Here is a 57,671-nt window from a genome sequence, read left to right as displayed (position 1 = left end):
CAGCGGGATCGAGGGCGGACCGGCCTGCGTGCGCGCATGTCCCACGGGCGCGGCGATCCGCGTCAGTCCCGAGCGTTTCCTTACGGTTGCGCGGCTCGAAGAGGAGGTCGAGTGATGGCGTCGCTGTCTTCCCGCGACGACGGCGAGACGCTGGCCGAAATCGAGGAGCGGCACGCCGCCGATCACCAGAGCTTTCTTGCGCACCGCGCGTTCTTCTGGGCGAAGATGGCCGTCTTCATCGCGCTCTTCGTGATCGTGACCTACCTGCTGATCGATGTCGAACCGCGCCACAATGGCGGCAGCTGGTACGGATACGCGCTCGGCACGCTTGGCGCCGGCCTGATCGTGTGGCTGAGCTGGCTCGGCATTCGCAAGCGGCGACCGACGCCGGGCAGCTGGAGCCTCAAGGGGTGGACCAGCGCGCATGTCTATCTCGGCCTGTCGCTCACCGTGATCGGCACCATGCATACCGGCTTCCAGCTCGGGTGGAACGTCCACACGCTCGCATGGGTGCTGATGATGCTCGTGATCATTTCGGGCGTCTACGGCATCGCGGTCTACGCCGCGCTGCCGCAGAGACTTTCGGAAAATCGGCGCGAGATGACGCGCGAACAGATGATCGAGAGCCTTGCGGCGATCGACAAGCAGCTTAAATCCGCCGCGCAGCCGCTGTCGCGCGAGGATACCGACATGGTCGTCGCCGCGCTCGAACAGGATGTTCTCGGAACCGGAGTAGTCGCACGATTCCGCGGGCCGGACCGGCACGATGCCACGCGCAGCGCGCTCGACCATATCTCGACGAGCAGAGCCTATGACGACGATGCCAGCGATCTCGCCCAGCAGAGGGTTCGCTCCTTGCTCGGGAAGCGCGCCGGGCAGATCGACCAGATCCGCCGCCAGATGCGGACCAAGGCGCTGCTCGAAATCTGGCTCTACTTTCATGTGCCGCTGACCATCGCGCTGCTCGCCGCACTCATCGCGCATGTCGTCAGCGTGTTCTACTATTGGTGAGGTGCGGCGCATGACATTCCTCATCCGCACCGTCGACCACACCGCAACCGGTCGCGAGATCGTGCGCGATCGGGAAGTTGAAGGCTCCACGCTGACCATCGGCCGCGCGACTACCAACGACGTGGTCATCGCCGACCTCGCCGTCGAACAGCACCACGTGTCTGCCGAGGTGGACGAGCGGGGCCGCATCGCGCTCGAAGCCGGATCGACCCGCGACTTCACTTTCGACGGCCGCAAGACGACGAGCGTGCGGTTCGATCCCGCCAAGGGAGGGCGATTGACGCTCGGCCTGTCCACGCTGGCTTTCGCACGCGAGCCCGATGGACGCACGCTGGTGACCGTGACGCAGGAAGAGCGCGAGTTCGGCAATCGCGATGCGGTACGCCGCTTCGACCTCGCCAGCGCCATGCCGAGCAAACGCGCCGCGGCATGGATCAGCGTGCTAGCGATCCTTATCGCCTTCGTGGCGGTGCCGATCTGGACCAACCTGGCCCGCACCGACAAGCAGCCCGGCGCCGACGGCATCGACCAGGTGGCGTGGGATGCGAGCTGGAGCACGGGCAGGTTGAGCCTCGCCCACCACGCGCTCGAGAACAATTGCGAGGCTTGCCACGTCGCACCCTTCGTTTCGGTTCGCGACGATACCTGCCTCGCGTGCCACCAGGACATCGGCGACCATGCCGCACAGAACCGGCTGGCTGCCGCACGCGGGCCGATGAGCACGGGCGATGCGCTGCTGTGGCAAGTCGCGGATGTCTTCGGCAAGGAGGGGCCCGAGGCCTGCACCACCTGCCATACCGAGCACGAAGGCGCGGGCCGGATGGAGCCCGCCGCGCAGCAATTCTGTTCGAGTTGCCACGAATCCATGGACGCGAGGTTGGCCGACACCGCGCTGGGCAATGCGCACGACTTCGGCACCGATCACCCGCAGTTGCAGGCGCTCGTCCATGTCGAGCTCGGCAGCGAAGACCTCACGCGGGTGACGCTCGATGGAGAGGCGCGCGAGGACCACGGCCTGCGCTTTCCGCACGCGATGCACCTGTCGTCAACCAATGGCGTCGCACGCATGGCGGGCAATCTGCCCGACTACGGCGAGAAACTGGTCTGTGCCGACTGTCATCGCCCGACCGACGACCGCAACGGCTTCCTTCCAGTGGCCATGGAGAGCGACTGCGAGAGCTGCCACAGCCTCGTCTACGACAAGGTCGGTACCACCTATCGCACGCTCCGCCATGGCGACGTGGCACAGATGCGTGCCGACCTCATCGCCATGGACCGGGCTCCGCGCTCGCCGATCACCCGCGGCCTGAGGCGACCTGGCGAATTCAAGCGCGGCGGGCGCTATTTTCAGGACTTTGGGCGACCGACGCAGAACTACATCGGAATTGTCCGCGCGCTTTCGGAGGGAGGGGTCTGCGGCGAATGCCATATCCCTACCGGCGCCGGAGGCGAAGCTTCGGTGATGCCGGTTTTCCAGCGCAACCATTACTTCCTCAACGCCCGCTTCGACCACGCGCCGCATGCGCAGGAAGACTGCACCAGCTGTCACGCCGCCGATACGTCCGACAGTGCGCGGGACCTGCTGTTGCCGACGCTCACCACCTGTCGCGAGTGCCATCAGGGCGCCGCGGCGCGCGAGGCGGATGTTCCCTCCACCTGCGCCATGTGTCACAGCTATCACCCGCCAAGCTTCCGCCGGCGCGAGGAAGGACCGCAAAGCGTGGCGCCAGCGCGGGTGGCGGGGCTTGCGCGAAGCGGGATGGGGAGCGAATGAAGACCGGCGCGACACGAGGGAGGGAGCCGTTTTGCTGATCGCCCAGCTGACCGATATCCATATCGGCTTCGATCCCGATGCTCGCCCGGAGGAGCTCAACCGCACACGCTTTCGCGCCGTGCTCGAACGGCTGAAGAAGGCTCCGCACAAGCTCGATTACATCGTGTTATCGGGCGATCTGACCGACCATGGCGATAGCGAAAGCTTCGACAAGATCGCGCAGATCCTGTCCGACATGCCCTGTCCGCTGCTGCCGCTGGTGGGCAATCACGATGCCCGCGAGGAAATGCTGCAGGCCTTTCCCGACACGCCGTGCGACGGCGAATTCCTGCAATATGTCGTCGAGAGCGACGGCCTCAGGATCATCTGCCTCGATACGTTCGAGGCGGGCCGCCATGGCGGCGCCTTCTGCGAGCGGCGACGCGACTGGCTTCGCGCCGAGCTCGGCCGGGGCAGCGATACGCCCTGCGTCATCTTCATGCACCATCCGCCGATCGTCAGCGGAATCGACTGGATGGACCCGGCCCCGGACGAGCCATGGATCCTCCGCTTCGCCGAAGCGGTCGAAGGGCACCAGGACACGATTCGCGCGATCCACTGCGGGCATCTGCATCGCCGGGTCACGGCGCGATTCCGCGACATCCCCCTCGGCATCACGCCCTCGATCGCTCCGCTGGTCGCACTCGACCTGCGCAAGATCGACGAGAACCGCGCCGACAATCGCGCTTTGATTACCACCGAGCCGGCCAGCTATGCGTTGCACTACTGGGACGGCGGGGACCTCGTCACGCATTACGAAAGCTGCGGCGAGTGGGATGTGCTTGCGCACTATGGCGAGCATCTGAAACCGATGGTGCGCGAAATGAAGGCCGAACGCCGCTAATCGGCAAGGGCAGAGCGGCTTCGATCGAGCCATGGGCCGCTGCCGCCAACCCAGGCCCGCATGTCAGGCTCGTCCGTTACCTTCCACGGCACGCCCGCGCGGGTGAGAAAGAGCTTCTCCATCTCCTCGCGGTTGAACGGGCGCGAGCCCAGCCGACCGAACACCGCCATCTGCCCGCCGGTCTCGTCCACCCCCCGGTCGCGATCGAGCCCCTTGCTGAGCGAGAGCGCTACGCCCTTGGTCCTAGCCCAGGCGATCAGTTCGGGCTTGGGCGCGGGGCTGAAACCGTAGAAATTGGGCTGGCTGTCGGGCGTGGTCAGCTGGAGCACCTTCAACCCGTTCCGCCCGTCGGCGACATAGGCGAACAGCGTGGCATTGGTCGAACCGACGATCACGTCCTCGGCATCGTTGAGCTGCCCGTCGAGCGTCACGCGCTGGTAGATCGTCGGCGACAGCGGTCGGGTTACGTCGAGGATCACCAACCCGTCGCGCTTGGCCGCGACATAGGCATAGGTGCGCGCGACATAGATCCGCCGCGCATCGGCTAGCGGCACCGTCGCTTCCGGCATGGCGACAGGGTTGCGCATGTCGGTGACGTCGAACAGCTTCACCCCCTCTGCATCGGTGACCCAGAGATAGCGGAACTGGATGGTCGAGGCGCGCGCATCGGTTAGCGCACGAACCGCCATCACTTGCGGGCTAGCAGGATCGGCCAGATCGACGGTCACGAGTCCTGCGGCCGCCGTGATGTAAGCGATATCGCCGGCCAGCGTGATATGGCGTGCCCCGTTCAGCACGCCATCGGGATTCCACGCCTTGGCACCATCGGCGAAACGGGTGCGCTTCAATTTGTTGTTGCGGAATTCGCCATCGGCCATGGTCTCGATATTGACCAGCACCAGCCCTTCGATGGCGTCGGTAATCACCGCATAATCGTAGATCGGCTTCATCGCCTGTTCCTGGTTGACCTGGAGAAGCGTCATCGGTGTGCCGTCGGGGTTCATCACCGGATTGCCATCGGCATCCTCGACCGGCGTTGCCGCCATGGCCTTGTTGCGGTCGGGCCGGACCGGCTGGTTGGTCGCCAGCGCCATGCAGGTCGCGTTCCTGGTTTTTACATGCGTGTCGTGCCCCATCGCGCTGAAGGGCGCGGTGAGGATGCGCTCGGACACGCCTTTGTTGGCGATCGAGGCGACGTCGTAGACGCGGAAGCCGCCCCTGCCTTCGACGACGAACATGTATTCGCCGCGCAGTTGCAGGCACGTGACCGCATCGCGTGTGCTTTCGTGGATATTGGCGAATTGTTCGAACGCCTTGGTTTCGCCGCCGAGATCCCCGTCGAAAGTCTTGCCGCGGGTCCAGTCCTTCAGCTCGCGGTCATTGTCCTCGACATGCATGCGCCAGTAGTCGGGGTAGGCATAGCGGTGCAGGTAACTGCCCAGCACCGCCTGCGGTTCGTCCCACTCGGTGACGCGCACCGCCTCGAAACCGGTATCGAGCCCGACCCATGCGTTGAGGCCGACGAAATTGACGAAATTGGTCCCGAGCAGCAGCAGCTGGCTCATGATCGCATTGTTGTCGTCGTCCACCGACAGGTGGCAATCCGTACAGGTCTTGGTCTCGGTAAGGCGGACGGTATGCGGGAAATGCGGGGCGAAGGCCTGCGAGGAGTAGCCCGAGGAGGCGACCGGCGGCTGCTGCACATAGATGCGCTCGCGGTTGATGTTGGTCGAGGATAGCACCAGCGCGCTGGTCGAGCGGATCGGGGCGACCTGATTGCCCTTGGTCGTCTGGTGGCGGCCAAGCTGGAACATCTGGTCGCGCGCCACCTGCGGATTGTAGGTCGCGAAATTGCGCGTTTCCTCGCCGCCATAATGGTGCGACTTGCTCTTCCAGTTCGCCTCGATAGGCAAATGGCATCCGCCGCAACTGGTCGTCCAAGAAAGGTGGCAGGTGAAGCACGCCATCTCCTCAGTGCCATGCGCGCGATCGTCTGGTGCGATGCCTGTGCCGAATTCGAACAGGCCGGTTTCGGCGCCCTGCTTGCTCATCAACTTGGCCCGCGCAGACTTGGCGTTGAAATCAGCTGCCGCGGGATCAACGCTATCGCGCACGAGACTGATTTCCCACTCGAGGCGCGGGTCGACGATCGAACGCTGGACCAGCACCCGCCGCCCGTGCTCGCCATAGGTCCATTCGAAACGGCGCTTGCCGTCGGGATTGCGGAGCAGCGACAGGTCGGTGCCCCTGGGCGGTGCCGCCGGACCGCTGGTCAGCAGCGTGGGATAGGCGTCTGGTGTGCCGTGGCAGTCCTTACAGCCGATCTCCACCGCATTGGCGACCTCTGCATAGATCAGCCCGTTGCCGTGGCTGTCCTGCGCGAAATGGCAGTCGGCGCATTGCAGCCCCTTCTCGGCATGGATGTCCATCATGTGGACGGTCTTGCCCGGATTCACTCCGACCTCGACGAACTTGCCTTCGCCCTCGCGCCGCCATTTTTCCGGGTCGTCGGGCAGGACGATCTGGCCCTCCTTGTCGAGCAGATTGCCTTCGCGGTCGCGCTTGAGGATCGCGCGGAAATTCCAGCCATGGCCGTGATAATCGGCGAACTGCGTGTCCTTCAGCTCTGGATTGAGATCGTAGACGTTGCGCAGGAAATCGAGATCGGCCCACTTGCCCTTGGGCGCCGCGCCTTCGGGGTTACGATCGAGCACCGCGCGCACCTCGTCTGCAGTGAGATACTTCTGCTCCTTCGGCCACATGTGCGGCGCATCGCTCTCGTAATCCCACATGGTGTAGCCGAGGTAGGAATTCAGGAAGATGTTCGGCTGGTGCATGTGGCAATTCATGCATTGCGCGGTCGGGGTGGATCGGGTGAAGCTATGCCGGATCGGGTGCCCTTTCTGCTTCACCGGTTCGTCGTCCGAGTGACCCGGCTCCTTCACTGCTCCGTGGCCGCCCGATTGGTGATCGCCGCGCCCGCCCTCGTAGAGCGAGGCGATGGTCGGATCGATCGTCGCACTCTGCCCGTCGCGGCCATATTGCGCATAGATCAGCGAATGGCGCGGCTCTCGGTCGTTGGCATAGACCACATGGCAGCTCGCGCAGCCCGAATGGCGATAATCGCCCGGCTGGTCGTTGGTCCCCATGAACCAGGTGAAGGGATCGTTGAGGCGCGTCTTGTGGATATTGAGAACGGGGATCGCGACGCGCAGGCCGGTGCCGGGACCGCGGTTCGATTGTTTCAGGTCGGGTCGCCCCGGTTCCTCCAGCCGCTGGATCAGGCCGGTCGGATTGGGAATGCCGACCTCGGGAAACTGGCTGGCGATGTTGCGCCCGCCCCGTTCGAACACACGAAACACGTCGCCCGGCGGAATCACGTGCCAGCTGGGCATGGGGTAGAGCACCGCGAGCGCGCCGCGTGCCCGTTGGTTCTCGGTCACCGTACCTGCGGGCACACCGGGGCTCTCGATCTTCGCGGGCTTGCCGTCGCGCGTATAGGCCTCGCCCAGAATGTAGCGTTTGAAGGGCAGGATACCGTTGTTGTAGGCCGCCCCGCCCCACAGCATCGCGCCGGTCGCCATGATCGAGCGCTCGGCCGCCTCGATCGTCTCGATATGGCAGGCGCCGCAAGCCTCGCGCGCGACGCGGTAGTCGCTGGGATTCACGAAGCGGACGAAGACCGGGTCCTCGCGATTGAGCAGCGTATAGCTGCGCTTGGGGTTTGCGGAGGACGGCCAGTGCCAGCTTTCGGGATAGGTCGGCAACACATGTGCGGTATCGCGCGCGGCGACATAGGCCGGATCGTCATGTGCCAACTCGGCATTGCCCATCACATTGGGATTGCCGCCATGACAGTCGACACAGCCGAGCCGGACGGCGGGAGTCTCGTGCATCGTCGGCTGGTCGGTGCGGACATGGCAGGAGAAACAGCCAGCCGACTTGGCCGCCATCTGCTCCTCGGTCTGGATGCGCGGCGCGGGTGCGGCGGTAACGAGGCTGTAGTCGCGCTTGACCGGCTTCTCCTTCTCCGCTGCGCGCAGCCCCATGGCGCCGGCCAGCAGCATCAGCGCGATCACGGCGAGGAGGCGGGAAGCCACGCGCATCAGTAGGTCAGGATCGCATTGACGAGCACCGAGTAATAGGCGCCCGGATTTCCGAGGGAGGTGAAAAGGTCGTCGAAGCCGTCACCCGAAATCAACGCGGCGGCCGACAGGCGAAAGACGATGTTCTGCGTCGCCTTGGGCCGCCAGATGGCGGCGGCCGAGAGGTCCCAGCCGATTTCCTTCGGGATCGAACCTTCGTTGCGCAGCGCCTGCAGCGTGGCGGTGTTCTCGAACCACAAATGATTGGCATTGGCCGACAGGCGGAATTCGGGCGTAAGATCGAAATCCGCGCCCACGCCGAGCAGCATCAGGCCCGGATTGTTGAAATTCGACTGTCCCTGTTCCTTCGAACTTCGCAGCGAATTGAGGATGCCGTTGCGCCCATTGACGCTGATCGCGCGCCCGCCGCCCGCAAAGGGAATGGTCTGGCGGATCCAGTAGGACGTATCGGCGCCCGCAAAGACCGGGTTTTCGAAGATCGCGTCGTAGCCGGTTTCGGTGTCGTCATAGGGATCGCTGTCGCCGCTGGCATAGGCGCCCGAGATGCGAAAGCGCATCCAGTTGCGGTCGTAGCTCGCCTCTAGCGCGGCGAACCAAGCGCTGATGTCAGCCGGGCGGTCGGTAAAGAAAGAATTGCGATCTTCGCCGAAGGCGTAATAGGCGCTGCCCGTGAGGTTGATGCGCCCGATCCGCCCGTCTGCATTGTAGCCGATGTAGAACACGTCATAGTCGCGCCCGCGTAGCGAGCCGAGCAGCGCGGGCCGAACGGGAAAGCCGTTGTCGTCGATCTGGATATCGTCGGCCTCGCGATTGGCGTTCCACACGAAGGTCAGCTGGCTGGTCAGCGCGGGGATGAGGAAGTCCTGCCGATAGGCGTTGACGTAGAACACGAAATCGTCGCGCGGCGTCTGCAGCACCGCGTTGAGACCGCTGTTGGTGTCCTTTTCCAACCGCCAGAAACCGCCGAAATTGTACTGGAAGCGGTTGTTGTCGCGCGTGCCGAAGAAGCGCAGGCCCAGCTGGTTGTCGTTGAACAGGAAGCCGCGGAAATCGGCCTGGAAGGGCTGGATGCCGACCCGCACGCTGTCGAAATCGTAGCGGTCGGAGACATTGCGGAAGTGGAAGTCGAAAAAGGCTTCCTGCACGCCGACGAAATGGTCGAAGCGGTGCGAGGGCTTGCTCGGCTCGACGAACAGCACGCGGCGCTCGGGCACGTCGACATAGTTGAGATTGGCCGCCAGCGTGACGCGGTATTCGACATCGGGGGGCTTGTAGGCGGTGCTGCCCTTGAGGAGGGCCGCGCCCACGATGAAGGTCTGCGACAGGACGTAGCTCGCATCCTTGCCGAAGACGTCGAGGCTGTCCGGGCGCTCGGTCGTCTGCACCCCGACGGGGATCGGGAAGGTGCGTGGCTCGAACACCGTGTCGCTCACCCCGTTGATGATGAAGAACCAGTCGTCGCCGGTGATCGGCAGCCAGGGGACCTTCTCCGGATTGATCGGCCGGTCGCCTTTGTAGGTATTCTGGTTGTAGGGGTCCCACCAACGCTCGCGCACAAGGCCGAGGCTCTCGATCAGCCGCCAGCGGTCGGGCACGGGCACCTGGTCGACCGGGAAAGCCTCGGGCGGCGGCGCGCGCACCGCACCCTCGTTGCTCTGGGTCACCTCGTCGGGCAGCGGCTCGGTATAGTCGGGCCGACGGCGGCCCTCGATGATCTCCCGCTCGACCGGCGGCGGTTCGTCGGGCTCGGCCTTGACGACCGGGTCGTCGGCCGGGGGCTGCGGGGGCAGCTCCGCCTGAGCGGTCAGAAACAAGGCCAGCGGGGCAAATGCAACCGAGGTCATCACAATCCCTCACACACGTTTTGCGCGGGATCGTCGAGGAACGGCGCGAAGGGACAATTGACGTAGCGCAACCGGACGGTTCGCCCGTCCAGATCGACCACGATCCGGTCGGCACGGATATCGACGCGCGCATTGCCGATCCCGCCGACGCGCTGCCCGGCATTGTGCAGGCCGAGGAAGCCGACCATGTCGTCCTGGTCGATCCCGTCGCCCGACACGCCGATCCCGCCGACCAGTTCGTCGCCGCGATAGATCGGGACCGAGCCGGGGAAAATCTGCATGCCGTTGGCTAGGCGCTTGCCGCCCCCCGGCGCGTCGGGCAGCTGCGTGCAGCCGCGCGGCGTATCGGGATTGGCGCCGCCCGAGGTCACAAAGCCGAGATGCTGGACGAGGTTCGGGATGATGAGATCGGTCTGCAGCCCGGTCATGAAGGGACTGAACCGCCCCGGCCGCTCGACCGAAAGCGGCCCTGCCAGCGGCCCGACCTCGCCATCGGGGAAATAGGGTCGTGCCAGATTGCCGCCCGACCGGTCGGCAAAGGCGAATTGGCCGGTCAGCGCATCGGGATCGCCGAGCAAATCGCGCGTGCGCTGGACATAACGTGCGATCGCCGCCCCGCCGGACTGAAGTTGAGATGCGGCCGCCGCATTCGAAACGAAGGCCGCCGTGCGCGCCTTCTGCAGCGAGACATCGGTGCCGAAGATCGGCCCGTCGGGCGAGCGCACTATGCCGAGCACCGCGCCATGCGTGTCGACCAGGCTGATCGTCGCCTGCATCCGGCTGTCGAGCGGGCGGCGGATCTGCGCGCGCGCACGGCCGAGCACGGTGAAAGCCTCTTCGAGGACTGCACGCACTTCGGCGGCAGTCAGCGGGTTCGTGACGCTGGCCGCATCGGTCCCCGCGCGGATCGGGAAGCGGGGCACCCCGCCCGCATCGACCAGAACATAGGCATCGCGATTGGCGAATTCGCTGGCCGTGCTGCGGCGGATGCCCGAGGTATTGGTGCCATAGGCGACCCCTGCGCGGATCGCGCCGGTGGAATAGCCGAAGACGGGGACGAGCGTACCGGCGGGTCCGTTGACCGCGCCGAAACTGCCCTGCAATGACCCCAGTTCGCTCGCCTCGACATCGCGGTAGCGCAGGCTGGTGCCGTCGACCGGGATACGATCCGCCTCGATCGAGCGCGGAGGTGTAAACCCCTGCGTTCCGGCCAGCGCGGCGAATTCCTCGTCGTCGCGGTCGCGGTCGATCGTGTCGGGATCGAAGCCGTAGGTGCCGTCTCCCGCGACCCCGATCCCGCCGACAACCACGCCGTCCTTGTAGAGCGGGAAACCGCCCGGATCGGCGGCGAGGCCCAGCGGCGAACGCTGCGGGCCGATCATCCCGTCGCTCATCCGCGCCGAGAGGTCCGAACAGGGCAGCTGGCTGAACTGCACGCCGAACAGCGGGCCGCTTTCGAGCCCGGCGGTCGAGGCGGCGGGCGGGAAATGCTCCTGCACGATCTGGCTTGCCGTGCGGGTGGAGAACGCGTTGCCGCTGCTCGACAGATAGGCACCGGTGATCGCTTTGGCGATCGCTGCGGCCTCGGTGGGCACCTGTACGCCCTGCAGCCCCACCTCGCTGCCCGTGGCGGCGAGGCCTGCGATCGTGCGGCGGCTGATCCGCGTATTGGCGGGCGAGCCGGTCATAGCAAAAACGCCCAAGACGTTGCCGACCCGGTCGACTACGGCGATGGTCGCTGGCAATCCGCGTGTCTGCGCCTCGCCCACCGCCTGCGCGATGATCGATTGGACATCGCCGACGGTGAGCGAGCGCTGCGGGGGATCGGCGAAGAGGCGCCCGCCGGTCGTCGGGGTGGGCGCAGGAGTGGCCGCGGGTGTAGGCGTTCCACCGCCACCCGGGGATCCTCCCCCACCACAGGACACCAGCCCCAACGCCAGCACCGCTGCAAGGCAGGCGGGGGCGCCGCGCCGCATCAGCGAAGGCTCCCGATGGCCGAGGTGGCGCTGGCCAGCGCGCCGCGGAATTCGGCCGGGCGATAGGTTTCGGGCGCAGCCACCGCGGCATAGGCGCGATTGATGTCGGTGCGGATTCCCGCCGCGGCGCCAACCGTCACGCGCCCCTCGCGCACCAGCGCATTGAGCAGCGTATCGACCGCCATCACCGCCTGGACCGAGCCGGCATAATCGGTGAACCGCGGTGCGGTCGCCCGCGAGGCGATCGCCGCGATCACCTCATGCGCATCGCCGCCGCCGGACGTCCGCGCGGCGAGCACGTTCGAGAGCGCACGCGCCCGATCGCGCAGTACGGTGGCGGCTTGCTGCGCGCTGGCCCGGTCGCGGCCCATGGCGCGGTGGAAGGCCAGGCTCGCATCGTTGAACGCTGCGCTCGCGCTTGGCGCGAGCGCCCGGCTCACCGCCGAAAGCATGATGATGTTCTCGTCGTTGAAAGGCGGATTGGCGAAAGGGATGGGCCGCCCCGGATTGGTCTCGAAGGTCAGCCGCCGGGCCGGCCCGTCGGTGATCGGGCGATGGCAGCTGTGGCAATCGTAGAAATAGAACTCGGGGAACATGCCGCGCATGCCGAATTGGGGCCGCGCGAACAGGTCGGTGGCGCGCGCCACCGCTTCGGCCTGCCCCACCGCCCACAGCCGCACGCTGTCGGTGCGCGGTTTGCGGCGAATATAGTCGGCGTCCTCGTCGTGATGCTGCTGCAGTGAAGAAAACAGGTCGAGCTCGAACGAGATGCGCGGGTGGCCGGCGGCCATCATCGAATGGGTGACGAACTGGCCGGTCCCGGTGCTGCCGTAATGGCAGTCGAGGCAGATCTTGGCGCGGACCTGCGGCCGTTCGAGCGGGACGAGCCCCGCGCGCAGGTTGGAGGCGTGGCTCGCCGCTTTCTCGTAATGCACCTGCAGCCAGCCCTGGGCAGGGCCATGACAGCTCTCACAGCCGACGCCGTCGCTGGTGTGGAAGCGCGCGCCGCGGCGCGATTGCGGAACATAGGTTGCATGGCATCCGAGGCATGCCGGAGCGGCGGTCGCCGCGCCGATCCCCAGGGTCTGGGCGATTTGTCGCCCCCGCCGGCTCGCAAGTACCGAATAGGCGCGGCTATGCGCCCCGCTGGCGGAGGAGGGTTCCTGCCAGGTCGCGATTTCGTCCTGCCGGACGATTGCGCCATTGCCCTCCGATCGGCCGTGGCAGGTCGAACCCGCACAGCTAGCAACACCCTCGTAGCGAGGGCCGGAGGACTGGGCATTGGCAGCGGAGGGACCTTGCGTGACGGACGCGAGGATAGCGAACGAAGCAATGAGGGCCAATACGAGCACGCCATGCGTGTCGCTCCGCACTGCAGGCCAGCCTCTTGCCCTGCGCTCCATCGGCCCTCCCCGATCGACCCTTGTAACACTGCCGTTCAACCGGCAGCCCCATTTGCCCCGTACCGCGGGGCCACCGGTACTGCATTAGCTTGCCAGCTTCTCGCTCAAGAGGTCGAGCTGGCCGTTACACCCGTTTTCCGCCAGTGCGACGGCGAGGTCTTCCGGATTGTCGGGAGCACTGCCGAGCATGACGAATTCCAGTCGCTTCCCGGGGCCGCCTGTCGGCCCGGAAAAATCGTAGATCCGGTTCCGTTCCAGCGGCAGTTCCTCGGCGCTCAACGAGGCGAGCGCATCGCCATCGTCGAACGTCACATGGACGTGGAAGTCGGAAACGGCCGAGCCGAGCACCCAGGTCTCTTCGCCTTCGACCGAAGGGCGCCAGAAGGTAATCGCATCGCTGCCCGGCAGACAGATCTTCCCCGCCTGCGAGGTATCGACATTCCACAGATTGGGATTGCTCGCTGCGCCTGCTGGACCGCCGCGCACAGCCCCGGTCCGGACACGCGCACCCGCGCGCTGGCGCGTGAGCATGGCGAAGGTGGTACGCTTGCTGGCGCCGCGCGCGCCTACGCGGTGGGTGCCGGGACCGGTGATGACCCGCGTCCCGCTATCGGTCAGAACGGTGATGCTGTCGCCGGTCTTGAGCGTGATGCTGGCCGCATCGTCGAGCTTCTTCCCCACCGGATAGCTTCCAGCGGACGGGCCGCTCGACTTGACCACCACTCCGGCCGAGGCCGGCGCCGATCCGAGAAAACCGAAGGCTGCGAGCGAGAACACAGCCGTTGCGAGAACCGATTTAGCCGAGGACATAGGCCCCTCCATCACTCAAGTTCCGAACGCGATATAGCAGGTTTTCCAGCGCCCTGTCAGCGGGATGGCGATTGGCCACATCGCGGATCACCTGCACAGCGCTAGCATTGTCGGAGCGCGTCAGCTTGTACGCTTGCGCCAGCAAATCGCGATCGGACTTGGGGAAATCGGGCGCCGGCTCCATCAGTTCGACTGGCTGGGCGCGGCCGCGCAGTACCACACACCCCATCGGCCGCCACCAGTCGAGACCCGATCGCTCGGCGAATTCGCGGCTGGCCATGACGCTCGAATCGAGCGCCTTATTGGCTGCCTCGAGCCGCGCGGCGGTGTTCATACTGTCGCCCAGGGCGGTGTATTGGATGCGGTTGTCGCCGCCGAAATTGCCGACCACCGCCTCGCCCCAATGCAGACCGACACGAGTCTTGCCGATCTTGGGCAGGTTCGGATCCATCGCCGCGACTTCCTCGCGGAATCGCTCGCCCGCCTGCCAGATCGCATAGCCACATCTGGCCGCGCGCTCGCCATCGTCCTTCCGAGCGATCGGCGCGCCCCAGAAAGCGACCACCGCATCGCCGACGAATTTGTCGATCACGCCGCCATGGTCGAGCACGACGTCCGACAGGAGATCGAGATAGCGATTCAGCAGCTTGGCGACCATCTCGGGCGGGATCGCGTGGCTCATCTTCGTAAAGCCCTCGAGGTCGCAGAAGAGGACGAAGAGCTCTTTCTTCTCACCATGAAGCGAAAGCAGCTGCGGATGCTCCAGGATCTCCTCGGCCATTTCCTTGGGTAGATATTTGCCCAGCGCACCCTGCGCGAAATTGCGCTGCACCGCCCCGCTGGCCCGCGCTGCGGAAACAACCGCGGAAAAGGCGAGGATCCAGCCCAGCAGCCAACCCGCCGCGGGCACTCCGTAAGTATCGACGCCCTGCCATTCCATTACGAAGGGGACGCCGATGAAAGTGGCGAATTGTGCTGCGAGCAGAAGGTAGATGCGCCAGCTTCCCCACTCGAGAAGCCCGGTAAGTACCGCCGTAGTGACCACGAGCAATGCCATTGCCCACAAGGTAATATCCGCGACGCGCCCGCGCCGGTCGCCATCGAGCATCTGGGCGATCATGTCGGCATGCACGCGCAGGCCCGGCGGGTTCTCCCCAAGGACGCTGGAGAACGTCGTCTGGACCCGGTCGTAATCGATGATGTCTCCGCCGATCAGCACGTAGCGGCCTTCGATCTGGTCGCGCAGCATGGCACGCACCTCGGGGATTTCCATGAGTGCCGGATCGAGGAAATTGTCGATCTGCAGCCGCCCATACATCGGCTCGTTTTCGAAGGCGGGATGGCGATAGCGCAGCGAACCCTCGTAACCGGGGAACGTCCTCTCGCCCTCGCCCGCAGCACTCAACATGGCTCGGCCAAGGACCGGGGGAAGATCGGGTTCGATGCTGGGCCATCTGCGCGTCACGCCATGCGTATTGTCGAGCCTGATGCTTGCCGGCCGCGCGTTGCTGCCGTCGAGCTGCGCGAGAAAATCTTCGAGATAGACCTGCTGATCGTAGACGATGTCGTCTTCATTGGTGGCGAAATTGGCGTAGCCGACCAGCGTCGGCGTCTCCATTGCGCGGAGCACCTCTATCAGTTCGGCATCTTCGTCCTGCGGCTGGTCGAACAGGATATCGATCCCGATCGCCTTGGGCTCCATGTCGTCGATCACTTGTAGCGCGCGGGCGAGCATGCCGCGATCGAGCGGCGAGCGCTTGCGGGCATTGATCAGCGTCTGGTCGTCGTAGACGACCATCGTGATGCGCTCGTCCTGCTCGATCCTGTCCGCGAGCAGCGAACTGCGCAAATCGTAGAGCGCGCGTTCGGCATCGCCAGTGCCGGGGGTCTTGAGATCGACATCCTCGGCGCCCTGCGTCCGCATATCGCGCGGCACGATTTCGGCGGGAATATCCCAGCTATAGCGCGCGACCAGCAGCGCTATCACTACCAAGAGGGCGGTCAGCGCCAGGCGACGCGGCCCGGCTTCGCGCACATTGCGCCAGCCGCGGATCAGCAGAGTGTCTTGCCGGTCCTCGCTCAATCCCCGCCTCCCCCGCAGCGTATCGAGCGACCCGTTTCTGTTGTTTTGTTAGACGGTTGTAGAGCTGCGGCGCGTGGCCGCAACCCCGTTTACCTCAGGCCATCGCGGGATCGTTCCAGGCAAGGACCGGCTTGCGCGCAGCCTGGGTCTCGTCGAGCCTGCGACGCGGAGCGTAATGCGGCGCCGTCTTGAGCGTTTCGTCGCCCGCCTTCGCTCGCTCGGCCACGCTGCGCAACGCCATGATGAACTGGTCCAGCGCCGCCTTGCTTTCGGTCTCGGTCGGTTCGACCAGCATTGCGCCATGCACGACCAGCGGGAAATACATGGTCATCGGATGATAGCCCTCGTCGATCATCGCCTTGGCCAGATCGAGCGTGGAGAGACCCTCACCGAAGCCTTTGTCGCTGAACAGCGCCTCGTGCATGCACGGGCCGCTGGGGCCGAAAGGTGCATCGAGCACGTCTTCAAGGCTGCGCAGGACATAATTGGCGTTGAGCACCGCGTCCTCGGCAACCTGCTTCAACCCATCCGCGCCGTGGCTGAGCATATAAGCGAGCGCGCGGGTGAACATGCCCATCTGTCCGTGAAAGGCGGTCATGCGGCCGAACGCCTTGGTATGCTCGAACTCGTCGGCATTCTCCTCTTCCACCAGATGGACCACCCCATCGGCGGTCCGCGCGGTGAAGGGCAGCGGGCCATAGGGCGAAAGCGCTTCCGACAGCACCACCGGGCCCGAGCCGGGACCGCCACCGCCATGCGGGGTGGAGAAGGTCTTGTGCAGATTGATGTGCATGGCATCGACGCCGAGATCGCCCGGGCGCACCTTGCCGACGATGGCGTTGAAATTCGCCCCGTCACAATAGACAAAGCCGCCCGCTTCGTGGACCGCATCGGAGATCGCCTTCATGTCAGGCTCGAACAGGCCGCACGTGTTGGGATTGGTGATCATCACTCCGGCAACATCGGGGCCGAGCCGCGCTTTCAGCGCTTCGAGGTCCACCCGGCCTTCGGGCGTCGCGGGGATGTCCTCGACCTTGTAGCCCGCGAAGGCGGCGGTTGCGGGATTGGTGCCATGCGCGCTTTCGGGCACGAGGATGACCTCGCGTGCGTCGCCCCGCGCTTCGAGCGCGGCGCGAATGCACAGAATGCCGCACAATTCGCCATGTGCGCCCGCCTTGGGGCTCATCGCGACGCCATGCATGCCGGTGAGGTCGAGCAGCCAGAAGGCCAGTTCGTTGATCACTTCGAGCGCACCGCGCACCGTGTCCACCGGCTGAAGCGGATGGACATCGCCGAAACCGGGCATGCGCGCGATCTTCTCGTTGAGGCGCGGATTGTGCTTCATGGTGCAAGAGCCGAGCGGGAACAGACCGAGGTCGATCGCATAGTTCTGGCGCGACAGGCGCGTATAGTGTCGCACGGTCTCAGGCTCGGAGAGGCCGGGCAGGCCGATCGGTTCGTTCCGCTCGAACCCGCCGAGCCGATTGGGTCCGTCCTTGGGCTCGGGCAGGTCGACCCCGGTCGTCTCGATGTGGCCGATCTCGAACAGCAGCGGTTCTTCGAGCATTAGCGCACGGTTGCCGGTTGCGGTGTCGGGACCGCTCATCGCATTGTGGCCTTCGACGGGCGTGCCGGGCTTCCAGCCGGATGCGTTGGGCGCGTTCATGCCAGCATCTCCTCGAGAGCGGAGGCCAGCGTTTCGATGTCCTCCTCGGTAGTGGTTTCGGTAACCGCAACGAGCAGGCCGTTGGACAGGCAGTCGATGTCGGGAAACAGCCGACCGAGCGAGACGCCCGCCAGAATGTCCTGCTTGGTCAGTTCGCGAACGATGCTGCGCGCGTCGCCATCGAGCAGGATGGTGAATTCGTTGAAGAAGGCATGGTTGAGCACCTTCACGCCCGGTACTTTGGCGAGACGGTCCGCGGCCATGCAGGCGAGGCGATGGTTTTCCATTGCCAGCCGCCTCAGCCCCTCTTCGCCCAGCAGCGTCATATGGACATTGAAGGCCAGCGCGCAGAGGCCCGAATTGGTGCAGATATTGCTCGTCGCCTTTTCGCGGCGGATATGCTGTTCGCGGGTCGAGAGCGTGAGCACGAAGCCGCGCTTGCCCTCCGCATCCTGGGTTTCGCCGCACAGGCGTCCAGGCATCATGCGGACGTGTTTTTCGTCACGCACCGCGAAGAGGCCGAGATAGGGCCCGCCGAATTGCAGGCCGACGCCGATCGACTGGCCCTCGCCCACCACGATATCCGCGCCCAATTCGCCGGGCGATTTGATCGCCCCCAGCGCGACCGGCTCGGTATTGACCGCGATCAGCAGCGCGCCCTTGTCATGCGCAGCCTCCGCGATACGGGCGAGATCGGGCAGGCGTCCGAGGATGTCGGGGTACTGCACGACGACGCAGCTCGTATTCTCGTCGATACGTGCGATCAACCCATCGTCATCGGGCTTGGCGGTAAGGCTCGGCGGGGCGCCCGCGATCTCGTCATCGGTGAACTTGGCCATCGTCCGCACGACTTCGGCGTAATGCGGGTGCAGCGCGCCCGAAAGGACCACCTTGTGTTTCTTGCCGCGGGCGACGCGACCCGCCATCGCCACCGCTTCCCAGCAGGCGGTCGAGCCATCGTACATCGAGGCATTGGCCACCGCGCAGCCATAGAGACGCGCGACCTGCGTCTGGAACTCGAAAAGCATCTGCAGCGTGCCCTGCGCGATTTCCGGCTGGTACGGCGTGTAGGCGGTCAGGAACTCGCCGCGCTGGATGATATGGTCGACGCTCGCCGGGATATGATGCTTGTAAGCCCCCGCACCGAGGAAGAACGCCGCGTCGGCTGCCGCGAGGTTCTTCTTCGACAGGCGTCGCATGTGCTTTTCGACTGCCATTTCGGATGCGTGCATCGGCAGCCCCTCGATCGGGCCGGACAGTCGCGCCTCTTCTGGCACATCTGCGAACAGCGCATCGATATCGGGCGCGCCGATCTTTGCGAGCATGTCCGAACGGTCGGTATCGGTCAGGGGTAGGTAGCGCATTTCAGTCCTTCGTGCGTCCCAGCGAAGGCTGGGACCTCATGCAGTTTGGCGCTTGGCCGAAAGAGACCCCAGCCTACGCTGGGGATCACACCTTTCTAAAGCCCGTCGCAAAAGCTCTTGTAGGCGGCTTGGTCCATCAGGCCTTCCAATTGCGACTTGTCGCCGATGGTCATCTTGAAGAACCAGCCGTCTTCCTCGGGCGAGGTATTGACCAACGCCGGATCGTCTTCGAGCGCGTCGTTGGTCTCCATGATCTCGCCGCTGATCGGGGCGTAGACGTCGCTTGCCGCCTTGACGCTTTCGACCACGGCAGCATCCTTGCCCTTGTCGATCACGCTGCCGACATCGGGTAGCTCGACGAAGACGATATCGCCCAGCTGGCCTTGCGCGTAATCGGTAATTCCGACGGTGGCAGTGTCGCCCTCTACGTCGATCCATTCATGCTCGTCGGTAAAGTAACGGGCCATTCCAGTCATTTCCCTCTGTGATAGCGATGGGGGACGAAGGGCAGCTTGGCGACCTTCGCCGGCAGTCTCTTGTTACGAACTTCGACTTCGAGATCGGTTCCCTCATCGGCGAGTGCGGCATCGACGTAACCCATGGCGATCGGCCGTTCGAGCGTCGGCGAAAAACCACCCGAAGTTACGCGGCCGACCTGTGTGTCGCCGGAGTAGATCAGCGCGCCCTCGCGCGCCGGCATCCGCCCGTCGAGGGCAAGACCAACGCGTTTCTGTCCGGGTCCGGCGGCGAGGACCTTGGCGACGGCCGCATGCCCCATCCAGCCGCCTTCCTCGCGGCGGCGCTTGGTCAGCGCGAAGCCGAGATCGGCGGAGACGGGATCGGTGTCGGTGGTGATATCATGGCCATAAAGCGGCAGCCCGGCCTCGAGGCGCAGGCTGTCGCGCGCGCCGAGCCCTATCGGACGCACTTCGATTTCGGCACACAGCCGGTCGGCCAGACTCTCGGCGAATTCGGCCGGGACCGAGATCTCGAAGCCGTCTTCGCCAGTATAGCCCGAACGTGTTATCCGAAGCGGCCATTCGCCGAAGTCGTGGCACACGCTTTCCATGAAGACCATGTCGTCGATGACATTGCGCATCACTCGGTTCAGGGCGGTGGCCGCATTCGGCCCCTGCAGCGCGATCAGCGCATGTTCGTCCATATGGGTGAGCGTGACGTCGTCATCGAGATGTTCACGTAAATGGCCGATATCGTCCCATTTGGTCGCGCCGTTGACCACGAGGTAAAAGGCGGGTTCGCCCCAGTGCCCCTCGGTCCCCGCTTCCTCGTCGCCTTCGATCCAGGGCGTGGCATTGGTGACCATCAGATCGTCGAGGATGCCGCCGTTCTCTTCGATCAGCAGCGAATAGCGAACCTTGCCGGGCTTGAGCGATGCGATCGCACCGGGGAGCAGCTTCTCGAGCTCCTCGGCAGCCTTGTCACCGGCGACGATCAGCTGGCCCATGTGGCTGACGTCGAACAGGCCCGCCTGGGTGCGGGTCCAATTATGCTCTGCGACAATGCCTTCGTACTGGATCGGCATGAAATAGCCGGCAAAAGGCACCATGCGCGCGCCCTTGCGCCGATGCCATGCATCGAGCGGCAGCGCTTCGGTTTCGGCAATCGTATCTTCGGTTTCGTCGCTCAAGTCCCGTCCTTCGCAAGCATGGGCGCGCCCCTCGAGAACGCGTAACAAACCCATGCCCCCTCTGTCGGGAAACCTGAGAGACTGGCGCGCAGATGAGCGCGCTTACCCCTTCGGTGTCCCCCGTTACCGGGGGCGCTTTCCAGAGTGCCGATGGAGCGCACGGTCCGTTTAGCCTGAGAGTTTCCGGGGCGGTTGCTCCTTCGGCGCCGGATGGACCTCGCCATCCGAACTCTCCCATGCGCGCCTGCCGCAGAATCGACTCTGCAACCGGCATGAAATGCCCTGCGCGATAACCGCAGCGCGGTCAATCTTCAGATGCGGTTCAATACCAGCAAATAGACCGCCGACAGGACAATCCAGGCTCCGCCCGCCGTCTTCAGGCGCCGCGCGCCGAGCCACAGGGCGATGGGTCGGGCGAGGAAGGCACCGAGCATCGCGCCGGGCGCCGAGAGTAGCACGACCTCCCACTGCACCGTACCCGCCTCGACATGCCACACGAGGCCGGAAATGCAGCTGACGGCCGAAATCACGCAGGCGGTGCCGACACACAGCACCATCGGGTAGTGACGCAGGAACAGGTAGAAGGCGACCAGTTCGCCGATGCCGACCGAGAACAGCGCGGTGATCGCCCCGCCGGGGATGGCGATGAGTAGCAAAACCACCAGATCGGCACGGGCCAGTTCGGGCCGTTCGGGGGCGCTACGGTTGACCGTCCAGGTCGCCACGATCAGCGCAAGACCAAGCAGGATCGAGAACGACTTGTAGCCGAGCAGCACAGCCTGCGCGTCGAAGGCGATCAACCGCTGCGTCGCGAGCATCGCCGGAAGCGACAAGACAAGCACGGCGAAACAGACCTGCCAATAATCGCCCACGCGCGTACGCGCTTCGAGCCCGGCAGTCTCGTGTTGGTGATACAGCCGGTCGGTCCAGCGCAAGCTGCCCAGACTCATCCCGAAAGCCTGAATGCCCATCGACACCGCAACCACCTGCAAGGGATCGAGCGCCATAGTGCCGAGTTCGCGCAAGGCGTTGAATACGGGAACGAAGACGACGCCGCCTCCGGTGCCGCTGGCATTGGCGATAATCGCCCCAACAACGCCGACGCCGGGCAGAAACCACAAGGCCTCGACCAACTCCGGCTGATAGGAGACCACCACCCAGAGCATTGCGTAAGCCAGCGTCAGCAAGGCCCCGCCGCCGAGGGCGAGGCGCGAGCTATGCGCCAGTGTCGGCTGGACGCGGTTCAGTCGAGGTTGGGGCGCAGCCATCTTTCCGCGGTCGCCATATCGACCCCGCGGCGTTGCGCATAGTCTTCCAGCTGGTCGCGCCCGATCCGGGCCACCCCGAAATACTGGGCCTCTGGATGCCCGAAATAGAATCCGCTCACCGCTGCCGTGGGATACATGGCGAAATTCTCGGTCAGGGTTATCCCGGTGTTCGCTTCGGCATCGAGCAGGTCGAACAGGATCGGCTTGAGGCTGTGGTCGGGACAGGCGGGATAGCCGGGCGCCGGGCGGATGCCGCGATACTTTTCCTTGATCAGCGCATCGTTGGTGAGCTGTTCCTGCGGCGCATAGCCCCACAGATCGGTGCGGACGTGCTGATGCAGTCTTTCGGCAAAGGCTTCTGCGAAACGATCGGCCAGCGCCTTCAGGAGAATGTCCGAATAATCGTCCTTCTCGGCAAGGAAGGCTTTCGAATGCTCCTCGATTCCGTGAATGCCGACTGCAAACCCGCCAATCCAGTCGCCTGCCGGATCGATGAAGTCGGAGAGGCACATATTGGCCCGGTCGCGCGATTTCTTCACCTGCTGGCGCAGGAACGGAAGGACAGTGTGCGTCTCGCCTTCGGCATCGTGGATTGTGACATCGTCCCCGTCGCGAGCGCAGGGCCAGAAGCCGGCAACGCCTTTTGCGGTGAACCATTTTTCGGCGATGATCCGCTCGAGCATGGCATCGGCATCGGCCTTGAGGCTGCGCGCGCTTTCGCCGACTACCTCGTCGTCGAGGATCTTGGGATAAGTGCCGTGCAATTCCCAGGCGCGGAAGAAGGGCGTCCAGTCGATGTAATCGCGCAGTTCGGCCAGATCCCAGTCCTCGAAAACGTGGACGCCCGGTTGCAAGGGCGGAGCGGCCTTGTCCGACAGATAGGCGTCATAGAAATTGGCCTGTGCGTCCTCCAGGCTGAGCAGCTCGCTCTGCCCCTTGCCCGCCCGCGTATCGCGTACATGGATATAATCGGCCTCGATTGTTTCCACGAATTCATCGCGCTGCGTGTCGGACAGCAATCGGCTTGCCACACCCACGGCGCGGCTGGCGTCGAGTACGTGAATGACCGGCCCGTCATAGGCGGGATCGATGCGGAGCGCGGTGTGGACCTTGCTGGTGGTCGCCCCGCCGATCAGCAGCGGCATGGTCATGTTCGCCGCCTTCATCTCTTCGGCGACGGTGACCATCTCGTCGAGCGAAGGAGTGATGAGCCCGGACAGGCCGATCATGTCGGCATCGTTCTCATTCGCCGCTTCGAGAATTTTCGCCCATGGCACCATCACGCCGAGGTCGATTACTTCGTAGCCGTTGCATTGCAGGACCACCCCGACGATGTTCTTGCCGATATCGTGAACATCGCCCTTCACGGTGGCCATGATGATCGTGCCCTTGGCCTTTGCGCCCTCTTCCTTTTCCGCCTCGATGAAGGGGATGAGATGCGCGACCGCCTTTTTCATCACGCGCGCGGATTTGACCACCTGCGGCAGGAACATCTTGCCCGATCCGAACAGGTCGCCGACCACGTTCATCCCGTCCATCAGCGGGCCTTCGATGACTTCGATGGGCCGTGCATACTGCTGGCGCGCTTCCTCGGTATCGGCGACCACATGCGCATCGATACCCTTGACCAGGGCGTGTTCGAGACGGCGCTGCACTTCCCACCCGCGCCATTCCTCGGCCGCCTTTTCGTCGGCCGCGCTCTTGCCCTTATAGCTCTCGGCCAACTCTATCAGACGTTCGGTCGCATCCGGACGGCGCATCAGGATCACATCTTCGCAGGCCTCGCGCAGTTGCGGATCGATCTGGTCGTAGACGTCGAGTTGCCCAGCATTGACGATCGCCATGTCGAGCCCGGCGGGAATCGCGTGATAGAGGAAAACCGAGTGCATCGCGCGGCGCACCGTCTCGTTGCCGCGGAAGCTGAAGGACAGATTCGACAGGCCGCCCGAAGTCTTGGCATGGGGGCAGGCCGCCTTGATTTCCGTCACCGCCTCGATGAAGTCGAGACCGTAGCGGTCATGCTCTTCGATCCCCGTCGCCACGGCGAAGATATTCGGGTCGAAAATGATGTCTTCGGGTGGGAAGCCGATGCCCGTCAGAAGCTCGTAGGCGCGGGTGCAGATTTCGACCTTGCGGTCCTTGGTATCGGCCTGTCCCGTCTCGTCGAAGGCCATGATCACGGCGGCCGCGCCATAGTCCATGCATTTACGGGCGTGCGCGAGAAATTCCTCTTCGCCTTCCTTCATGCTGATCGAATTGACGATCGGCTTGCCCGAAACGCACTTCAGCCCCGCCTCGATCACATCCCATTTCGAGCTGTCGATCATCAGCGGCACGCGCGCGATATCGGGCTCCGCAGCGATCAGCTTGAGGAAGGTCGTCATCGCCTTTTCGGCGTCGAGCAGGCCTTCGTCCATGTTGACGTCGATCACCTGCGCGCCGTTCTCGACCTGCTGGCGTGCGACCTCGACTGCAGTGTCGTAATCGCCCGCCATGATAAGCTTTTTGAACCGGGCGGAGCCGGTGACATTGGTGCGTTCGCCGATATTGACGAAACGGGCGGTGGTAAGTTCATTCATGAGGCAAGGTCCGCTCGAGATCGCGCGCCAGCACGACGTCGTCATAAAGAATGCCGCCAACGTCGAAGCGGCGGGTGGCTATCTGCTTGAAACCCTGTTTGGCGTAGAAAGCGATGGCGCGGCGATTGTCGTCCTTCACGCCGAGCACCAGTCGGGTGTTACCTTGCGCTCCCGCAAGTGCAGCATCGAACAGTTGGCGCGCAATGCCGCTGCCATGAAAGCGCGAAAGCAGGTAGATTTTCTTGAGCTCCACGTCGCCGTCTCGTGCAGCGTCGAGTTCGGGTTCGGTAAGCAGTGCGTATCCGATTGGTGCGCCGTCTATTTCCGCCAACCAGGCCCGGGCACCCGCGGCCAGCAAATCGCCAAAACGAGCGGGCGCATGCGCTTTTGCGCAATGCACGACCAGCGCGTCCCCGTCGATCAGTCCCGAAAAGGTTTCGAGAAAGGTGGCGTTCGCGACCAGCGACAAACGCTCCGGATCGCCGGCGCCAGCCTCGCGGATCAAGGCCTTTTTCGATTGGGTTGAGGTCATGCTGCAATCGTGAAGGATTCGAGCCCCGCCAGCCGCATGTCGGCATCAGGCGCCGGCAGGGTGCGCGGGGACAGTCCCTCAACCGCCTCGGCCATGGCCGCGATGTGCGCAGGCGTCGAGCCACAGCAGCCGCCCAACGCGTTGACCCGGCCGTTCTCCGCCCAAACACGGGTCAGCGCGGCGGTGGTTTCGGGCATTTCGTCGTATTCGCCGAGATCGTTGGGAAGCCCTGCGTTGGGATAGGCCATCAGCCAGGTATCGGCGATGTCGGACAACAGCTGGACATGCGGCCGCAGCTGTTCTGCGCCAAAACTGCAATTGAGCCCGATGGTCAGCGGCTTCGCGTGGCGCACGGTATACCAGAACGCCTCGACCGTATGTCCCGACAGATTGCGTCCCGACAGATCGGTCAGCGTCAGCGAGATCATCAGCGGGATATCGCGGTCGAGCTCGCGCTCGAGCTGTTTGACCGCCATGATCGCCGCCTTGCAATTCAGCGTGTCGAAAACGGTCTCGATGAGGATGAAATCGGCCCCGCCCTCTACAAGAGCGCGGCATTGCTCGACGTAGACCGCAACGATCTCGTCGTAAGTGACCTCGCGAAATCCCGGGTCTTCGACATCGGGAGAGAGCGAGAGCGTCTTGTTTGTCGGGCCCACCGCGCCTGCGACGAAGCGCGGCACGCCGTCTTCGCGTGCGTCGATCGCCTCGCGGATGATGCGCGCGGCCGCGACATTGATTTCGTGCACCAGGTTCTCGGCGCCGTAATCGGCCTGGCTGATGCGGTTGGCGTTAAAGGTGTTGGTCGCAAGAATATGCGCGCCGGCATCGATATAGGTATCGCAAATCCTGCGAATGACCTGCGGCTGGGTCAGATTGACCAGATCGTTATTGCCCTTCTGTTCCTGCTCCAGCGCCGTGCCCGCGGCGTAATCTTCCGGCGAAAGCCCGGCACGCTGGATCGCGGTCCCATAGGGACCGTCCTTGATCAGGATGCGCTCGCTAGCGGCGCGTTCGAATTCTTGGCGTTTCGACATGGTCATGCCTTCGGGCGCAGGCCGAGCATATGGCAGATCGCATAGCTCAGCTCGGCGCGGTTGAGAGTGTAGAAATGGAACTGGCGCACGCCGCCCGCATAAAGGCGGCGGCATAGTTCCGCCGTGATGGTCGCGCTGACGAGCTTGCGGGCTTCGGGACGATCGTCGAGCCCGTTGAATATCCCTTCCATCCAGTGCGGAATGGCCGTGCCGCACAGGCCCGACATGCGTTGCACCGCGGCAAAGCTCAGAACGGGCATGATGCCCGGCACGATCTCGCCCTCAATTCCCGCCGCCGCCGCCTTGTCGCGAAAGGCGAAGAAGCATTGTGGATCGAAGAAGAACTGGGTGATCGCGCGAGTCGCTCCCGCATCGAATTTCGCCTTGAGATTGTCGATATCGGCCTGCGAATCGGGCGAATCGGGATGAATTTCGGGATAGGCGGCGACCGATATCTCGAAATCGCCGACCCGCTTCAGTCCGGCGACCAGTTCGACGGCATTGGCATAGCCGCCGGGATGCGGAGCGTATTTCGACTGCCCGTCGGGCGGATCGCCGCGCAGCGCGACGATATGCCGGATGCCTTCTTCCCAGTAGTGCCTGGCGACCTCGTCGACCTCCTCGCGCGTAGCCTCCACGCAGGTGAGGTGCGCTGCGGCGGGGATGTCCGTTTCCTTCTGGATCCGCACGACCTGCTGATGGGTGCGCTCGCGGGTCGAGCCGCCTGCACCATAAGTGACGCTGGCGAAACGGGGGCCAAGCGGAGCGAGCGTTTCGACACTTTGCCACAACGTCTCGTTCATTTTCGCGTTCTTCGGCGGGAAGAATTCGAAACTCACTTCGATATCTCCCGGAAGACCGGAAAACAGCGGGGTCTCCAATGCGCGCTGAGCCTCGCGCATCTGATCGATCGTGGGGCTCACGAAGCTGCCTTTCTGTCCGAGGCGGACCGTTGCGCGATCCATATTTTGACCACCAGTTCCTTATTGCCGAGCGCGGTGGGCGGGTGAGGATCGAAGCCGGCCTCGCTCAGCAATCCTTCCATCTGACCGTCCTCGAAGCCCAGTCGGGCATGCGCGTGACGGTCGCGCAGTTCCTCGCGCTGGTGCGCAGCGAAATCGACGATCGCGATCCGGCCGCCCGATCGTGTGACACGTGCCGCCTCCGCCAGCGCCGCATCCGGATTTTGCGCGAAGTGAAGAACCTGATGGAAAAGTACCGTGTCGAAGCTTTCCACGGCAAAGGGAAGGCTGGCGAAATCGCCCTGCACCAGTTCCACGCGCTCGGCCGGCAAATGCTGGAGCTTGGCGCGCGCGACACGCAGCATCGCCAAGCTCTTGTCGAGCGCCACGATCCGCTCCGCACGCTCGGCGAACAGCTCCGCCATACGTCCCGTGCCGGTGCCGATATCGAGCAGACGACCGAGCGGGCCCTCGCCCAGCGCCTTGGCCAGCGCCGCCTCGACCGCCTCGTCGGAGGAGTGCAATCGGCGCAGTTCGTCCCAATCATGCGCATGCTCGGAAAAATAGGCCTGCGCTTCGCTCTCGCGATGCTGGCGGATTTCGGCCAGCTTGCGGCGATCGCGTTCGCACTCTTCCGCAAATTGCGGATCGGCCCGCTCGGCTTCGACCAGCAGATCGGAAATGGCGGCGCACAGCGGTGGTGCCTCAATGCCATTGGCGCAGGCGCGCAGGAACACCCAGCTACCCTCGCGCCGGCGTTCCGCCAGACCGGCGTCGCACAGTATACCGATATGTCTTGAAACGCGCGGCTGGCTTTGGCCGAGCACCTGCGCGACCTCGCCCACCGCAAGCTCCATCGAGCCAAGCAGGCGCATGATCCTGAGGCGCGTCGAGTCCGCAAGAGCGCGACAGATAGTTTCGGTTCGCATTCATCCGCAGCATATAAAGGTATTTTTATATCTGTAAATCGTCACCCCGCTTGCACTGTAGAAAGAGGCGCTTTTACGGCGCGGACCGCCGTCCAAACCATATCTTCATCTATCGAGGCAATACCGGGGTGTCATGCCTGGCCGCCCCACCGATTACGCTGCCCAGCGCAAGCGTTTCGTCGAAGACCTGCTCGACATATTGTCGTTGGAGGAAAGGGCCGGCCAACTCGTGGTACTACGCCTGGCGGAGGATGACGACACCTCCGAGATCGAGCATGCGCGCGATCGGCTCCGAGCCGGGCAACTCGGCGGCCTCATTTGCAAAGGCGCGCCCCGCCTTGTTGCCGAACTCCAGCGACTGGCGACCGAAGAAACAAGATCGGGAATTCCCCTTTTCGTCGTCGACGAGCCCGGGCGGGGTGAAGATGTGGTCATGCCCGCGCCTTTTGCGCTCGCGAACAGCTGGGATGCCGATGTGGTCGAGCGCTGCACCGGCGCGCTCGCTAGCGAAGCGATCGGCAATGGAACCAATTGGTTGCTCGCTCCCGACGTATCATTGTGTGTATCGACTTCGACCGAGGATCTTTCCGACAGTTGGGGCGCATCGGGGGTGCTGGCGCGGCGCCTCGCCTCAGCCACTGTGCGCGGTCTTCAATCCGGAAGCGCGGGGGCCGCCGGTATTTTGGCTTGTCTGCGAACCGACGATCCTTCCTGGGTGCGCCGACGCGATATCCACCGGCCTGGCGAAAAGCTTCGTCTTGTTGCCGGGGTCTTGCGCGAATCATTGCCGGGCAGTGTCGCTCTCGGCCCCTTAATCGGCCACACTCCGGATATCGGCCAGATCGACGCCGCAGCAGAAGTTTCGATCGGAGGAGTCGGCGGGTTCGAAGGGATCGATCTTGCCGAATGGGCGGAAATCGCCCGCGCCACCGATCAGAGTCTCTCCGCAGTTCCTTACGCGGGAATTTCGGTCGCGACAGTGGTTGCCGCCGTGCATGAGGGCCGCCTATCGGTTCATCGCCTCAACGATATTGTGCGCAAGATCATCGGCGCCAAATACGATTTGGGTCTGTTTCGCACCGCATCCGAAAATGGTCGCAAGAGCGATGGTGAAGCGGCCGGCTCCGCCCGTGCGATAGCGCAAGATGCCGCGCGCCATGCCATCGTCTTGCTGCGCAACGACCCCGCCCTGCTCCCCCTAAGCGTCGATTCGGGCAAGATCCTCGTGATCGGACAGGCGGCGAAGGATCGCTCGTTGCCGACCGGCGATTCATCCCAGGAAGGCGCAAGCCTGATCGATGGCCTGGATGCACTGGGCCTCGATTATCAATACGTGCCCGGTCTCGCCCTGCGTCAGGAGGATTTGCGCGCGGATGCCGGTGCGCTGATCGATGCCGACCGGATGGCGATCGGAATGGCGAATGAGGCCGCACGCCGGGCGCAGACCATCATCGTCGCGCTTGGCGAAGGCACTGCACTCTCCGAGGCTCAGCGCACAATGCTCGAGACCGTGCGGGCGGCCAATCGCAACGTCGTGCTCGTGACGCTTGGATCGCACCCGCTCGACCCCGAGATTTCCGGCCGGAAACTAGCATGCGTCCTGCATGCGGGACAATTGGGCAGCATGTCGGGACATGCGATCGCCGAAGTGCTTACCGGGGAATGCGCGCCGCGCGGCCGTCTGGCCGCGCCCATGATCGAAAAAGGTCGCGAGGGTCTCTCCTTCGGCCACGGCCTCGGCTATTGCGAGTGTGGCTTAACCGATACCGCATTCGAGCTTGGCCATGCACGCATCGCGGTGACCGCGGTATTGCACAATCTCGGCAATCGTGAGGCCACCGAAACCGTCCAACTCTATCTGCGGCGTCCCACCGACACCGGTCAAGGCACACGCGAGCTAGCGGATTTCCAGCGCGTATCGCTGGTCGCCGGCGACAGCCGACGCTTGCTGTTCGACGTAACGGGTACTCAACTCGGACGATTCGAACAGAACGGCGATTTCGCAGTGTCTCCAGGAACTTACGAGATATCCGTAGGCCTCAGCGAAGCGCGCGCCCAAAGTGCCGAAATTCTCATCTCGGCGGATATGGCCGCCGCCATGACCAAGGCTCGCGCTGCCGACCCCCATCCGGCACTTTTCGCCCGGCTGAGCAACGCCGGCTAGGGTCGACGAAATCCGGTTTGGCGAACGCCCAACTGCGTGTAGATCGAATCCATGCGCGATGCACATGGCCGCCGTATCGATTACATTCGCCTCTCGGTCACCGACCGCTGCAATCTGCGCTGTACCTATTGTATGGCCGAGGAGATGGAATTCCTCCCGCGCCGCGATCTCCTGACATTCGAGGAAATCGAGACACTCGCCAGACACCTCGTCGGGCGCGGCGTGAAGCGGATCCGGTTGACCGGCGGCGAACCGCTGGTGCGCAAGGGTATTGTCGAGCTGGTCGAGAAGCTGGGCGCAATGCTTGGTCACGGTCTCGAGGAGGTGACGCTTACCACCAACGGAACGCGCCTGCCCGACATGGCAGAGCAGCTGTTCGCCGCGGGCGTGCGGCGGGTCAACGTCAGTCTCGATACGCTCGACCCGGCCCGCTTCGCCCGGCTCACGCGGCGCGATGCGTTTGAGCAGGTGATGCAGGGCATAGAGGCGGCACGCTCCGCAGGGCTGGCGATCCGTGTCAACGCCGTCGCGATGCGCGGTGTCAACGATGACGAGCTTGGCGACCTGCTCGCATGGTGCGGCGAGCGAGGCTACGACCTTGCGCTCATCGAGGCAATGCCGCTCGGCGATGTAGCGGTCGACCGGCGGCAAGCGCACCTGCCGCTCGACGAAGTGCGCAGGAGTCTCGAGCAGACATTCACGCTGCTTCCATCCCTCCACCGCACCGCCGGCCCGGCGCGCTACTTCGATGTCGCCGAGACCGGCACCCGGCTGGGGATGATTACTCCGCTGAGCGACAATTTCTGCGCCGCATGCAATCGCATTCGCATCGCCGCAACGGGGACGGTCTATGGCTGTCTTGGACATGACCAGAAGGTCGAATTGCGCGACATAATCAGGACGGGCGGGCCTGAGGCGTTGGACGACGCTCTCGACAGGCTGCTGGCGGGCAAGCCGGCGCGACACGATTTCGACATCGAACGGAATGAGCCAGCGCTCGCCCGCCATATGAGCGTCACCGGCGGCTAAAGCTTGTAGTCGGCAAAATTGCTGGCGCAGGCGGCGAGCATCGCGCGGGTTTTCGCCCTGTCGGCGCCCGCAAGACCCGCAGGCAGCGGCACCATCTTCGCCTGCGGGGGGAAGGTGCCATAGCCCGCGAACAGCGCATGCCAGCTCATGTTCGCATAGTGCGGATTTCCATCGTGCTGACGCAAGTTGATCTCGCGCAAGTCCTCATGCGTGAACCAGGCGGTCATCAAGCCCTTGAGATTATCGGATAACGCATGATTGGTTGCATTGTCGCGCCAATATTGCGTGTCGCTGCGCTGGTTCAGCCGGTAGTGCGCGACGATATAGTCGCGAATGCCTTCGTATTTGGCCGCGATGCTCCGGTTGAAGGTGTCGCGATGCGCGGGGCCGAACCCGCCCTTTTCATAGGCCTCGGCAAAATCGAGTGCGGTGGCGATGACGATATGCAGCGCGGTCGCCTCGAGCGGTTCGATAAACCCTTGCGCCAAGCCCGCCGCGAGGCAGTTCCTCGTCCAGCTATCCTCGACCCGGCCGACGCGCATTTGCAACACGCGCACATCGCCTTCGTGCTCCATCCCGATCGCCTGCCGCAGCTCGGCTTCGGCCTCCTCGTCGGAGACATATTTCGAAGAATAGACATAACCATTGCCGACCCGCGTGGTCAGCGGGATCGACCAGCGCCAACCCGCGCGCATCGCGATGCTGTCGGTCTGTGGCTTGAAGGCTTCGCGATGCGGCGTGGGCATCACCACCGCGCGGTCGTTGAACAGGTTCTCGGCAAAGGGAAGGAACTTCGCGCCGAGTTTTTGCTGCGCGATGAGGGAGCGAAATCCCGAGCAATCGACGAAGACATCGCCGTCGATCCGCTCCCCACCTTCGCACAGCAGCGCGGCGACATCGCCTGCGGACCCGAGTTCGACCTCGGTTACCTTGAGCGACTTGTGGACCACGCCCCGCGCTATAGCCCACTCTCGCAGGAAGGCGCCCAGCTTGTGCGCGTCGAAGTGATATCCATAGCTGGGGGCGAAGGGGAAACTGTCCTGCGGGTGCGGTGTTCTGCGCTGCTCGGCCAGCACCTCGGCAAGGAACCAGTCGTCGGGGTGGGCCGGCACGTCGAAACCGCGGCGTCGCAGCGCGCAATTGTGCAGGAAGCGCGGTTCGGTGTGCAGATCGACCGGCCCGGGGAAGGGATGGAAATAGCTTGCGTGCCCTTCTCTCTCGCTCCAGCCCGAAAAGCGAATGCCGAGCTTGTAGGTCGCATCGCAGGCCGCCATCCACTCGGCTTCTTCGATGCCGAGATGGTCGAAAAGGGCCTTGAGCTGCGGGGTGGAGCCCTCGCCCACGCCGATGATCCCGATCTCGGGGCTCTCGACAACGGTCACCTCGCCGCCACGCGCGTGCCACCGGTGGTGCAGCAGACAGGCCGTGATCCAGCCTGCGCTGCCGCCGCCCAGTACAACGACGCGGGGTGGTTGAGTCTCGCTCACCCTCCGGTGGGTATCAGCCGGATCGCAAAGCCGCCACCGGCGGCCATGCGCAGGTCGAGGCTGTCCGCGGCCGTCACCTCGATTTGTTCGATAGCGATATCGAACCGCGTCGGCCCTTCGAAATGCGAAGTGTCGGCATCGCGGTAAATTTCCGCGCGATAGGTCTGGCCCTTATCGAGGAAATCGAGTGCCAGCGATACGTCGCGCGCATCGGCATCGGTGCCGCCGCCAAGATACCACTCCTCGCTGTTTCGGTCCTTGCGCGCGGTGACGACATAGTCGCCCACCTCGGCCTCGAGGACATGGCTCTCCTCCCAGTCGGCAGGAACGTCCTTGATAAACTGGAACGGTTCGGGGTGCTCGGCATAGTGTTCGGGCAGATCGGCAACCATCTGGATCGGCGAATAGATCAGCACATATTCGGCCAGTGCCCGCGACATCGTCATCTGCAGGGGCTGCCCGCGCCCCTCGAGGCTCACGATGCCGGGCGTGTAGTCCATCGGGCCCGACAGCATTCGGGTAAAGACCATGGTCGGCACGTGATTCGGCCCGTTGGGCGGCACGCCCCAGGCGCTGAATTCCATGCCGCGCGCGCCTTCGCGACTGACCCAGTTGGGATAGGTACGCCGCAGCCCCGTATCCTTCACCGGCTCGTGCGGATTCATCGCGATTTCCCGCTTCGCCGCCTCGGTCACGACTTTCAGGTGGTGGCGCTGCATCACCTGGCTCTCGGTGCATTCGCGCGTCTCGCGTCCGTCGGGATGCACGTAGCGAAGATTGCAGGCGTCGGTGACGTAACCCGACTTGATCGTTTTCACCCCGCGCGCCGCCATCAGGTCGAGCCCCGCTTCGAGCTGGCTTTCGTAATTGCCGACATCGCCGCTGGTTTCGTGATGACCGACGATCGGCACGCCCTTTTCGGCGGCATAGCGGGCCAGTTCCTCGAAATCATAATCGGGATAGCTCTCGGTGAAGCTGAATTCGGCACCGTTGAAGAACCAGTTGCCGTCCCAGCCGAGGTTCCACCCCTCCACCAGCACGCCTTCGAAGCCGTGCTCGGCGGCAAAGTCGATATAGCGCTTCACATTGGCGGTATTTGCGCCGTGCCTGGGGCCCGAGCCCCAGCTTTCCTCGTCGAGGTGGAGCGACCACCACACGCCGACATATTTGTGCGGTTCGAACCAGCTGACATCGCCAAGCTTGTTCGGTTCGTTGAGATTGAGTTCGACCAGGCTTTCGGCGAGGCCCGCGGCATCGTCGCTCACGCGGATCGTGCGCCAGGGCGTTGCGAACGGCAGGTCGCGCACCGCGCGCGCCGCGCTCGACCCGGTCGGCGCCAGGGTCGCGCGGAAGTTGGTGCCGGTGGTGCGCTTGACCCACATGCCCGCGAAATCGACCAGCGCTGCCTCGTGGATCGCGACATGCGTGCCGTTTTCCATGCGGAAGGTCAGCGGCGTGTGCGCCAGCGAGACCGCGTCGATCGGCGTTTCCTCGTAGAGATATTCGTACCGGTTCCATTCGCCGCCCGGGATCCACCAGGCGGTGCCGTTCTGCGCGAGATTGAACTCGGTCAGTTCCTCGGCAATGCGCAGCGTTTCGCCCACGCTCGCGTCGTCGAAGACATAACGGAACGCGACCGCATCGTCGAAGACGCGAAAGGTTACGCCGAAGCGACGCTTGTCGTCGCTGTCCTCTTCGAAGCGAACGGTGAGTTCGTTGTGATGGTCGCGCACGAAACGTTGCTCGCCCCAGGGCTGCTCCCAGGTTTCGTCATGGCTGGCGCGTGTCGCGCCGGTCACGGTCAGGCGACGCTCGAGCTTGTCCTGATCGGTCAGCAGGAAGCCGAGGCGGCTCTCGGTGAACACCGCTTCGTCGCCCTTGTCGATCCGGTAAAAGGGCCGGCCTTCGCCATTGACGTCGACCGTGACGCTGATCGCGCCATCGGGAGAGGAGACCACTTCTTCCGCCAGCGCTGGAGCGCCGAGACACATTGCGAAGGCAGCTAGTACAGGAGCAAATCTCATAGTTCGATCACCATGGCGCTGAGGGGAGGAAGACTGGCGGCGGTTGCCCCGTTGGTCGAGGCGAGAACGGTTCCGCTCGATAGATCGCTCGGCGGCGCGACTGCGAAAGAGCCGAAGTTGAACAGGCAGCGGATCGATTGGGTGCCTGCCCGCCGCTCGATGACGAAGAGATCGCCGACGGTTTCGCACCGTTCGACCGCACCGTGATGCAGTGCCGGATTGGCTCGCCGCAAGGCAAGCATGGCGCGCGTATGGTGCAAGAGCGACTCGTCGTCGGCTTCCTGCGCCTCGACCGAACGCGATGCATTCTCTTCACCGACCGGCAGCCAGGGCTCGCCGTCCGTAAAGCCGCAATGCGCGGCGGAAGCTTCCCACGGCATCGGCGTGCGCGCACCGTCTCGGCTGAGCGTCAGCGGCCAATTGGCGATGGCTTCCGGATCGTGCAGCTGCTCGAACGGGATATCGACCTGCGTCAGTCCCAGCTCCTCGCCGTAATAGAGGATGATATTGCCGCGCAAGGCAGCGAGCAGCGTCACCTTCAGACGCGCGGCTTTCCCCCGATCGGCGGGGGACCACCAGCGACTGGTGGCGCGCGGTGCATCGTGGTTTTCGAAAGCCCAGCTCGGCCAGCCAACGCCCTCTTCGTCGGGCCATTCGGCAAGCGCCGCGCAGATCGCACCGGGGGTCAGCTTCTCGGCATAGAGGAAATTGAAACCGTATGCCGAGTTGAGATGCTCCTCACCCGCCGTGAAGGATTTCATCTCCGCCTCCGCCTCGTCCCCTCCGACTTCGGCGACGGTGAAGATGCCGTCATATTCATCGGTCAGCGTGCGGATCCGTTCGATGAAAGCCGGAATGTCGGGATGCGACATATTGTGCTTCTTGACCTGGAAATCGAACGGCCGGGTACGCGGCCTGTCTGTCGCCGGCGCGGGCGGATTGTCGCGCAATTCGGGATCGTGCATTGCAAAATTGAGCGCATCGATACGGAAGCCGTCGACACCGCGATTAAGCCAGAACCGCATCACGCCCAACACCGCTTCCTGAACTTCCGGTTTGTGCATGTTGAGCTGCGGCTGCGAATTGAGGAAGTTGTGCAGGTAATACTGCCTACGCCGCGCATCCCAGGTCCATGCCGGTCCCCCGAATACCGATTGCCAGTTGCTCGGCGGCGATCCATCGCGCTTGGCATCGGCCCAGACATACCAGTCGCTTTTCCGATTGGTTCTGTCGGCGCGGCTTTCGGCAAACCAGGGGTGCTCGTCCGAGGTGTGCGAATAGACCTGGTCGATGAGCACCTTCAGGCCCATTTCGTGCGCGCGCGCCACCAGCGCATCGAAATCATCGAGCGTACCGAAGATCGGATCGACGTCGCAATAATCCGCAACGTCGTAACCGAAATCCTTCATGGGCGACTTGAAGAAGGGCGAGATCCAGATCGCATCCACGCCAAGCGAAGCGACATGCGGCAGGCGCTGGGTGATGCCAGGCAAGTCACCGATCCCGTCGCCGTTGGAATCCTGGAAGCTGCGCGGATAGATCTGGTAAATCGCCGCACCCTTCCACCAGGGTCTGTCCGCAATCGCCGGGCTAGCGTCTGCAAGAGTATCGGCACGGTTCATTCCGATACCTCCGACACGCGGCAGACGGCCCAGCCGAAGGCGGGGAGCGTAACCGGGGCGCTGCCCGGGGCGCTGACGGTCGCGGGACAGGCGCCGGCAAGCGTTTCGAACGCCCGGGCATCGTAGCCGACCAAGACATTCGCGCTCCGCTCGGCCTCCGTCGTGTTGAATACCGCGAGGTATTCGGCGCCCGTTTCCGGATCGAACCGGCTGACGGCGAAGATGCCGGGTTCCTGTTCGTAGTGACGCACCACCTGCTTGCCGCGTGTCAGCGCCGGGTGCGCACGACGCACCGCCGAAAACTCGGAGATCAAGCGGAAAAGTGGATGACTCTCGTCGAAATTGCTCTCGGCAGTGGTCGCATCGGTGCCGATCAGGTCGTTGTCGTTGTAGACTGCGGTCTGCGAGGGGAACATATCCTCGCGCGCGAGCTGGTCGTTGCCGTCCCCCACGAAGCCCTGCTCGTCGCCATAATAGATCACCGGGCTGCCGCGCAGACTCAGCATCATCGCATGGCCGAGCATGACTCGCTGAAGCAGTTCCTCCTGCGAGATGTCGGGCTTGTCCAATTTGATCAGCGTCGAGAAGCGGCCCATGTCGTGGTTGCCGAGGAAAGTCGGCAGGCCCAGCGCAGCCTCCTCGCCGCCTTCGTAAAGCACGTCGCCGTCGAACATGTGCGCCAGGACCACCGTGCCCTTGTCGCGCCCCAGCAGTTCGCGCATCGATGCCTGAAACGCGAAGTCGAGAACCGCAGGAAGTTTGTCGCGCCGCGTATATTCGGCGATGTACCCGTTCTGCGGGATGTCCTTGTAGACCTCGCCGAACATGTGGAAGTTGGGGATCCCCTCTTCCGCGGCGACCTTCTCCAGTGCGGGCACGAATTCCTGCCAGAAACCGGGATCGACGTGGCGGGCGGTATCGATTCGAAACCCGTCGACGCCGAAGTCGCGCACCCAATCGGAGAATATCTCGATCATCCCTGCCCGTACGCGCGGATGCTGGGTGAACAGATCATCCAGTCCGGAAAAATCGCCATAGCGGCTGTCTTCGCCGGTAAAGCTGCTGTTGCCGCGATTGTGATAGTGAATCGGATCGTTGAGCCATGCGGGGACTTTTACCTCGCGTTCAGCTTCGGGCACTTCGGGGATATAGGCGTAAGTCGGATCCACGAGCTTGGCAAAATTCTCCTCGCTCGAATCTTCATCGCCCATGAAGCCGGGATTGATCGGCGCGCCGTCCGGACCACCGCGGGTCGAGTATGGATAATCGCCTTTGCTGCGATACTCGTAATTCGTTGCATCGCCATCGGCATAGCCGATCACGTCGGCGGTGTGGTTGGTGATGATGTCCATATAGACCTTCATCCCGCGGGAATGCGCCGCATCGACGAAGGCCTTGAATTCCGCCCGCGTCCCGAAATGGCTGTCGGGTCGGGTGAAATCGGTCACCCAATAGCCGTGGTAGCCTGCGCTTTCGTCACCCTTTGGACCCTGCACCGGCTTGTTCTGAAAGATCGGTGCGAACCAGATCGCGGTAACGCCGAGGCGTTCGAGATAATCGAGCCGCTGCGTCAGCCCCTTGAGATCTCCGCCATGGAAGAAGCCCTTGGCCGTCGGATCATAGCCCGTCGCCAAACGATCTCCGGTGAAGTCACCGGTATCGTTGGTCGGATCGCCATTTTCAAACCGGTCGGGGAGGACGAAATAGACGATCTCCTCGCTGGGTTCGCGGTCGCGGAAAGTCTGCTCTGCGGATGAAACCTGCGCATGTGCGGCCGGCGCGCATGCGAGTGCGAGCAGCGGGAGGGCAAAACGGATCATGCTGTCACTTCCTCGCTGGGGGAGTTCACGAATTGGTGGACGAAATCGAGATGTCGGGGCATCTGCCGCACTTCTTCGACCAGCGCGGCTTCAGTACCGTCGAGCAGCATTTGCAGGTCGTTTCCGGGCAAGCCGTCGGCAATCGGATTGTAGCTGCGCGCCTCGACACCCTGTCCGACAAGCACCTGAAACCAGCCCACTTCGGTGAACAGTTCTTCATTCTCGCGGTGGATGAATCCCGTGGCCCGCCATTGGTCGAGCTTGGCATGAAGCGATCGCGGCAGATCTATCTGGCGAAGCTCGTCCCAAAATGGCTCCCCCTCGCGGGCGTTCGCGGTGTAATGCAGGATCAGGAAGTCGCGGATGCGGCTCCATTCGAAGTCACATTGTGCATTGAACCAATCGACCATCGAGGGATCGATTTCGTCTGACGGAAGAACGGCCAGAAAGCGGCTGATCGTCGACTGAATGAGATGGATGCTGGTCGATTCCAACGGCTCCATGAACCCCGCGGCCAGCCCCACCGCCAGGCAATTGCGGTGCCACGTCGCCTGACGCTTACCAGTGGTGAAGCGGAGCGGGCGCGGATCGCCCTGAGGTTCGCCATCGAGATTGGCGAGCAGCGTTTCGACAGCCTCTTCCTCGCTCCAGTGCGCGCTCGAATAGACCATTCCGTTGCCGATGCGATGCTGCAGCGGAATACGCCACTGCCACCCGGCCTTGCGAGCGATCGACTTCGTATAGGGCGTGAAATCGCCGCCGTTGGAACACGGGACAGCGATCGCCCGGTCACAAGGCAACCAATGCGACCAATCTTCGTATCCGGTATCGAGCGCATCGCCGATCAGGAGCGCGCGAAATCCGGTGCAGTCGACGAAGAAGTCGCCTTCGACGACGCGTTCGCCGTCGAGCGCGAGCGCGGATATCGCACCGCTTTCGGGATGTTGCTCGACGCGTTCGATCCGACCTTCGTGCCGGACCACGCCGTTCGCTTCTGCCCGGCGGCGCAGATAGGCAGCGTAGAGGCCCGCATCGAAATGATATGCGTAAGGCATTTCGGGTGCCTGTGGCGTTCGGCGGCCACGCTGCATGCGCATCGTGCGCGCGGCGAGTTCGTTCAGCGAATAGCGCATCAGCGGTTTCGCCATGCCGAGCTGGCGCGCGCGCAGCCAATAGTGCTGGAAGGGCAGCAGGCCGACTCCGCGCCCGACCGCTCCGAACGCGTGCATATATGCATCGCCCTCGCGCAGCCAGCCGTCGAATTCGATGCCCAGCTTGAACGAAGCCTTGGTCTCACGGACGAATTCGGCCTCGTCGATCCCGAGCGCATTGTTGAACAGGTGGATCTGCGGGATCGTCGCCTCGCCCACACCGACCGTGCCGATCGCTTCGCTTTCGACCAGCGTGATCTGCGTACCCGGCGGCGCGAAACGTGCCAGGGCAGCAGCCGTCATCCATCCCGCGGTGCCGCCGCCGGCTATGACGAAGCGCATGGGCCTGAGTGAATTGGACGTATGCTGCGACATGGTCGACTTGATCCCCTTGGTATTTCATCGCGGCTCCACCGTACATCGTGCAGCGCGACTGGGAGAGGGGGCGGGGCGACCGGGAGGAGGTGGCCGCCCCGCAAGTCAAAACATGATCAGAACCGGTAGGAGGCCCCGATCAGGTAGGTACGGCCATATTCTTCATAATCGATGATATGCGTACGGTCATCGTCGGTATAGTTGATGAAGGGCTCATTCGTAAGATTGAGCGCCTGAAGGGTAATCGACAGGCCTTCGAGCGAACTACCGTCCTGGAATCTGTAACCGATCTGCGCGTCGAAAATCGATTCCGGATAGGCGAAGCGCGTTGCCCTGCTGGCCGAGATGGCCGGAAATTCGGCAAGGAACTCGGTCCGGTAACGGTGGCTTACACGCGCCTCGAAGCCGCTCCGTTCGAAATAGACGGTCGAGTTGACCACCCATTTGGAAAGTCCAGGTACGTCGGTTTCGAAAGGATCGCCCTGCTGCGGGTAGATCGTCAGATTGCTGTCGGTGTAGCTGGCGCTGGTCTGGAACCCGAAGCCGCTGAAGAATCCGTCGGTGAAGACACTGAACGGAACCGAGAGGCTGGCTTCGATCCCGGCGATATGGCCATCCGCCGCATTGTCGGGGCCCGTCACAACGCCGAGATAGGTCGTCGCGTCGGCCAGTGCACGCTGCTGAGGCGACAGGATCGGGCGCAGGTAGCTGAAGTCGCGGACGACCCCGGCATTGCCGTTCACGAAATCGTCGAGCCACTTGTAATAGCCGGCGACGGCCAGATAGGCGCCGCGACCGAAGTACCATTCGTAACTGACGTCGAATCCGTTTGCGACATAGGGGCGCAGTTCGGGATTGCCGCCGCCGCCGCCGAAGATCGATCCGGTTGCAACGTCGATCACATCCGAGACGCCGGCATTGAAGGAGGCGTTGAGCTGGTCCATCCGGGGCCGCGCGAGCGTGCGTGCCGCACCGAAACGCAGCTTCATGTCCGCATTAAGCTCGAGGTTCAGCGTCATGCTCGGCAGGACATGAGCATATTCGTCGCCGCCCTCGACCGGAACCGCTCGCGCACCAACGCCGCCGCTGGAATTGAAGCCGCGCGAGTTCTGGTCGGTGAATACGACCTGCACACCGATGTTACCCGTCAACGGAAGCGAGCCGACGAAGGTATCGAGGTCCATGCGCAGGTAGCCGGTGTAGACGTCTTCCGTCACGCTCCAGTCGCCTGGATAGGGCAGATCCGAACTCTCGATGCTCGTCAGGATATAGGTCCCGTCGTTGAGCAGCGCGAATGGATCGTAGGCGACCTGCGGGCCGAACCCGAGGAATCCGAGACTTGCGATCGGATTCAACAGCGCGCTCGAGGGGATCGGTGCGCGCTGCGTGGCGCCTTGCGAGACGAAGGGCGTTCCATTGCCCGCAAGGCTCAGGAAGTTCTGCGCAATGTCGCGCGACTTGGTCCGGTGATCGAAGCTCACGCCGGCGACCAGCGCCTTGATGGTGGGATCCTCGACCTTGCCCACGACCTCGCCGCGAATGGTCCACAGTTCGTCGTCGGTAGTCGTGTCGTTGATGAAGCCGGCCTGCACGATGTCGCGGCCGCCACCCCAGCCGCGCGGGTCGGTCAGCTGGATCAGGCTGGTGTCCGAATAATCGATCTGATTGGTGAAGATGAACGGGAAGCCGCCGGTGTTGCGATTGTATGTCACGACATCGCCGGGGTTCGGACCACTGGCGCCGAAGTTCAGCCCGGCGTAGCTTTCGATCTGCTGCAGGCGCCGATCTGCACGCGAATAGGCAACGTCGACGTTCAGGATGAAATCGTCGTCTTCATACTTGGCGTTGTAACCCGCAGCGAAGGTCTCGACGTCCTTGCGATCGAAGTCGTTGCGCACGACCGGCTGAACGTTCGAGAAGGTGACACTCTGCGGAAAGTCACCGCCGCTGGTCGAGTCGATCGTCGCACCCGAACCCCAGCCGGGGTTCAGCGGGAATTCCATGCCGCGCATCGCGATGCGTTCGCGATAATCGGCGTAGAACAGGTCGAGCGTGCCGCTCCAGTTTTCGTTGGGCTGCCATTCGACGGTGCCGAACACGCCGAGGCGATCGAGATCGACCGATTTGGCGAAGGGCTTCATGCCGCCGAGGAGAGTCTGCCCCGAGTCGTTCGGATAACCCCAAGCGTTGAACTTCTCTACTTGGCTCGGGCTCGACTGGTAAGCGACGCCCAGTGCGACACCGAGGGTGTCGTCGGCGAACTGGTCGACATAGGTGCCGGTGGCGCGATAGCCCCAGCCATCGATATCGGGATTGAGCGACCCGTCCTCGTTGAACTCCAGCCGGCCGCCGACCGAGACGATCCGCTCGCCCTTCGAGAGCGGACGGATGGTGCGCAGGTCGACCGTACCGGCAAGCCCCTGACCGATAAGGCCGGCGTATGGCACCTTGTAGATGACGCCCTGATCGATCAATTCGGCCGGGTACTGGTCGTATTCGACCGCGCGATTGTCGCCCGACGATACGAGCTGGCGACCATTGAGGAGAGAGTTCGAATAATCGGGCCCGAGGCCGCGAACCGAAAGGCTCTGCGCGCGACCGTCGACACGCTGGACCGCAAGCCCGGGAAGGCGCCCCAGCGTTTCCGCGATCGACACGTCCGGGAGCTTGCCGATATCTTCGGCGCTGAAGGCCTCGGCGATGACGGGCGCATTGCGCTTCAGGCCGACTGCCGTTTCAAGCGATTGGCGATAGCCTTCGACGATGATGACGTTGCCTTCATCGGTTTCCGTGACATCCTCTTCGCCCGGCTCGATCGAGGCTTCCTGCGCGATAGCCGGCGTGGCCAGCGCTGCCAGGGCAATGGAAACGGCGCCTGTGCTGATGCCGCCAAAAAGCTGCTTGCGAAATGCCATGTCTGCTCTCCCTGTTGGTGCGGCTATTCTTGATGGTCCGCACCCGAAATCCATCCCGACGGGCGGCTTCTGACCGTCCCATTCACGGTCGGGATACGCGTGGGATGCGGCGATCCGGAAGATGGCATACGTATACGCATTGCCCGCCGCCCACGTTGCCGTCGCCGAAATGTCACAGCGACGGTGCGCTTCAGGCGAGGAAGAGATTGAGCGTCAATCGACCTTTGCGTGGATCGCTCTCGGGATGGAAATCGGCCGGCAGATCGGCGCAATGCAACGTGTTGCCGCGATAGACGACCATCGAATTGAACCGGCCGCGGGCGGCGTGAATTCGTTCGAACAGATCGGTATCCCCCGCGATGTATTCTGCTCCAGGCAGGCCGACTCTCTCGACTTCGGATCCCAGCGACTGTCGATAGGTCTCCAAGCGATTCGCATCGACGCTTTCGAAGCCCGTTGCGCGTTGGCGATAGAACGCGGTTCCTCCCTCTTCGCGCCGGTCGAGATAGAGCAGAACTGCGAGCCGTTCGGGCTCGACACCGTCGAAATGCGGCAGGCGCTGGATCGGTGTCAGATCACCGGGGGCATGGGTGACTATGCTGAGATAGCATTCGAGATAGCTAGGCCGGCGCGGAAGATCGAAATCCTGTACCAGCCGACCAAGCAGCGGTTCCACGAGCGGCATGGAGACCGCTGCGGAGACCGGCGCGCGAAGCCCGGGATAGAACGGGCCGTGCCTTCCAAAATTGTGCCGCGACGCGATCTCGATCACCAGGTCCGGATCGGGCAGCGCGTTGTCGACTGTCACCATGGTCTGCCGTTCGATGCCAAATTGGTCCCGTTGCAGTGTGGCAGAGGACGACAAGGCGAGGGGGGTGGTCATGGTGTGACCGCATAACCGCATCGCCCGCCAAAACAAAAGCCGATGCGTTGCGTGACGGAAGAGGGCTGCTAAAGTCCTGCTCCGGAACCAGTTCCTTATCGGTCGGGGAGAGAGCGATGGGTCGCAAGCCGACAGGTCGGCCGACCAGTTTCGACATTGCCTATGAAGCGGGGGTTTCGCAGCCCACTGTCAGCCGCGCGCTGCGCGGCGACAAATCGGTGAGCGCCAAGACTCGTGCGAAGATCGAAGCGATAGCCCGCGACCTCAACTACACCGTCGACAAGAACGCCTCTTCGCTGCGCAGCCAGCGCTCGAACACGATCGCACTGCTTTTCTTCGAAGATCCCACACCCGACGAGAGCATGATTAACCCCTTCTTCCTCGCCATGCTCGGCTCGATTACCCGCGCCTGCGCCGACCGCGGCCTCGACCTGCTGATCTCGTTCCAACGCATGGAGGACGACTGGCATGTCCAGTACCAGGACAGCCATCGCGCCGACGGGCTCATCCTGCTGGGCTATGGCGATTACACGAAATACCGCGAGCGGATGGAACAGCTGGCCCGCCAGGGTACGCATTTCGCGCGATGGGGCTCGGTCTCGAGCGACCTCAGCGGAGTGACGGTCGGCACCGACAATGTGGCAGCCGGCAAGCTTGCTGGCCAGCACCTGATCGAGCGCGGGCGCAAGCGGATCGCCTTTCTCGGCCATGCGGACGATCATTATCCCGAATTCGCCGGCCGCTATCGCGGTCTCGTCGAGGCGCAGCGCGATGCCGGGATCGATCCCGATGCAGCACTGCAGTTCGATGCGCTATCGACCGAGGAAGAGGGGCATACCGCAGCGCGGGCCCTGATCGGCAGCGGCGCTCGCTTCGACGCCATCTTCGCAGCCAGCGACCTGATCGCCATCGGCGCGATGCGCGCACTTTCGGAAGCGGGCCGCTCCGTTCCGAGCGATGTGGCGGTGGTCGGTTTCGACGACATCCCCACAGCCAGCCTCACTACCCCGCCGCTGACCACGGTGATGCAGGACATTCGCGGAGCCGGGCAGGCGCTGGTCGAAACACTGTTGGCGCAGATCGAGGGCCGCGACCTGCCGCCCCGCAAGCTGCCCGGAAAGCTGGTCGTGCGCGGCAGCAGCGGTCCCGCCTGAACGGACAGCGTATTCGTATACGCACTTGGCGCCGGACCTGCGCCGTGCAAGCGTCTTCCACTGAAATTCCAGGCGGGCCCAAAGATCCGCCGGACAAAGGGACGAGGGACTTCGCATGGAACAGGCGCTGCGGCACAAACCGCGCCAGAGCTTTGCCGGGCTGTGGAACATCAGCTTCGGCTTTTTCGGCATCCAGATCGGCTTTGCGCTGCAGAATGCCAATATGAGCCGCGTCTTCCAGACACTGGGTTCGAGCATCGACGATCTGCCGGCATTGTGGGTCGCCGCACCGCTGACGGGCCTGCTGGTCCAGCCGATCATCGGCCATCTTTCGGACAAGACCTGGAACCGCCTCGGTCGCCGCCGTCCCTACTTCCTGACCGGCGCGATCCTTTCGGCGATCGCGCTGTTCCTGATGCCGCTGAGCCCGGCGTTCGGCGCGCCATTGCTGTTCGCCGCGGCAATGTTGTGGCTGCTCGATGCCTCGCTCAATATCTCGATGGAGCCTTTTCGCGCCTTCGTTGGCGACATGTTGGGGGCGGACCAGCACGCCGCGGGCTATGCGGTGCAGACCGCCTTCATCGGCGCGGGGGCGGTGGTCGGCTCGATCTTCCCCTGGTTTCTCGAACAGATGGGCGTCAGCAATGTTGCGGCGGATGGCGGTATTCCGGACACGGTGAAGTGGAGCTTCTGGGCCGGCGGAATCGCGCTGTTCACCGCCGTCATGTGGACCATCGTCACCACCAAGGAATACAGCCCCGAAGAGCAGGCCGCATTCGCCGCAGGGGAAGAGACCGCTCCCGCCCAGCCGGTCCGCGCGCTGGCCAGCAAGAGCTATCTCGGCAGCGCATTGTGGATGCTCGCCGGGCTGATCGTGGTCATCTCGGTCGATAGCCTCGGGCTGGAAAAGGAGGTCTTCCTGCTCGGCGCGCTGCTCGCCGCCTACGGAGTCCTCAGCGCGATCGGCATTTCGCTCGCCAAGAAGGGCCGCACGACGAACATGCTCTCCAGCATCGTCGGCGATTTCTCGGGTATGCCCGAGGTTATGAAACGCCTCGCGCTGGTCCAGTTCTTCAGCTGGTCGGCGCTGTTCATCATGTGGATCAACACCACACCCGTGGTCACGCAATACGTTTTCGGCAGCACCGACACGGCAAGCGTCGCCTATAACGAAGGCGCGAACTGGGTCACCGTCCTGTTCACGGTCTACAATGGTGTCGCTGCGATCGCCGCTCTCGCACTCTTGCCGTGGCTCAGCCGCAAGGTCGGGAAGGTAATGACCCATTCGATCTGCCTGACGCTGGGCGCAATCGGCTTTCTGATGTTCTTCCTCGTCCGCGATGCCACCACGCTCCTGCTGGCCGAGGTCGGGATCGGCATCGCATGGGCGAGTATTCTCGCCATGCCCTACGCCATCCTGGCGAGCAATCTGCCGCAGGCCAAGCTTGGCATTTTCATGGGCCTGTTCAACGTCTTCATCGTGGTGCCGCAGCTGCTGGTCGCGACGGTGATGGGCAGCATCATGCAAGCCTTTTTCCCGGGCGAGCCGATCTGGACCATGCTGTTCGCCGCCGCGAGCTGGCTGATCGCCGCGCTTGCCATGCAGCGGGTCAAGGCCGCCATCCCTCAGGAGACACACCATGCGTAAACTCTTCGCCGCCACAGCCGCGATCACCCTCGTGGCGGGTACCGCCTACGCGATGTCGGGGGGCGCCGACGAACCGGAAACGACCGCTTGGGAGGCGCGGGACAAGGTCACGATCACCCATCCCGAATGGTCGAAAGATGCGGTGCTCTACCAGATCAACACGCGCCACTTCACGCCCGAGGGCACTTTCGCGGCGGCGCAGGAGCAGCTCCCACGGCTGAAGGAGCTGGGTGTCGACATCCTCTGGCTGATGCCGATCCACCCGATCGGCGAGGAGAAGCGCAAAGGGACGCTCGGCAGCCCCTATGCCGTGCGAGACTATTACGCGGTGAATCCCGAATTCGGTACCGAAGAGGATTTCCGCGCCTTCGTCGATGCCGCCCATGCCCAGGGCTTCAAGGTCATCCTCGACCTCGTCGCCAACCACACCGCCTGGGACAACGACCTCGCGGCGCAGCATCCCGATTGGTACGAAAAGGACTGGAAAGGCGATTTCCGCCCGACCCCGTGGTGGGACTGGTCGGATATCATCGACCTCGACTGGTCCAAGCCCGGCGTTCGCGAGCATGTGGGCGGAGCAATGGAATATTGGGTGCGCGAATTCGGCGTCGACGGCTATCGCGCCGATGTCGCAGGTTATGTCCCGCTCGATTTCTGGGAAACCGCGCGCGCGCGGCTGGAAGCGATCAGGCCGGTCTTCATGCTCGGCGAAGTGCAGGAGACCGCCTTCCACCACGCCGCCTTCGACGCGACCTATGCATGGGACTGGCACAACACCTCCAAAAATGTCGCGCAGGGCAGGGGCAATGCCACCAGCTTCTATGGCTATTATGCCGAGAACGAGAGCCTGTGGCCGCGCAGTGCCATGCGCATGACCTATATCGAGAACCACGATTCCAATGCGTGGGAAGGCACGATGGAGGAGAATTACGGTCCCGCACTCGAAGCGATGACCGTGCTTTCCTTTACCGGCGAAGGCCTGCCGCTGATCCACAACGGGATGGAGGCCTGCAACGCCAAGCGGCTCGAATTCTTCGAGCGCGATCCGATCGACTGGAGCCAGGGCGAGGACTGCACCTATGGCGAGCTGCTCGAAGCGCTGATCGACTTCCGCAAGGCCAATCCGGTGCTGGCCAACGGTCAGTGGGGCGCGCGCATGCACAAGCTTGAAACCGACCGGCCCGAGCAGGTCTTCGCCTGGGCGCGCCGGGACGAAGGCAACAAGGTCGTGGGCCTGTTCAATTTCAGCGGCGAGGCAGTCACCGTCACGCCGACCAGCGCGCTGGCGGACGGCAGCTATTCCGCCTTTCCCGACGATCGCCCGGTCACCGTGAACGAAGGAGAACCAATCACCTTGCCGGCCTGGGGCTATCTGCTGTTGTCTGCCAAGGAGTAGCGTCGACACCATTACGCCATCGTCGCGCGGTTGCAGTCCGCAGGCGCCGCGCTACAAGACGGGCATGAAAAGCTCACCCTGGCACAGCCGCCTCGCCCTTGCCCTCGCCCTGCTGCTCCCGGTGTATTTCGCGGTAGCGGCACTCGGCACGAAGTTCGGGCTGTGGAGCTGGCAGACGGGCCTCGGCACGCTGACGATCAGAACGGGGCCGATCCTCCTGGGCGCGGTCGCCCTCATCGCGCTGATCTCGCTGATCGTCGTGCTCATCCGCAAGCCGAGGACCGGCTGGCTGCTCTCGCTGATCGCGCTGCTGGTCCCGCTCGGCATCTTCGGCGGCTTGGCCTATGTTCGTGGGCAGGCGGCGGAGATTCCGCCGATCCACGATGTTTCTACCGATGTCGAGAACCCACCTGCATTCTCGCAGGTGACGCTCGACGCGCGTGCTGCCGGCGGGGCCAATCCCCTCAACGACTACCGCATCCCCCTGGGCGAACTGGAGATGTGGGCGAATAGCGAGGCGCCGCTCGCCGATCAGTCGCATGCCCAAGTGATCGCTGAGGCTTATCCCGACCTCGCTCCCCTGCCGATCGGTTCGGCGAGCGAGGACGAGGCCATGGTTGCCGTGGCCGCAGCGATGATGGAAATGGGCTTCGACGACGTCACTTCGGACATGGCGAACAGCCGGGTCGAAGGCGTTGCCGAAACCTTCTGGTTCGGCTTCAAGGACGATGTCGTGGCCCGCATTGCCGATGGGCAGATCGATTTCCGCTCGGTCTCGCGCGTCGGCGTCAGCGATCTCGGCGCAAATGCGGCGCGGATTGCGGAATTGCGCGAGGCCGTTGCCGCGCGGCTCAATCCTTGAACTGCGCGATCGCCATCGCGCTGCGCTGGAATACGGTCAGCACGCATAGCGCGGCATAGCCATAGGCGATCGGCACGAACCAGCCGGGAAACAGGGTGAAGACAAGGAACACGGCGATCGTCTCGCCGCCTTCCGCCAGCCCGGTGGAATAGAAGAAGCTCTTCTTCCCATGCGCCGCGGTTTCCTCGCCGCGTTCTGCGGCGATCACGGCGAAGGCAAGGAAGCTGACTCCGGTGAGCACAAAGCTCGCGACCAATACCAGCGCGGCCTGGGTATTCGCCGGATCGAAAATGCCGAATGCCAGCGGGATCGAAACGTAGAAGGCAAAATCCGCGACGATATCGAAATAGCCGCCCAGCGATGTCGGCCCATTGGCGCGGGCGACCGCCCCGTCGAGCCCGTCGAGCAAGCGGTTGGCGATAATAAGCAGCAGCCCGATGCCATGCTGTCCGAAAGCGATGGCGAGCGCACCGCCCAATCCCAGCGCCAGCCCGGTGAAGGTCAGCAGATTGGCCGACACTCCCGCTTTCGCCAGCGCAAGGCCGACCCGGTTGAGCGGCGGGTCGATCAGCGGGCGGAGCTTGGCGTCGAACATCCTCGTATCAGCCCCAGCTTATCAGGCCGATCCACGCACCGGTCATCGCCGTGGCCATATTGCCCGCAATCCAGCTGCGGATGCCGAGCCCGGCGACTTCCCCGCGCCGTTCGGGGCACAGCGTCCCGATGGTCGAGACGAGCAAGCCGATACTGGCGAGATTCGCGACGCCGCACAGGACATAGGTCACGATCAGCAAACTGCGCGGCGCGAAAGTGCCATCGGGCAGCGCCGCAAGCTCGAGATAGGCGACATATTCGTTGAGGATTGCCTTCGTGCCCATCAGACTGCCCGCCGCCTGCGCTTCGCCCCAGGGCACGCCGATCAACCACATCAGTGGCGCGAAAGCCCAGCCGAACAGGCGTTTCAGCGTCAGCGGGTCGCCATCGACCAGCGGCAACAGCGCAAGCACCTGATCGGTCAGCGAAACCAGTGCGAAGACCACGATGATCACCGCGATCACGGCGAGGAACAGCTGCATGCCGTCCATCGTGCCCTTGATGATCGCATCGATGCTCGATTCGTATTTCAGCCCGGCCTCGTTGCGCGTCGGTTCTTCGCTGTCGGCATCGTCCCCTTCCCCCGGCACCATCAGTTTCGCCACCAGCAGCGCGGCGGGCAAAGAGATGAGCGAGGCGGAGATCATATGCCCCACCGCATCGGGTACGGTCCGCGACAGGGTCGTAGCATAGAGGATCAGGATCGCGCCGCTAATCGTCGCCATCGCCAGCACCATGACCTGGAACAGGTCGGCGCGGCTCATCTTGGCGAAATAGGCGCGCACGACCAGCGGGCTTTCCACCACGCCGAGAAACATGTTCGCCCCGCCCGACAGACCGACCACACCGCTGACCTTGAGCGTGCGGCGCAGCAGGTAGGATAGGCCGTTCACCAGCCAGCGCAGCACGCCCCAGTGCCACAGCAGCGCGGCAAGCGCGGAGAAGACGATCACCAGCGGCAGGATCTGGAAGGCGATGACGACCGGCGCCTCGGTGCCTTCCTTCAGCTCGAATGGCAGCGGCGCGCCGCCGAGATAGCCGAACATGTAGGACGAGCCGTCGAGCGTCGCGCGCTCGATCGCGGCAACCGCATCGTTTGCCAAGGTCACGGCATCCCAGACGATCGGCACCCGCACGATCAGGAGCGCGAGGAAAGCCTGCAGCGCAAGCGCGCCTGCGATCCAGCCCAGGGACGGACGCCCGGCGCGGTTCTCCGACAATCCCCACGCGAGCAATACCAGCAAGGCAATGCCGGCAAGCCCGCGGAACTGGTCGAATATCTCCAAATGTGCCCCCGCCGACCGGTTAGTCCTTGCGCTTCGACAGGCTGTCCAGCGCCAGCGTGTCATGTTCGCGAAAAGCGATCAGCGCAAGCGCCGCGCCAGCCACGGTGATCGAAGGGAAGAACAGCAGGTTCGCATCTTCGGGATTGGCAAAGAGGTAGCGCCCGAACGGGTCGAGGAAATGGCGCCAGATCGGAAAGGCGCCGCCGACGAGAATGATCGCCGAGCCAATCAGCGAGTAGCGGCGGAAGAGGCCCAGCACGACCAGCACACCGATCACCACTTCTACGGTCGCGAAGGCGAGCTGGAAGGAATTGGCCGCACCGACACCGCCGTAGTATTTTTCGGCCAGCTTGGTGCCCATGCCGTCACCCAGCAGCCGGACGCAGCCCCACAGGACGAGCAGCATGCCGGTGCCGACACGCATGATGAGAAGGGAAATCCTGGCAAGCATGGGTAATCTCCATTGACCCGCGCGCGCTGCTATCCGCGGCGCCAGGCGTGGTATTTCTCGACGAGGTTGAGCAAGCCTTCGGGCTTGTGCTTCTTCTTCCACTCGCCGGCGGCGAACTTGTTGGCTTCGGCCATGGTCGGATAGGAATGGATCGTGCCGAGGATCTTGTTGAGGCCGAGCTTGTGCTTCATCGCCAGCACGTATTCGGCCAGAAGTTCTCCTGCATGCGCGCCGACGATGGTCGCGCCCAGGATCGTGTCCTTGCCGGGCGGGGTGAGCACTTTGACGAACCCTTTGGTCTCGCTTTCGGCAATCGCCCGGTCGAGATCGTCGAGGTCGTAGCGGGTGACCTCGTAATCGATCCCCTGCTCTTTCGCCTCGCTCTCGTTGATCCCGACACGCGCCACCTCGGGGTCGAGGAAGGTCACGGCGGGAATCACGCGGTAATCCGCCTTGAACCGCTTGAACTGGCCGAACAGCGCATTGACGCTGGCGAACCAGGCCTGGTGGCTGGCGGTGTGGGTGAACTGGAACGGACCGGCCACGTCGCCCGCTGCGTAGATATTGGGGAATTTGGTGGCGAGAAACTCGTCGGTCACCACCGTCTTGTCGGTGTCGATGCCGATATCCTCGAGCCCGTAGCCCTTCAGCCGCGCCGCGCGGCCCACGGCGACGATCAGCGTGTCGAAAGGGATCGCCACGTCCGCGCCCTTGTGATCGGCAACAAGCTGCCCCTGCTCCACCCGCACGGCGCGGTGCCCGGTAAGCACCCTCACGCCCGAAGCCTCGAGCGATGCCTGCGCCAGCGCCGAGACCTCGATATCCTCGCGCCCCAGCACGCGGTCTTCCAATTCGACCTGCGTCACGCGCGATCCCAGCCGGGCCAGCGCCTGCGAGAGTTCGCAACCGATCGGCCCGCCCCCAAGCACAGCGACACGCGTGGGCGCCTGCTCCATCTTGGCAAAGGCATCCCACATGGTGTCGCTGGTGAGATAGCCGCTGCCTTCCAGCCCCTCGATTGGCGGAATGAACGGTTCGGCCCCTGCGGCAATCACGATCGCGCGGGTGGTCAAACGCTGCGTTGTCCCATCGTTGCGGGCGATCTCGACCGTCCACGGGTCGATCACCTTGGCATAGCCCTCGACCACGTCGACCCCGAGCCCTTCGTAGCGCTCGACACTGTCATGCGGCTTGATCGCCTTGATTGCGCCCATGACGCGCTCGATGGTCTTGCCGAAGGGCACCTCGGGCTCGGCCGCCTCCAACCCGTAACGGTCGGCATGCCGCATCTGCTCGGCCACCTTGGCGCTCTTGATCAGCGCCTTCGACGGCACACAGCCGGTATTGAGGCAGTCGCCGCCCATCTTGTGCGCTTCCACCAACGTGACCCTGGCCTTCACCGTGGCCGCGATGAGCGAGGAGACGAGGCCCGCCGAACCGGCGCCGATCACGACCAGATTGCGGTCGAAGCTCTTGGGTTTGTCGAAGCCCGCATAGACTTTCCGCCTCTTGATCCAGGCGATGATCGCCTTGGCGAACCAGGGCGCGATGCCCAACAGCGCGAAGGAAGCGAGCACGGCGGGCGAAGCGATCCCGGCCAGGCTGTCGATCCGCGCAAGCTGGGTTCCCGCATTCACATAGACGATCGTGCCGAGCAGCATGCCGACCTGGCTAACCCAGGCATAGGTCCACGCCCGGATCCGCGTAAGACCCATCACCAGATTCACTACGAAAAAGGGGAACAGCGGGATCATGCGAATGGTGAAGAGGTAGAAGGCCCCATCCCGCTCCAGCCCCTGATTTACGGCTTTCAACCGCTCGCCGAAGCGCGCCTCGATGCTGTCGCGCAGCACATAGCGCGAAGCGAGGAAAGCCAGCGTGGCGCCCAGCGTCGAGGCGAAGGAGACCACGATCGTCCCGACCAACACGCCGAACAGCGCGCCCGCGGCCAGTGTCATCACTGCTGCGCCCGGCAAAGAGGCTGCCGTAACCGCGACGTAGGCGAGGAAGAACAGCGCAATGACCTGCACCGGATTGCGCCGGTAATAGCCGCCGACTTCGCCCGCGACCTGCTTGATCCCTTCGACCGTCAGATAATCTCCGAGACCGAAGAAAAAGTAGGCCGCGATCAGCGCAGCAAGAGCCAGGATAATGAGGATCTTCTTCATGGGGTCCTTCCGTAGCTTGGCTGTTCGCGGTCGCTGCGCCGTCGGTTACACCGTGTGCGCCAGCTTGGCGAAAGACGCGACCCAACGGGTGTCGATCCAGCCTTTGAGCCGTCCCGCCCAACGCCCGTGTGCGGCGAACGGGCCATAGCTGGCGATCGCCATTCCGTCGGCAGTCGAGATGAGATAGAGGCTGGCCGGGCGCGGCCTGTAACTTTGGAGCCCGTCCTTACCGACGATCGTTCGCCGCAGATTGGAGGCCAGTACCGGGCCGGTATGGACGGCATGGACGCCCGATCGCGGAACGGTAATGTCCTGCCGCTGCGCGACATCTCCCGCGGCGAAAATATGGGGATGCGACAGCGACCGCTGATGCCGGTCGACCGCAATGAAGCCATCTTCGGTTACCGCGATGCCGCTGGCGCCGGGCCATTCGGGCGCGCCGCCGCCGAGCGAGGCGACAACCAAATCGATCGGTTCGATCGACTGGTCCCCCACCATGAATCGGCCCTCTTCGAACCGGGCATCCTCTTCGATTAATTCGATGCCCTTGCGTGCCATTGCGCGTCTGGCCAGTCCCTGTGCCAGGCGCGAGAAACCAGGCAAGAGGCCTGGCTCGCCAGCGACCAGAGTAACGCGGGCGTCGATGCTCTCGAAGCGGCGGTGCAGTGCGAATGCGAGTTCGACGCCGCCCGCCCCGCCCCCGACGGCAACGACATGGCTTCCCTTTCCGGAAGCGCCATCGATCCGCTGGTCTAGCCGAACAAGGAAGTCGCCGATCGGGCGCACGTCGAGAATCCGCGGGTCGTCGCCGAGGATAACTCGCGCTTGGCCCACGCCCCCGGTATCGATCGAACAGAGGTCATAGGGGATCTGCCGCCCGGTCTTGGCCGTGATGATCCGTTGGTCTGGATCGATGGCCGCGCAGCGGTCCAGCACCAGTTCGGCCCCGGCAAGTCGGGCCAGCGCAGCAAGATCGATCAATCCGTCGTCGAGTGCGTATTCACCCGCGGCGGTGCCCGGGATCATGCCCGAATAGCGCGCGTGGCGATGCGGCGAGAGGAGCAGTGTGCGCCCGCCGGGGCGTCCATTGCGCACCCAGTCCGCCAGCACTCCGAGATGCGCATGCCCGCCCCCGATGAGCACCAGGTCTGGTCCAGCCGTCGCCATTGACGGTCTGCGTGTGCGGCGCATCGGTGGAAGTCAATCGAATTGGAGGACGGCGGGCGGGCATCGGCGCTGGCCGGCACTTCTAAGCCGTTTGCAAGTTCGCCCGTTTGCGCGCCTCGTCGGCGATAATTTGGGACACTTCGGCGTAGAGGTCGGCATAGGCCGCCGTCGGACGCCAGGCTGCGGCGAGACTGCGATATTCGGTCCAGCCTTCCGGTTCGGCAATCCGCACGACGTCCAGCCCGCCGGCGTCGGATCGGATGTACAATTCGGGGAGGATCGCCAGGCCCACGCCTGACCCGACCATCTGCTGGAGCGCATCGAGGCTGGTTCCTTCGTAATCCGACAGAACCGATGCGCCGAGCTGGTCGCAGATCTCCAGAAGCTGACGATGATAGTGATGGCGATGATCGAGCGTGAGAAAGGTACGCCCGTGGAAATTCTCCCTCGTGAGATTGCCACTGTCGTGTAGCGGATCATCGGGGGGAGCGACGATCCGCAACGGCTCGCGGAACAGGGGCTCGACCCGCAAGCCGCGCCCGACGACCGGAAGGGGAGAAAGGACCATGTCCAGTTCGCCGGCCTCGAGTTCGGCATGCTGTATGGATGGGATGCCTTCGCGCATGAACAGGCGCAAGTCGGGATAACGTTCGTGCAGCACCTTGATCACGCCGGGCAGCAGATAGGGGCCCATGGTGGGCGTGACGCCGAAGCGGATCGATCCGGCGGGCCGGGCCGCGATATGATCGGCGGCATCGCGAAAATCGCGCGCAGCCGCGATCACGCTGCGCGCCCCGGCAACGAGGTCGCGCCCGGCCGGTGTCAGTTGCATGCCCTTGGGTACACGCTCGAACAGGCGCAGCCCCAAGGTTTCCTCCAACGAGCGCAGTTGCTGGCTCAGCGCAGGCTGCGTCAAGCCGAGCCCGGCAGCGGCCTCCCCCATGTTGCCGGTGTCGGCAAGCCGCACGAAGATTTCGAATTGTCTCAGGCTGGGCATGACGCCCGATTAGCATAACTTATCGATTGAGGCATGAGATTCGAATTAGATTATCGAGGCGGCGTCCGACATATTGTCTTCGACGAATGATGGAGAGCACATGACCCGCAAGTCCCCCGACGAGAAGATCATGAAACCCTATCTGCGCAAGCTGATGCGCGAGCATCGAAATCTCAATCGCCTCATCGACACCTCCAAATCGGCGCTCGCGCGCGAGGATCTGAAAGCAATGAAACGGCTGCGCCTTCGTCTCAAGGACAAGATCGTCGCCCTCCAGCGGCATTATTATGGGCGCGGCCTCGCAGGCTGACCCATCGGGCGGCGGCCGGAACCCCCATCCCCAACCCTCCCCCTCCGGTCGTCGCCCCCTTTTCCCATGACCAAGCCAAGTCCCGCAGAGCGCCTGCGCGCCTTCATCGCCAGCGAAAGTGCCGGCGGCATCATCTTGATCGTGGCGGCTGCCATCGCGCTGGCGATCGCCAATTCATCCCTCCTGGACGATTACAAGAGCTTCCTCGCTACGCCAGTGAACTTCACCGCAGGCGATCTGATCGCGATCGACAAGCCATTGCTTTTGTGGATCAACGACGGATTGATGGCGTTGTTCTTCTTCCTGATCGGACTGGAAGTAAAACGCGAGATCGTCACCGGAGCACTGCGCAATTGGAAACAAGCCGCGCTCCCGGTCTACGCTGCCATCGGCGGAATGGCTGTGCCCGCGCTGGTATTCGTCGCGATTAATGCGGGATCGCCAGAGAATATTCGCGGTTGGGCAATTCCCGCTGCAACCGACATCGCCTTTGCGCTCGGCCTTCTCGCATTGCTGGGCAGCCGCGTGCCGGTGGCGCTCAAGGCACTGCTGCTGGCGATTGCGATCATCGACGATATCGGTGCGATCGCGATCATTGCTCTGTTTTATACCGAAGACATGAATGTGGCCGCGCTCGGCTTGGCGATGGTACCGGCAGCGGGCATGCTGCTGCTCAACCGCATGGGTATCGCGCGAACCATCCCCTATTTCCTACTGGGCGCATTCCTGTGGATTTGCGTCCTCAAATCGGGCGTTCATGCAACGCTGGCCGGGGTGTTGACGGCGATGTTCGTGCCGATCGCCACAGGTGACGAGCGCCCGCTCGAACGGCTCGAGCACGCGTTGCACGCTTGGGTCGCGTTCCTGATTTTGCCGATCTTCGCCTTCGCCAATGCCGGTGTATCCTTCGCCAGCGCCGGACTCGAAGCACTGCTCGCGCCGCTTTCGCTCGGCATTGCGGCTGGTCTCGTCGTCGGCAAGCAGGCCGGCATTTTCGGCGCCTGCTGGATCGCGGTCAGGTCGGGCCTTGCGACGATGCCTCCGGGGGTGACCTGGCGCCACGTCTACGGCCTTTCCTGTCTCGCCGGGATCGGTTTCACAATGAGCCTGTTCATCGGCGGCCTGGCCTTCGTCGATCCGGAACAGGTCGACGCGGTCAAGATGGGTGTGCTATCTGGTTCGCTGGCCTCGGCGATGATCGGCATGTCGGTCCTCGCCAAAGCGCCGCGTACCCACTCAACTTTCGATAGTATCCCCGCCAATGCTTGAATTCTTGTTCGCCGACTGGCTCGGCACTCCGATCTGGTTCTGGGCCGCATTCCTGACCATCGTCATCGTCCTGACCGCGTTCGATCTCGGCGTTCTCCACAAGGAGGATCGTGCGCTCGGGATTGGCGAAAGCCTCAAGCTGTCGGCCTTCTACATCGGCGTGGCGCTGCTTTTCGGCGCCTGGGTGTGGTTCCAGCGCGGCGAAACCGCAGGAATCGAATATTTCACGGGGTTCTTCATCGAAAAGGCGCTGTCGATCGACAATGTCTTCGTGATAAGCCTGATCTTCACCTATTTCGCCATCCCGCCGAAATACCAGTATCGCGCGCTGCTATGGGGAATCATGGCAGTGATCGTGCTGCGCGGCCTGATGATCGCGGGCGGCGCCGCGTTGCTGGCCGAGGCCTATTGGGTCCTCTATATTTTCGCCGCCTTCCTGGTTTTCACCGGCATCAAGATGTTTTTCGCCGGGGACGAGCCGATGGATGTGGGCAGCAATCCGGCGGTGCAGTGGATCAGCCGCCACATGCGCGTGACGCCCGAGCTCCATGGTCAAAAGTTCCTCGTCAAGGTGCGCGACGAAAAGACCGGGCGCATGGTCCGCGCGGCCACACCATTGCTGCTGGCGTTGGTCGTGATCAATCTCGCCGACCTCGTCTTTGCGCTCGACAGCGTACCCGCGATCTTCGCGATCACGACCGATACCTTTATCGTCTATACCTCCAACATCTTCGCGATCCTTGGGCTTCGCGCGCTCTATTTCGCACTTGCTGCGATGGTCCACCGTTTCCACTACCTCAAGTACGCATTGGCAGCGGTGCTCGTCTTCATCGGCAGCAAAATCTTCGTGACCGATTTCGTGCTGTCCGGCGCGAAATTCCCGGCCTGGATCAGCCTGGGTGTCACCGGTGCACTGATTGCCGCCGGCGTGCTCTACTCGCTGTGGAAGACCCGCGGCGAGGAGGAGACGGACTGGCCGGCCGATCCTGCCGAGACCGGCACGCTTGGCGACCGCTAGCCGGGA

The 57,671-nt window shown here is 63.7% G+C and carries 42 protein-coding genes and 1 riboswitch (1 of these 43 running past the window's edge); of the genes, 13 read left to right on the top strand and 29 right to left on the bottom strand.

The genetic code is table 11. The features are described 5' to 3' along the window. The 4 genes in view from ASS64_RS09900 to ASS64_RS09885 are tightly spaced (at most 31 nt apart) and all read left to right on the top strand, a layout consistent with a single transcriptional unit that may run on beyond the window. Positions 1 to 115: the end of an NAD(P)-binding domain-containing protein gene (locus ASS64_RS09900; protein ID WP_083508289.1), read on the top strand. 2,336 nt of this gene lie to the left of the window's left edge; the window shows 115 of its 2,451 coding nt (coding positions 2,337-2,451); the start codon falls outside the window, past its left edge; it ends in the stop codon at positions 113 to 115. Then, entirely contained in the window at positions 115 to 1,011 is an 897-nt protein-coding gene (locus ASS64_RS09895; RefSeq protein ID WP_198147691.1) for a hypothetical protein, read from the top strand. Before ASS64_RS09900 ends, ASS64_RS09895 begins: the two co-directional genes overlap by 1 nt. Positions 1,012 to 1,021: 10 nt before the next feature. Beyond that, positions 1,022 to 2,785: a cytochrome c3 family protein gene (locus ASS64_RS09890; RefSeq protein WP_067693548.1), complete on the top strand. Its 1,764-nt coding sequence runs from the start codon at positions 1,022 to 1,024 to the stop codon at positions 2,783 to 2,785. Between the two features lie 31 nt (positions 2,786 to 2,816). Next, a complete protein-coding gene (locus ASS64_RS09885) occupies positions 2,817 to 3,668 on the top strand; it encodes a metallophosphoesterase (protein WP_067693627.1) in 852 nt (283 codons plus the stop codon). On the opposite strand, the gene ASS64_RS09880 is transcribed toward ASS64_RS09885, so the two are convergent. The 16 genes from ASS64_RS09880 to ASS64_RS09805 all read right to left on the bottom strand — a co-directional run bounded on the left by ASS64_RS09880 (position 3,665) and on the right by ASS64_RS09805 (position 27,875). Further along, entirely contained in the window at positions 3,665 to 7,774 is a 4,110-nt protein-coding gene (locus ASS64_RS09880) for a multiheme c-type cytochrome (RefSeq protein WP_157075149.1), read from the bottom strand. The two genes, ASS64_RS09885 and ASS64_RS09880, sit on opposite strands and share 4 nt — an antisense overlap. Further along, positions 7,774 to 9,618, bottom strand: a complete 1,845-nt coding sequence (locus tag ASS64_RS09875) for a hypothetical protein (RefSeq protein WP_234002375.1) — start codon at positions 9,616 to 9,618, stop codon at positions 7,774 to 7,776. The genes ASS64_RS09880 and ASS64_RS09875 overlap by 1 nt, the downstream gene beginning before the upstream one ends. Then, positions 9,618 to 11,594, bottom strand: a complete 1,977-nt coding sequence (locus ASS64_RS09870) for a heme-binding protein (RefSeq protein WP_067693541.1) — start codon at positions 11,592 to 11,594, stop codon at positions 9,618 to 9,620. Before ASS64_RS09870 ends, ASS64_RS09875 begins: the two co-directional genes overlap by 1 nt. Beyond that, complete coding sequence (locus tag ASS64_RS09865; RefSeq protein ID WP_067693538.1) at positions 11,594 to 12,997, bottom strand: multiheme c-type cytochrome; 1,404 nt, start codon at positions 12,995 to 12,997, stop codon at positions 11,594 to 11,596. The genes ASS64_RS09870 and ASS64_RS09865 overlap by 1 nt, the downstream gene beginning before the upstream one ends. 84 nt (positions 12,998 to 13,081) lie before the next feature. After that, complete coding sequence (locus ASS64_RS09860; protein ID WP_157075148.1) at positions 13,082 to 13,807, bottom strand: hypothetical protein; 726 nt, start codon at positions 13,805 to 13,807, stop codon at positions 13,082 to 13,084. Beyond that, a complete protein-coding gene (locus tag ASS64_RS09855; RefSeq protein ID WP_067693532.1) occupies positions 13,794 to 15,890 on the bottom strand; it encodes an adenylate/guanylate cyclase domain-containing protein in 2,097 nt (698 codons plus the stop codon). Before ASS64_RS09855 ends, ASS64_RS09860 begins: the two co-directional genes overlap by 14 nt. Before the next feature lie 94 nt (positions 15,891 to 15,984). Beyond that, a complete protein-coding gene (gene gcvPB, locus ASS64_RS09850) occupies positions 15,985 to 17,556 on the bottom strand; it encodes an aminomethyl-transferring glycine dehydrogenase subunit GcvPB (RefSeq protein WP_067693529.1) in 1,572 nt (523 codons plus the stop codon). Further along, complete coding sequence (gene gcvPA, locus ASS64_RS09845) at positions 17,553 to 18,920, bottom strand: aminomethyl-transferring glycine dehydrogenase subunit GcvPA (protein WP_067693526.1); 1,368 nt, start codon at positions 18,918 to 18,920, stop codon at positions 17,553 to 17,555. The genes gcvPB and gcvPA overlap by 4 nt, the downstream gene beginning before the upstream one ends. 95 nt (positions 18,921 to 19,015) lie before the next feature. Further along, entirely contained in the window at positions 19,016 to 19,387 is a 372-nt protein-coding gene (gene gcvH / locus ASS64_RS09840) for a glycine cleavage system protein GcvH (protein WP_067693523.1), read from the bottom strand. A 5-nt stretch (positions 19,388 to 19,392) separates the two neighbouring features. Next, positions 19,393 to 20,568, bottom strand: coding sequence for a glycine cleavage system aminomethyltransferase GcvT (gene gcvT, locus ASS64_RS09835; RefSeq protein WP_083508285.1), 1,176 nt, complete (start codon positions 20,566 to 20,568; stop codon positions 19,393 to 19,395). A 150-nt stretch (positions 20,569 to 20,718) separates the two neighbouring features. After that, positions 20,719 to 20,815, bottom strand: a riboswitch (glycine riboswitch). 64 nt (positions 20,816 to 20,879) lie between these two features. Further along, complete coding sequence (locus tag ASS64_RS09830) at positions 20,880 to 21,836, bottom strand: sulfite exporter TauE/SafE family protein (RefSeq protein ID WP_067693521.1); 957 nt, start codon at positions 21,834 to 21,836, stop codon at positions 20,880 to 20,882. Further along, positions 21,812 to 24,415, bottom strand: a complete 2,604-nt coding sequence (gene metH, locus ASS64_RS09825) for a methionine synthase (protein ID WP_067693518.1) — start codon at positions 24,413 to 24,415, stop codon at positions 21,812 to 21,814. Before metH ends, ASS64_RS09830 begins: the two co-directional genes overlap by 25 nt. After that, complete coding sequence (locus ASS64_RS09820) at positions 24,408 to 24,947, bottom strand: GNAT family N-acetyltransferase (RefSeq protein WP_067693515.1); 540 nt, start codon at positions 24,945 to 24,947, stop codon at positions 24,408 to 24,410. The genes metH and ASS64_RS09820 overlap by 8 nt, the downstream gene beginning before the upstream one ends. Beyond that, on the bottom strand, positions 24,944 to 25,984 hold the full coding sequence (locus tag ASS64_RS09815) for a homocysteine S-methyltransferase family protein (protein ID WP_198147689.1): 1,041 nt from the start codon (positions 25,982 to 25,984) through the stop codon (positions 24,944 to 24,946). The genes ASS64_RS09820 and ASS64_RS09815 overlap by 4 nt, the downstream gene beginning before the upstream one ends. Before the next feature lie 2 nt (positions 25,985 to 25,986). Beyond that, a complete protein-coding gene (metF, locus tag ASS64_RS09810) occupies positions 25,987 to 26,886 on the bottom strand; it encodes a methylenetetrahydrofolate reductase [NAD(P)H] (RefSeq protein ID WP_067693618.1) in 900 nt (299 codons plus the stop codon). A gap of 17 nt (positions 26,887 to 26,903) precedes the next feature. Then, on the bottom strand, positions 26,904 to 27,875 hold the full coding sequence (locus ASS64_RS09805) for a metalloregulator ArsR/SmtB family transcription factor (RefSeq protein WP_067693510.1): 972 nt from the start codon (positions 27,873 to 27,875) through the stop codon (positions 26,904 to 26,906). A 133-nt stretch (positions 27,876 to 28,008) separates the two neighbouring features. On the opposite strand from ASS64_RS09805, the gene ASS64_RS09800 reads away from it, so the two are divergent. After that, positions 28,009 to 30,039 (top strand): glycoside hydrolase family 3 C-terminal domain-containing protein, encoded by a 2,031-nt coding sequence (locus ASS64_RS09800; RefSeq protein WP_067693507.1) that lies wholly within the window; start codon positions 28,009 to 28,011, stop codon positions 30,037 to 30,039. 51 nt (positions 30,040 to 30,090) lie between these two features. Beyond that, positions 30,091 to 31,068 carry a GTP 3',8-cyclase MoaA gene (gene moaA, locus ASS64_RS09795; RefSeq protein ID WP_067693505.1) on the top strand — a complete coding sequence of 326 codons (978 nt, stop codon included), beginning with the start codon at positions 30,091 to 30,093 and terminating at the stop codon, positions 31,066 to 31,068. Here the strand turns inward: moaA and ASS64_RS09790 are convergent. The 7 genes from ASS64_RS09790 to ASS64_RS09760 form a co-directional block, all read right to left on the bottom strand. Continuing rightward, entirely contained in the window at positions 31,065 to 32,555 is a 1,491-nt protein-coding gene (locus ASS64_RS09790; RefSeq protein WP_067693502.1) for a tryptophan halogenase family protein, read from the bottom strand. The two genes, moaA and ASS64_RS09790, sit on opposite strands and share 4 nt — an antisense overlap. After that, a complete protein-coding gene (locus tag ASS64_RS09785; protein ID WP_067693500.1) occupies positions 32,552 to 34,579 on the bottom strand; it encodes a glycoside hydrolase family 97 protein in 2,028 nt (675 codons plus the stop codon). Before ASS64_RS09785 ends, ASS64_RS09790 begins: the two co-directional genes overlap by 4 nt. Then, a complete protein-coding gene (locus tag ASS64_RS09780; RefSeq protein WP_067693498.1) occupies positions 34,576 to 36,201 on the bottom strand; it encodes an alpha-amylase family glycosyl hydrolase in 1,626 nt (541 codons plus the stop codon). Before ASS64_RS09780 ends, ASS64_RS09785 begins: the two co-directional genes overlap by 4 nt. After that, positions 36,198 to 38,021, bottom strand: coding sequence for an alpha-amylase family glycosyl hydrolase (locus ASS64_RS09775; protein ID WP_067693495.1), 1,824 nt, complete (start codon positions 38,019 to 38,021; stop codon positions 36,198 to 36,200). The genes ASS64_RS09780 and ASS64_RS09775 overlap by 4 nt, the downstream gene beginning before the upstream one ends. Further along, positions 38,018 to 39,547 carry a tryptophan halogenase family protein gene (locus tag ASS64_RS09770; protein WP_234002373.1) on the bottom strand — a complete coding sequence of 510 codons (1,530 nt, stop codon included), beginning with the start codon at positions 39,545 to 39,547 and terminating at the stop codon, positions 38,018 to 38,020. Before ASS64_RS09770 ends, ASS64_RS09775 begins: the two co-directional genes overlap by 4 nt. A 116-nt stretch (positions 39,548 to 39,663) precedes the next feature. Next, the gene (locus ASS64_RS09765; RefSeq protein ID WP_067693488.1) at positions 39,664 to 42,462 is read right to left on the bottom strand and encodes a TonB-dependent receptor; all 2,799 of its coding nucleotides are present in this window, start codon (positions 42,460 to 42,462) and stop codon (positions 39,664 to 39,666) included. Positions 42,463 to 42,652: 190 nt separating this feature from the next. Continuing rightward, positions 42,653 to 43,345 (bottom strand): DUF6445 family protein, encoded by a 693-nt coding sequence (locus ASS64_RS09760; RefSeq protein ID WP_234002372.1) that lies wholly within the window; start codon positions 43,343 to 43,345, stop codon positions 42,653 to 42,655. 116 nt (positions 43,346 to 43,461) lie between these two features. Here ASS64_RS09760 and ASS64_RS09755 point away from each other — a divergent pair, with 116 nt between their 5' ends. The 4 genes from ASS64_RS09755 to ASS64_RS09740 all read left to right on the top strand — a co-directional run bounded on the left by ASS64_RS09755 (position 43,462) and on the right by ASS64_RS09740 (position 48,405). Further along, positions 43,462 to 44,499 (top strand): LacI family DNA-binding transcriptional regulator, encoded by a 1,038-nt coding sequence (locus tag ASS64_RS09755; protein WP_067693485.1) that lies wholly within the window; start codon positions 43,462 to 43,464, stop codon positions 44,497 to 44,499. Between the two features lie 115 nt (positions 44,500 to 44,614). Beyond that, positions 44,615 to 46,147: an MFS transporter gene (locus ASS64_RS09750; protein WP_067693482.1), complete on the top strand. Its 1,533-nt coding sequence runs from the start codon at positions 44,615 to 44,617 to the stop codon at positions 46,145 to 46,147. Further along, a complete protein-coding gene (locus ASS64_RS09745; protein ID WP_067693479.1) occupies positions 46,140 to 47,543 on the top strand; it encodes an alpha-amylase family glycosyl hydrolase in 1,404 nt (467 codons plus the stop codon). The genes ASS64_RS09750 and ASS64_RS09745 overlap by 8 nt, the downstream gene beginning before the upstream one ends. Before the next feature lie 64 nt (positions 47,544 to 47,607). Next, on the top strand, positions 47,608 to 48,405 hold the full coding sequence (locus ASS64_RS09740; RefSeq protein WP_067693476.1) for a DUF1499 domain-containing protein: 798 nt from the start codon (positions 47,608 to 47,610) through the stop codon (positions 48,403 to 48,405). Here ASS64_RS09740 and ASS64_RS09735 read toward each other — a convergent pair. The 6 genes from ASS64_RS09735 to ASS64_RS09710 form a co-directional block, all read right to left on the bottom strand. Next, positions 48,395 to 49,000 carry a CDP-alcohol phosphatidyltransferase family protein gene (locus tag ASS64_RS09735; protein ID WP_067693473.1) on the bottom strand — a complete coding sequence of 202 codons (606 nt, stop codon included), beginning with the start codon at positions 48,998 to 49,000 and terminating at the stop codon, positions 48,395 to 48,397. The two genes, ASS64_RS09740 and ASS64_RS09735, sit on opposite strands and share 11 nt — an antisense overlap. 7 nt (positions 49,001 to 49,007) lie before the next feature. Next, positions 49,008 to 50,285 carry a NupC/NupG family nucleoside CNT transporter gene (locus ASS64_RS09730; protein ID WP_067693469.1) on the bottom strand — a complete coding sequence of 426 codons (1,278 nt, stop codon included), beginning with the start codon at positions 50,283 to 50,285 and terminating at the stop codon, positions 49,008 to 49,010. 19 nt (positions 50,286 to 50,304) lie between these two features. Continuing rightward, entirely contained in the window at positions 50,305 to 50,736 is a 432-nt protein-coding gene (locus ASS64_RS09725; RefSeq protein WP_157075147.1) for a DoxX family membrane protein, read from the bottom strand. Positions 50,737 to 50,765: 29 nt separating this feature from the next. Then, entirely contained in the window at positions 50,766 to 52,904 is a 2,139-nt protein-coding gene (locus tag ASS64_RS09720; protein ID WP_067693462.1) for an FAD-dependent oxidoreductase, read from the bottom strand. 45 nt (positions 52,905 to 52,949) lie between these two features. Then, a complete protein-coding gene (locus ASS64_RS09715; RefSeq protein WP_083508283.1) occupies positions 52,950 to 54,071 on the bottom strand; it encodes an FAD-dependent oxidoreductase in 1,122 nt (373 codons plus the stop codon). 82 nt (positions 54,072 to 54,153) lie between these two features. Then, positions 54,154 to 55,068: a hydrogen peroxide-inducible genes activator gene (locus tag ASS64_RS09710; protein ID WP_067693455.1), complete on the bottom strand. Its 915-nt coding sequence runs from the start codon at positions 55,066 to 55,068 to the stop codon at positions 54,154 to 54,156. Positions 55,069 to 55,168: 100 nt separating this feature from the next. Here ASS64_RS09710 and ASS64_RS09705 point away from each other — a divergent pair, with 100 nt between their 5' ends. The 3 genes from ASS64_RS09705 (at position 55,169) to ASS64_RS09695 (ending at position 57,665) form a co-directional block, all read left to right on the top strand. Further along, entirely contained in the window at positions 55,169 to 55,378 is a 210-nt protein-coding gene (locus ASS64_RS09705; protein ID WP_067693452.1) for a YdcH family protein, read from the top strand. 66 nt (positions 55,379 to 55,444) lie between these two features. After that, the gene (nhaA, locus tag ASS64_RS09700; protein WP_067693449.1) at positions 55,445 to 56,647 is read left to right on the top strand and encodes a Na+/H+ antiporter NhaA; all 1,203 of its coding nucleotides are present in this window, start codon (positions 55,445 to 55,447) and stop codon (positions 56,645 to 56,647) included. Then, the gene (locus ASS64_RS09695) at positions 56,640 to 57,665 is read left to right on the top strand and encodes a TerC family protein (protein ID WP_067693446.1); all 1,026 of its coding nucleotides are present in this window, start codon (positions 56,640 to 56,642) and stop codon (positions 57,663 to 57,665) included. Before nhaA ends, ASS64_RS09695 begins: the two co-directional genes overlap by 8 nt. Positions 57,666 to 57,671: the final 6 nt, after the last annotated feature.

Source organism: Erythrobacter sp. AP23, from assembly GCF_001542855.1.
Lineage (GTDB): Bacteria > Pseudomonadota > Alphaproteobacteria > Sphingomonadales > Sphingomonadaceae > Qipengyuania.
Note: the sequence above shows the minus strand (reverse complement) of the source record. Positions and strands in the feature narration are given on the sequence as shown.

Coding starts and splice junctions, on each gene's coding strand:
- ASS64_RS09895 (WP_198147691.1), top strand. CDS start 115: ATGGCGTCGCTGTCTTCCCGCGACGACGGCGAGACGCTGGCCGAAATC.
- ASS64_RS09890 (WP_067693548.1), top strand. CDS start 1,022: ATGACATTCCTCATCCGCACCGTCGACCACACCGCAACCGGTCGCGAG.
- ASS64_RS09880 (WP_157075149.1), bottom strand. CDS start 7,774: ATGCGCGTGGCTTCCCGCCTCCTCGCCGTGATCGCGCTGATGCTGCTG.
- ASS64_RS09875 (WP_234002375.1), bottom strand. CDS start 9,618: ATGACCTCGGTTGCATTTGCCCCGCTGGCCTTGTTTCTGACCGCTCAG.
- ASS64_RS09870 (WP_067693541.1), bottom strand. CDS start 11,594: ATGCGGCGCGGCGCCCCCGCCTGCCTTGCAGCGGTGCTGGCGTTGGGG.
- ASS64_RS09865 (WP_067693538.1), bottom strand. CDS start 12,997: ATGGAGCGCAGGGCAAGAGGCTGGCCTGCAGTGCGGAGCGACACGCAT.
- ASS64_RS09860 (WP_157075148.1), bottom strand. CDS start 13,807: ATGTCCTCGGCTAAATCGGTTCTCGCAACGGCTGTGTTCTCGCTCGCA.
- gcvPB (WP_067693529.1), bottom strand. CDS start 17,556: ATGAACGCGCCCAACGCATCCGGCTGGAAGCCCGGCACGCCCGTCGAA.
- gcvPA (WP_067693526.1), bottom strand. CDS start 18,920: ATGCGCTACCTACCCCTGACCGATACCGACCGTTCGGACATGCTCGCA.
- gcvH (WP_067693523.1), bottom strand. CDS start 19,387: ATGGCCCGTTACTTTACCGACGAGCATGAATGGATCGACGTAGAGGGC.
- ASS64_RS09830 (WP_067693521.1), bottom strand. CDS start 21,836: ATGGCTGCGCCCCAACCTCGACTGAACCGCGTCCAGCCGACACTGGCG.
- metH (WP_067693518.1), bottom strand. CDS start 24,415: ATGAATGAACTTACCACCGCCCGTTTCGTCAATATCGGCGAACGCACC.
- ASS64_RS09820 (WP_067693515.1), bottom strand. CDS start 24,947: ATGACCTCAACCCAATCGAAAAAGGCCTTGATCCGCGAGGCTGGCGCC.
- ASS64_RS09815 (WP_198147689.1), bottom strand. CDS start 25,984: ATGTCGAAACGCCAAGAATTCGAACGCGCCGCTAGCGAGCGCATCCTG.
- metF (WP_067693618.1), bottom strand. CDS start 26,886: ATGCGCGAGGCTCAGCGCGCATTGGAGACCCCGCTGTTTTCCGGTCTT.
- ASS64_RS09805 (WP_067693510.1), bottom strand. CDS start 27,875: ATGCGAACCGAAACTATCTGTCGCGCTCTTGCGGACTCGACGCGCCTC.
- ASS64_RS09800 (WP_067693507.1), top strand. CDS start 28,009: ATGCCTGGCCGCCCCACCGATTACGCTGCCCAGCGCAAGCGTTTCGTC.
- moaA (WP_067693505.1), top strand. CDS start 30,091: ATGCGCGATGCACATGGCCGCCGTATCGATTACATTCGCCTCTCGGTC.
- ASS64_RS09785 (WP_067693500.1), bottom strand. CDS start 34,579: ATGAGATTTGCTCCTGTACTAGCTGCCTTCGCAATGTGTCTCGGCGCT.
- ASS64_RS09780 (WP_067693498.1), bottom strand. CDS start 36,201: ATGAACCGTGCCGATACTCTTGCAGACGCTAGCCCGGCGATTGCGGAC.
- ASS64_RS09775 (WP_067693495.1), bottom strand. CDS start 38,021: ATGATCCGTTTTGCCCTCCCGCTGCTCGCACTCGCATGCGCGCCGGCC.
- ASS64_RS09770 (WP_234002373.1), bottom strand. CDS start 39,547: ATGTCGCAGCATACGTCCAATTCACTCAGGCCCATGCGCTTCGTCATA.
- ASS64_RS09765 (WP_067693488.1), bottom strand. CDS start 42,462: ATGGCATTTCGCAAGCAGCTTTTTGGCGGCATCAGCACAGGCGCCGTT.
- ASS64_RS09760 (WP_234002372.1), bottom strand. CDS start 43,345: ATGACCACCCCCCTCGCCTTGTCGTCCTCTGCCACACTGCAACGGGAC.
- ASS64_RS09755 (WP_067693485.1), top strand. CDS start 43,462: ATGGGTCGCAAGCCGACAGGTCGGCCGACCAGTTTCGACATTGCCTAT.
- ASS64_RS09750 (WP_067693482.1), top strand. CDS start 44,615: ATGGAACAGGCGCTGCGGCACAAACCGCGCCAGAGCTTTGCCGGGCTG.
- ASS64_RS09745 (WP_067693479.1), top strand. CDS start 46,140: ATGCGTAAACTCTTCGCCGCCACAGCCGCGATCACCCTCGTGGCGGGT.
- ASS64_RS09740 (WP_067693476.1), top strand. CDS start 47,608: ATGAAAAGCTCACCCTGGCACAGCCGCCTCGCCCTTGCCCTCGCCCTG.
- ASS64_RS09735 (WP_067693473.1), bottom strand. CDS start 49,000: ATGTTCGACGCCAAGCTCCGCCCGCTGATCGACCCGCCGCTCAACCGG.
- ASS64_RS09725 (WP_157075147.1), bottom strand. CDS start 50,736: ATGCTTGCCAGGATTTCCCTTCTCATCATGCGTGTCGGCACCGGCATG.
- ASS64_RS09720 (WP_067693462.1), bottom strand. CDS start 52,904: ATGAAGAAGATCCTCATTATCCTGGCTCTTGCTGCGCTGATCGCGGCC.
- ASS64_RS09715 (WP_083508283.1), bottom strand. CDS start 54,071: ATGGCGACGGCTGGACCAGACCTGGTGCTCATCGGGGGCGGGCATGCG.
- ASS64_RS09710 (WP_067693455.1), bottom strand. CDS start 55,068: ATGCCCAGCCTGAGACAATTCGAAATCTTCGTGCGGCTTGCCGACACC.
- ASS64_RS09705 (WP_067693452.1), top strand. CDS start 55,169: ATGACCCGCAAGTCCCCCGACGAGAAGATCATGAAACCCTATCTGCGC.
- nhaA (WP_067693449.1), top strand. CDS start 55,445: ATGACCAAGCCAAGTCCCGCAGAGCGCCTGCGCGCCTTCATCGCCAGC.
- ASS64_RS09695 (WP_067693446.1), top strand. CDS start 56,640: ATGCTTGAATTCTTGTTCGCCGACTGGCTCGGCACTCCGATCTGGTTC.